This window comes from Undibacterium sp. Ren11W, from assembly GCF_049340485.1.
Lineage (GTDB): Bacteria > Pseudomonadota > Gammaproteobacteria > Burkholderiales > Burkholderiaceae_D > Undibacterium.
On the sequence record NZ_JBMPPB010000009.1, the window covers coordinates 115,343 to 173,013 of the forward strand.

General features: G+C 50.6%; 48 protein-coding genes and 3 tRNA genes (2 of these 51 running past the window's edge). 11 read left to right on the plus strand and 40 right to left on the minus strand.

Annotated features, from left to right (window positions below):
• Both ACO0K8_RS18295 and ACO0K8_RS18300 read right to left on the minus strand, forming a co-directional pair.
• Positions 1 to 157, minus strand: the start of a protein-coding gene (locus tag ACO0K8_RS18295) for a monovalent cation/H+ antiporter subunit A (protein ID WP_422948086.1). Its footprint begins 2,882 nt before the window's first position; 157 of the gene's 3,039 nt are visible here — the first part of the coding sequence; it begins with the start codon at positions 155 to 157; the stop codon falls past the left edge of the window.
• A 324-nt stretch (positions 158 to 481) separates the two neighbouring features.
• Positions 482 to 1,975 carry a PLP-dependent aminotransferase family protein gene (locus tag ACO0K8_RS18300; RefSeq protein ID WP_422948087.1) on the minus strand — a complete coding sequence of 498 codons (1,494 nt, stop codon included), beginning with the start codon at positions 1,973 to 1,975 and terminating at the stop codon, positions 482 to 484.
• A gap of 66 nt (positions 1,976 to 2,041) precedes the next feature.
• On the opposite strand from ACO0K8_RS18300, the gene ACO0K8_RS18305 reads away from it, so the two are divergent.
• Together ACO0K8_RS18305 and ACO0K8_RS18310 are read left to right on the plus strand one after the other, a co-directional pair.
• Positions 2,042 to 3,325, plus strand: a complete 1,284-nt coding sequence (locus ACO0K8_RS18305) for a benzoate/H(+) symporter BenE family transporter (protein ID WP_422948088.1) — start codon at positions 2,042 to 2,044, stop codon at positions 3,323 to 3,325.
• 83 nt (positions 3,326 to 3,408) lie between these two features.
• A complete protein-coding gene (locus tag ACO0K8_RS18310; RefSeq protein ID WP_422948089.1) occupies positions 3,409 to 4,095 on the plus strand; it encodes a hypothetical protein in 687 nt (228 codons plus the stop codon).
• A 136-nt stretch (positions 4,096 to 4,231) separates the two neighbouring features.
• Here the strand turns inward: ACO0K8_RS18310 and ACO0K8_RS18315 are convergent, their stop codons facing one another.
• Complete coding sequence (locus ACO0K8_RS18315; protein WP_422948090.1) at positions 4,232 to 4,687, minus strand: Lrp/AsnC family transcriptional regulator; 456 nt, start codon at positions 4,685 to 4,687, stop codon at positions 4,232 to 4,234.
• 244 nt (positions 4,688 to 4,931) lie between these two features.
• On the opposite strand from ACO0K8_RS18315, the gene ACO0K8_RS18320 reads away from it, so the two are divergent.
• Positions 4,932 to 6,005 (plus strand): ornithine cyclodeaminase, encoded by a 1,074-nt coding sequence (locus ACO0K8_RS18320; protein ID WP_422948091.1) that lies wholly within the window; start codon positions 4,932 to 4,934, stop codon positions 6,003 to 6,005.
• 29 nt (positions 6,006 to 6,034) lie between these two features.
• Positions 6,035 to 6,952, plus strand: coding sequence for an arginase (gene rocF / locus ACO0K8_RS18325; RefSeq protein ID WP_422948092.1), 918 nt, complete (start codon positions 6,035 to 6,037; stop codon positions 6,950 to 6,952).
• 176 nt (positions 6,953 to 7,128) lie between these two features.
• Here the strand turns inward: rocF and proB are convergent, their stop codons facing one another.
• The 33 genes from proB to ACO0K8_RS18490 all read right to left on the minus strand — a co-directional run bounded on the left by proB (position 7,129) and on the right by ACO0K8_RS18490 (position 45,696).
• Entirely contained in the window at positions 7,129 to 8,247 is a 1,119-nt protein-coding gene (gene proB, locus ACO0K8_RS18330) for a glutamate 5-kinase (RefSeq protein WP_126128364.1), read from the minus strand.
• 198 nt (positions 8,248 to 8,445) lie between these two features.
• Positions 8,446 to 9,420, minus strand: coding sequence for a GlxA family transcriptional regulator (locus ACO0K8_RS18335; protein WP_422948093.1), 975 nt, complete (start codon positions 9,418 to 9,420; stop codon positions 8,446 to 8,448).
• 98 nt (positions 9,421 to 9,518) lie between these two features.
• Positions 9,519 to 9,827, minus strand: coding sequence for a DUF1272 domain-containing protein (locus ACO0K8_RS18340; protein WP_422948094.1), 309 nt, complete (start codon positions 9,825 to 9,827; stop codon positions 9,519 to 9,521).
• Positions 9,828 to 10,099: 272 nt separating this feature from the next.
• Positions 10,100 to 11,425, minus strand: coding sequence for a sensor histidine kinase (locus ACO0K8_RS18345; protein ID WP_422948095.1), 1,326 nt, complete (start codon positions 11,423 to 11,425; stop codon positions 10,100 to 10,102).
• Between the two features lie 4 nt (positions 11,426 to 11,429).
• On the minus strand, positions 11,430 to 12,161 hold the full coding sequence (locus tag ACO0K8_RS18350; RefSeq protein WP_422948096.1) for a response regulator: 732 nt from the start codon (positions 12,159 to 12,161) through the stop codon (positions 11,430 to 11,432).
• Positions 12,162 to 12,212: 51 nt separating this feature from the next.
• Positions 12,213 to 12,977 (minus strand): hypothetical protein, encoded by a 765-nt coding sequence (locus tag ACO0K8_RS18355; protein ID WP_422948097.1) that lies wholly within the window; start codon positions 12,975 to 12,977, stop codon positions 12,213 to 12,215.
• 97 nt (positions 12,978 to 13,074) lie between these two features.
• On the minus strand, positions 13,075 to 13,698 hold the full coding sequence (locus ACO0K8_RS18360; protein ID WP_422948098.1) for an arylesterase: 624 nt from the start codon (positions 13,696 to 13,698) through the stop codon (positions 13,075 to 13,077).
• Between the two features lie 4 nt (positions 13,699 to 13,702).
• Positions 13,703 to 16,192 (minus strand): ABC transporter permease, encoded by a 2,490-nt coding sequence (locus ACO0K8_RS18365; protein ID WP_422948099.1) that lies wholly within the window; start codon positions 16,190 to 16,192, stop codon positions 13,703 to 13,705.
• A complete protein-coding gene (locus tag ACO0K8_RS18370; protein ID WP_422948100.1) occupies positions 16,164 to 16,898 on the minus strand; it encodes an ABC transporter ATP-binding protein in 735 nt (244 codons plus the stop codon). The genes ACO0K8_RS18365 and ACO0K8_RS18370 overlap by 29 nt, the downstream gene beginning before the upstream one ends.
• Before the next feature lie 406 nt (positions 16,899 to 17,304).
• Positions 17,305 to 17,378 (minus strand) — tRNA-Gly (locus tag ACO0K8_RS18375).
• Positions 17,379 to 17,491: 113 nt separating this feature from the next.
• Positions 17,492 to 18,550 (minus strand): AI-2E family transporter, encoded by a 1,059-nt coding sequence (locus ACO0K8_RS18380; RefSeq protein ID WP_422948101.1) that lies wholly within the window; start codon positions 18,548 to 18,550, stop codon positions 17,492 to 17,494.
• Positions 18,551 to 18,581: 31 nt separating this feature from the next.
• On the minus strand, positions 18,582 to 19,895 hold the full coding sequence (locus tag ACO0K8_RS18385) for a c-type cytochrome (protein WP_422948102.1): 1,314 nt from the start codon (positions 19,893 to 19,895) through the stop codon (positions 18,582 to 18,584).
• An 8-nt stretch (positions 19,896 to 19,903) separates the two neighbouring features.
• Complete coding sequence (locus tag ACO0K8_RS18390) at positions 19,904 to 20,659, minus strand: c-type cytochrome (RefSeq protein ID WP_422948103.1); 756 nt, start codon at positions 20,657 to 20,659, stop codon at positions 19,904 to 19,906.
• Positions 20,660 to 20,887: 228 nt separating this feature from the next.
• Positions 20,888 to 22,591 carry an alkaline phosphatase D family protein gene (locus ACO0K8_RS18395; protein ID WP_422948104.1) on the minus strand — a complete coding sequence of 568 codons (1,704 nt, stop codon included), beginning with the start codon at positions 22,589 to 22,591 and terminating at the stop codon, positions 20,888 to 20,890.
• Between the two features lie 337 nt (positions 22,592 to 22,928).
• Positions 22,929 to 24,386: a Ppx/GppA family phosphatase gene (locus ACO0K8_RS18400; protein ID WP_422948105.1), complete on the minus strand. Its 1,458-nt coding sequence runs from the start codon at positions 24,384 to 24,386 to the stop codon at positions 22,929 to 22,931.
• Positions 24,387 to 24,532: 146 nt separating this feature from the next.
• Positions 24,533 to 25,429 carry a class I SAM-dependent methyltransferase gene (locus ACO0K8_RS18405; protein WP_422948106.1) on the minus strand — a complete coding sequence of 299 codons (897 nt, stop codon included), beginning with the start codon at positions 25,427 to 25,429 and terminating at the stop codon, positions 24,533 to 24,535.
• Between the two features lie 119 nt (positions 25,430 to 25,548).
• Positions 25,549 to 25,624: transfer RNA gene (locus tag ACO0K8_RS18410), tRNA-Lys, on the minus strand.
• A 90-nt stretch (positions 25,625 to 25,714) separates the two neighbouring features.
• Positions 25,715 to 25,790, minus strand: a tRNA-Lys gene (locus tag ACO0K8_RS18415).
• A gap of 53 nt (positions 25,791 to 25,843) precedes the next feature.
• Complete coding sequence (gene ybgF, locus ACO0K8_RS18420) at positions 25,844 to 26,593, minus strand: tol-pal system protein YbgF (protein WP_422948107.1); 750 nt, start codon at positions 26,591 to 26,593, stop codon at positions 25,844 to 25,846.
• Positions 26,594 to 26,749: 156 nt separating this feature from the next.
• A complete protein-coding gene (gene pal / locus ACO0K8_RS18425) occupies positions 26,750 to 27,280 on the minus strand; it encodes a peptidoglycan-associated lipoprotein Pal (RefSeq protein ID WP_422948108.1) in 531 nt (176 codons plus the stop codon).
• A gap of 59 nt (positions 27,281 to 27,339) precedes the next feature.
• Positions 27,340 to 28,605 carry a Tol-Pal system beta propeller repeat protein TolB gene (gene tolB / locus ACO0K8_RS18430; RefSeq protein WP_422948109.1) on the minus strand — a complete coding sequence of 422 codons (1,266 nt, stop codon included), beginning with the start codon at positions 28,603 to 28,605 and terminating at the stop codon, positions 27,340 to 27,342.
• Positions 28,606 to 28,609: 4 nt separating this feature from the next.
• Complete coding sequence (locus tag ACO0K8_RS18435) at positions 28,610 to 29,512, minus strand: energy transducer TonB (RefSeq protein ID WP_422948110.1); 903 nt, start codon at positions 29,510 to 29,512, stop codon at positions 28,610 to 28,612.
• Positions 29,513 to 29,663: 151 nt separating this feature from the next.
• Positions 29,664 to 33,926: a translocation/assembly module TamB domain-containing protein gene (locus ACO0K8_RS18440; protein WP_422948111.1), complete on the minus strand. Its 4,263-nt coding sequence runs from the start codon at positions 33,924 to 33,926 to the stop codon at positions 29,664 to 29,666.
• Positions 33,927 to 33,940: 14 nt separating this feature from the next.
• The gene (locus tag ACO0K8_RS18445; RefSeq protein WP_422948112.1) at positions 33,941 to 35,782 is read right to left on the minus strand and encodes an autotransporter assembly complex protein TamA; all 1,842 of its coding nucleotides are present in this window, start codon (positions 35,780 to 35,782) and stop codon (positions 33,941 to 33,943) included.
• 68 nt (positions 35,783 to 35,850) lie between these two features.
• Positions 35,851 to 36,294, minus strand: a complete 444-nt coding sequence (locus ACO0K8_RS18450) for an ExbD/TolR family protein (protein WP_422948113.1) — start codon at positions 36,292 to 36,294, stop codon at positions 35,851 to 35,853.
• Between the two features lie 33 nt (positions 36,295 to 36,327).
• Positions 36,328 to 37,023, minus strand: coding sequence for a protein TolQ (tolQ, locus tag ACO0K8_RS18455; protein WP_422948114.1), 696 nt, complete (start codon positions 37,021 to 37,023; stop codon positions 36,328 to 36,330).
• 74 nt (positions 37,024 to 37,097) lie between these two features.
• A complete protein-coding gene (ybgC, locus tag ACO0K8_RS18460) occupies positions 37,098 to 37,499 on the minus strand; it encodes a tol-pal system-associated acyl-CoA thioesterase (RefSeq protein ID WP_422948161.1) in 402 nt (133 codons plus the stop codon).
• Between the two features lie 102 nt (positions 37,500 to 37,601).
• Entirely contained in the window at positions 37,602 to 38,354 is a 753-nt protein-coding gene (locus tag ACO0K8_RS18465; RefSeq protein ID WP_422948115.1) for an SDR family oxidoreductase, read from the minus strand.
• A gap of 97 nt (positions 38,355 to 38,451) precedes the next feature.
• Entirely contained in the window at positions 38,452 to 40,098 is a 1,647-nt protein-coding gene (pgi, locus tag ACO0K8_RS18470) for a glucose-6-phosphate isomerase (RefSeq protein ID WP_422948116.1), read from the minus strand.
• A gap of 15 nt (positions 40,099 to 40,113) precedes the next feature.
• Positions 40,114 to 40,887, minus strand: a complete 774-nt coding sequence (gene rsmA / locus ACO0K8_RS18475; protein WP_422948117.1) for a 16S rRNA (adenine(1518)-N(6)/adenine(1519)-N(6))-dimethyltransferase RsmA — start codon at positions 40,885 to 40,887, stop codon at positions 40,114 to 40,116.
• Between the two features lie 52 nt (positions 40,888 to 40,939).
• Positions 40,940 to 41,974, minus strand: coding sequence for a 4-hydroxythreonine-4-phosphate dehydrogenase PdxA (gene pdxA / locus ACO0K8_RS18480; RefSeq protein ID WP_422948118.1), 1,035 nt, complete (start codon positions 41,972 to 41,974; stop codon positions 40,940 to 40,942).
• Positions 41,974 to 43,374 carry a peptidylprolyl isomerase gene (locus ACO0K8_RS18485; protein ID WP_422948119.1) on the minus strand — a complete coding sequence of 467 codons (1,401 nt, stop codon included), beginning with the start codon at positions 43,372 to 43,374 and terminating at the stop codon, positions 41,974 to 41,976. Before ACO0K8_RS18485 ends, pdxA begins: the two co-directional genes overlap by 1 nt.
• A gap of 90 nt (positions 43,375 to 43,464) precedes the next feature.
• On the minus strand, positions 43,465 to 45,696 hold the full coding sequence (locus ACO0K8_RS18490; protein ID WP_422948120.1) for an LPS-assembly protein LptD: 2,232 nt from the start codon (positions 45,694 to 45,696) through the stop codon (positions 43,465 to 43,467).
• Between the two features lie 307 nt (positions 45,697 to 46,003).
• Here ACO0K8_RS18490 and ACO0K8_RS18495 point away from each other — a divergent pair, with 307 nt between their 5' ends.
• From ACO0K8_RS18495 to ACO0K8_RS18510, 4 genes are all read left to right on the plus strand, one after another.
• Positions 46,004 to 47,005, plus strand: coding sequence for an aminoglycoside phosphotransferase family protein (locus ACO0K8_RS18495; RefSeq protein ID WP_422948162.1), 1,002 nt, complete (start codon positions 46,004 to 46,006; stop codon positions 47,003 to 47,005).
• 107 nt (positions 47,006 to 47,112) lie between these two features.
• A complete protein-coding gene (gene murU / locus ACO0K8_RS18500; protein ID WP_422948121.1) occupies positions 47,113 to 47,877 on the plus strand; it encodes an N-acetylmuramate alpha-1-phosphate uridylyltransferase MurU in 765 nt (254 codons plus the stop codon).
• Positions 47,874 to 49,223, plus strand: coding sequence for a Xaa-Pro aminopeptidase (gene pepP, locus ACO0K8_RS18505; protein ID WP_422948122.1), 1,350 nt, complete (start codon positions 47,874 to 47,876; stop codon positions 49,221 to 49,223). The genes murU and pepP overlap by 4 nt, the downstream gene beginning before the upstream one ends.
• A gap of 44 nt (positions 49,224 to 49,267) precedes the next feature.
• Positions 49,268 to 50,455 carry an FAD-dependent monooxygenase gene (locus ACO0K8_RS18510; protein WP_422948123.1) on the plus strand — a complete coding sequence of 396 codons (1,188 nt, stop codon included), beginning with the start codon at positions 49,268 to 49,270 and terminating at the stop codon, positions 50,453 to 50,455.
• A gap of 364 nt (positions 50,456 to 50,819) precedes the next feature.
• Here ACO0K8_RS18510 and obgE read toward each other — a convergent pair whose 3' ends face one another.
• The 4 genes from obgE to ACO0K8_RS18530 all read right to left on the minus strand — a co-directional run bounded on the left by obgE (position 50,820) and on the right by ACO0K8_RS18530 (position 53,986).
• A complete protein-coding gene (obgE, locus tag ACO0K8_RS18515) occupies positions 50,820 to 51,932 on the minus strand; it encodes a GTPase ObgE (protein WP_422948124.1) in 1,113 nt (370 codons plus the stop codon).
• A gap of 272 nt (positions 51,933 to 52,204) precedes the next feature.
• The gene (gene rpmA / locus ACO0K8_RS18520; protein WP_304772120.1) at positions 52,205 to 52,480 is read right to left on the minus strand and encodes a 50S ribosomal protein L27; all 276 of its coding nucleotides are present in this window, start codon (positions 52,478 to 52,480) and stop codon (positions 52,205 to 52,207) included.
• Positions 52,481 to 52,527: 47 nt separating this feature from the next.
• Positions 52,528 to 52,839, minus strand: a complete 312-nt coding sequence (gene rplU / locus ACO0K8_RS18525; protein ID WP_422948125.1) for a 50S ribosomal protein L21 — start codon at positions 52,837 to 52,839, stop codon at positions 52,528 to 52,530.
• A 139-nt stretch (positions 52,840 to 52,978) separates the two neighbouring features.
• Entirely contained in the window at positions 52,979 to 53,986 is a 1,008-nt protein-coding gene (locus tag ACO0K8_RS18530) for a glycosyl hydrolase family 18 protein (protein WP_422948126.1), read from the minus strand.
• A 412-nt stretch (positions 53,987 to 54,398) separates the two neighbouring features.
• On the opposite strand from ACO0K8_RS18530, the gene ispB reads away from it, so the two are divergent.
• From ispB to pilB, 3 genes are all read left to right on the plus strand, one after another.
• Positions 54,399 to 55,379: an octaprenyl diphosphate synthase gene (gene ispB / locus ACO0K8_RS18535; protein WP_422948127.1), complete on the plus strand. Its 981-nt coding sequence runs from the start codon at positions 54,399 to 54,401 to the stop codon at positions 55,377 to 55,379.
• Positions 55,380 to 55,444: 65 nt separating this feature from the next.
• A complete protein-coding gene (locus ACO0K8_RS18540; RefSeq protein WP_422948128.1) occupies positions 55,445 to 56,734 on the plus strand; it encodes an HlyC/CorC family transporter in 1,290 nt (429 codons plus the stop codon).
• 129 nt (positions 56,735 to 56,863) lie between these two features.
• Positions 56,864 to 57,671 carry the beginning of a type IV-A pilus assembly ATPase PilB gene (pilB, locus tag ACO0K8_RS18545; RefSeq protein WP_422948129.1) on the plus strand. Its footprint extends 923 nt past the window's final position, so the window shows 808 of its 1,731 coding nt (coding positions 1-808); it begins with the start codon at positions 56,864 to 56,866; the stop codon falls past the right edge of the window.

A 57,671-nucleotide genomic window follows, 5' to 3' on the forward strand; every position in this document is an offset into this window, starting at 1 on the left:
AAAACAGCGCGACCAGTCCAGCCAGCGTCGACTCCGCATTGCGCGCATTACTAGGTAGAAAAGCTGCGATCAGGCTAGCCAAAAACGGCAAAGCCACCAGGCTAAGTAGCCCAAAATGCTGAAAAAAACTAAGATAGCTCGCCAACTCTAGCGTCATGGGAAATTAATTAGTTTAGTTGAGGTGAGTGTTTGATGTACGTGCACGCTGCATAGGCATCATAGGCACCATAGGCAGCGCTGCGAAGAAATCGCTACCTAGCGATATCTAGGCCAGCCGCGCAGACTGAGCAAACTTGGTCCACCGCCAGGATAGAAAGTTCCTCGCTCGCGAAGTATTCCTTATTTAGTGCATTATCACAAGTGCATTTCATCGTTGGCCACGCTCACTAAGCTCACTAAGCTCACTAAGCTCACTAAGCTCACTAAGCTCACTAAGCTTACTAAGCCAGACCTGAACGATACCGCTTGTGCGTTTGCGTTCTCACTCCAGACGCGCCGACATTAGCTGCGCCAATAGTCGCCCCAAGGTTTGTATGCCCAGCTCCAATTCTTTATCCCAGGGGCGGCCAATATTCATACGCATAAAGTGCGCGTACTTAGCCGAATTCGAAAACATCACGCCCGGCGTAAAAGCAATACCCTCGGCCACTGCCAGCCGCAACAAAGCCAGGCTATCGATCTTCTCTGGCAGTTGCAGCCACAACCACCAGCCGCCAGCTGGACTGACCACTTGCGTGCCCGCCGGAAAATAGCGCTGTACCGCCGCCAGCACCAGCGGAATACTCGACACCAGTCGCTCGCGTAATTTCCGCAGATGCGATGGCAGTGCGCCCGAATCCAAAAATTCGGCTAACACCGCCTGCTCAAACAAGGGTGTGACCAACGAGTTACTCAATTTTAATGCAGCGATACGGTTGTGATAACGACCGCCCGCGATCCAGCCGAGGCGAAACGCCGGAGCCATACTCTTACTACACGAACCGCAATAAATGACATGTCCATGCCTATCCCAGGCCTTGACTGGTTGCGGCCGCTCGCCCTGATGCGAGAGATCGCCAAACACATCGTCCTCGATCAGCGCAATATCATATTGCTCGACCAGCTTGAGCAAGCGGCGCTTATTTTTCTCACTCATGGCGCAACCCAGAGGGTTCTGAAAATTTGGCATCGCCACGATCGCCTTGACTCCAGCATGATGCTCTAGCGCATATTCGAGCGCTTCCAGGCTGATGCCCAGACCTGGCACACAGGGCACCTCCAGCGCTTTCAAGCCCAGGTTCTCTATCATTTGCAGCAAACCGAAGTACACCGGCGACTCCACGATCACCGCGTCGCCCGCTTGTGCCACCGCGCGCAAAGCCACGCTCAAGGCTTCGGTACTGCCATTGGTGATGAGCAAATCCGGCGCTTGCAGATCAACCCCAAAGCTAGCCAAATGATGGATCAAGGCTGTTTTTAAGGCAGGCAAGCCGCTACCGGTTGGGTACAGTCCTATGGCTTGCGCATCCTTACGCAGTAAGCGCTGACCGATCTTGGCCAAGCTCGCGCACGGATACCAGGCCGGCGCCGCACTGGCCAGATGTAGCCCAAGATGCAGAGGTTGTGAGGTAAGCGCGTACAACTGCATCATGCGATGCTGATGCGACATCAGCTTATCGTATTCCACCGGTGCAGGGCTGCTGCCGTTACGCACCTGCGGCGTCTGCGGCGTCATGAGATGGCTGCGGCTGGCGTTCTGCGCCTTCCAGTCGGCTACATACATGCCAGACTTGGAGCGTGCTTCGACCAGGCCCAAAGACTCCAGATAGCGGTAGCAGCGGATCACAGTCGAGGCGCTCATGCTATGCGTGGCGGCATAGGCCCGCACCGACGGCAGCCGTTCGCCCACCTGGTAATCACCGGCCTTGATCGCATGCATCAATTGATCTGCCAACTGACGATAACTGTGCTGCATTACAGATTCAGATTTTTTCATCTGTATAGCATAAGCTAATTGATAACTGTAGGCAAATCGCCCGCTTGCCTGCTCTACACTAGAGGCATGACTACTCCACTCCCCCTCTCCTCGTCCGCCAGCGCTTCTGCTGACAGTTCTTTACTCAGTCCAAGCACCTGGCGTCAGGCACATGATGTTTTTCCGGCAGTGCTGGCCGGTTTCATCGCAGTGTTGATCTCGTATGCCGGGCCTATGCTATTAATTTTGCAGGCAGGTCAGGCCGCCAAACTGAGCCAGGTGCAAATGGCATCCTGGGTCTGGGCCATCTCTATCGGTGCCGGCGTCTGCAGCGTCTGGCTGAGCTGGCGTCATAAGATACCGGTGATCTGCGCCTGGAACACGCCCGGCGCAGCCTTGCTGGTCGGCGCCCTGGCTACCGTACCGTATAACCAGGCCATCGGCGCGTATCTGTTTGCGGCGGCGGCAATGTGGCTGGTCGGCGTGAGCGGCGTATTTGAACGCCTGATGGCGGTAATCCCCAAGAGCCTGTGCGCAGCGATGCTGGCCGGTATCCTATTTAAGTTTGGGGTAGAAGTGTTTGCCGGTGCGCGGAGCACGGTGGTTGGCGCACCTTTACTGGTGGCGGCGATGTTTGTCGGCTATCTATTTTTCAAGCGCAGTTCGGCACGCTATGCCATCGTCCTGACTCTACTACTGGGAATCGCACTATGGCTAGGTCTGGGTTGGGGCGATACTGCCAGCGCGCTGAACAGCGCAAATGGCGCGAACAACAAGCTCATGCATTTTTCCTTAACCCAGCCGGTCTGGACCACACCCGATTTTTCACTCAGCGCCATCATCAGCATAGGCCTACCCTTAGCGCTACTCTGCCTAACCGGACAACAGGTACCGGGCGTGGCCGTACTGCGTGCCGCCAACTATGTCGCCCCGGTTAGCAAGCTAGTCAGCAGCACTGGACTGGCCAGCCTGATCACTGCCCCGTTCGGCTCGCATGGCGTCAATCTGGCAGCGATCACGGCAGCCATCTGTACCGGCCCGGAAGCCCATCATCAGCCCGAAAAACGCTGGCTGGCGGGCGTCGCTTGCGGTGTCTTTTACCTGTTAATCGGCAGCTTTGCCGGCTCGCTGACCGACAGCTTCATGCACCTACCACCAGCACTGATCGCCAGCGTAGCTGGGCTGGCCTTACTCGGCGCGATCCAGAATGGCTTAGTCAATGCCATGAGCGTAGCCAGTGAAAGAGAGGCTGCCTTACTGACCTTTATCGTCACCGCCTCGAATGTGACTTTGCTAGGACTGGGCTCAGCCTGCTGGGGCATAGGCATAGGTTTGCTGAGTTATTTTGTGCTGCGACCAAAAGCAAGCTAAACCCAGGCGCGACAGCAGGCCTGGTTGAAAATCAAAATAAGCACCCGGCCACTGCGCATATCCCATGCGGGCTGCAGGCCGGTGTGCTTGAAGAAGCGCATGAAATATGCGCGCTGGCAAGGGTGACATTGAAATTTCCTGCGAAGCACTCTGTCATTCAAACATACGATTTCTACGCAGAACTCGGAATAATTGATAAGATCAAAACCTTAGTTAGGCTTTTAACATTAAGGATATCCGTGAATTATCGATTGAAACGTCTCTGGCCACTACCATTACTTATCGCTGGCTGCTTTGTTTCATACTGGTTTTGGCCGAAAACCATAGGAGTTATCTGCACCGTCTTTACTGTATTTTTATTCTTTCCGCTGTTACTTATTTCTCTTATCGATGTTTGGCGCGCGGCGCAATTTAAGCGACAGCCAGCCTTTTTTGAAATGAATACCACATCATCCGGCTCGCGATTTCCCTCCCCTGTCGCGAACGCTTTCGATCGCATTGTCGCTATTATTATCGACCTCGACAGCCTCGGTTTTATCATCACAATGATCGCGGGCCTCGGACTCTGCGGCTATGTCATGTTTACTTGGTTTCTGCACTTAATCAGGCATGCTCAATACCTCAGCGCCAGCAGCATTGCGGTATTTGGCGCGATCATAATCACCGCCGCTGTTGCAAGAATCCCTAGCGCATTGATTGTCCTATTTGGCGCTACCACTATTTGCGGCACGGCCTTTCTTATGGGCTACGGAAATACCTTGCTTCCTTAGATACTCAAGGACAGCAGCCCCTACTCAGCATGAAATCTACACCCGGCCACTACGCATATCCCATGCGGCTCGCAGGCCAGTGTGCTTGAAGAAGCGCATGGAATATGCGCGCTGGCAGAGCTCACTTTTTAAAATTCTAGACGATAGGCAAACTGCTCACCGGTTTAATCTCTTCCATGCAGATCATCGAGCGCAAGGTGGCTACGCCCGGTACTTGCATCAGACTATCGGTTAAAAACTGCGACAGGCTTTTTAAGTCTGGGGCGACTACCTTCAGCAGATAATCAAAATCGCCGGAAATCGTGTGGCACTCTATGATGTCGGGGAAGGCCATGATATTGCGCTCCACCTCGCGCACGTTGCGAAACTGCTCGCGATCCAGCGACAGACTGACAAAGGCCATCACCGCCAGACCGATAGAGGCGGCCGATACCTGCGCCACATAGCCACGTATCACGCCCTGCTCTTCCAGGCTACGAACCCTGCGTAAAGTCTGCGGAGCCGACAGGTGGATGCGCTCGGACAGCAGCAAATTACTCATGCGTCCGTCTTCTTGTAAATGCTTCAAGATATTCTTATCGTAGTTATCCATGCAATCTCCTTAAAAATCATATGTTTTATTAATTATACGATTAAAGAAATATAAATCCATACATAGAACAAAATAGAAATTTAATTTCATATTTTTACTAGATACCATCAAATTTTGAAATCTAATGTTTTTCCGCCAGCCTATACTTCTTATATCGCAGCAGATTCTTTACCCCGACTATTTGCACTAAGTCTGGGTTGGCGTTGCGGCGTTGCAGTACATCAAAAAACCCACGGAGATTATTATGGTGACGTTTATCGGCACACAAGAAATGCAAGCACACTTGACTAAAACCCGCCACGAGAACGCGATTGCGACTCTGTCCGGCATGATCAAGGAAGATTATTTGCGCTGGAATAGTTTTGACAAATGTGCGCGCGTCGCCAGCCACTCTGATGTAGGTGTGATCGAATTAATGCCGATTTCCGACGGCGTGCAATACTCGTTTAAATACGTCAACGGTCACCCAAAAAACACCCAGGCCGGCTTACTTACCGTCACCGCGTTTGGCGTATTGTCTGATGTGAATACGGGCTACCCGCGGGTTTTATCCGAATTAACCTTGACTACCGCACTGCGCACCGCAGCCACTTCGGTGCTGGCAGCGCAATATCTGGCGCGCAAAGACAGCCGTAGCATGGCCTTGATCGGTAATGGCGCGCAAAGCGAATTTCAGGCAATTGCCTTCCACTGCATCCTCGGTATCACAGAATTGCGCGTGTATGACGTTGATCCGGCTGCGACTGATAAACTGATCAACAATCTGCGTGCTTATCCAAACTTGCGTATCATACGTGCCGGCTCAACGGCTGAGGCAACTAAGGGTGCCGACATCATCACCACGGTGACCGCGGACAAGACCAATGCCTTGATCCTGCTGCCAGAAATGATTAGTCCTGGCACGCATATTAATGGTGTCGGTGGTGATTGCCCCGGTAAAACCGAGCTGCATCCGGCAATACTGGAAAATGCTCGCGTGATCGTTGAGTTTGAGCCGCAATCGCGCATAGAAGGCGAATTGCAGCAAATGCCGGCAGATTTTGTCGTCACAGAACTCTGGCGCGTGATAAACGGTAGCGCGGCCGGTCGCGAGAACGAACAGCAAGTGACGGTGTTTGATTCGGTAGGATTTGCGCTGGAAGATTTTTCTGCCATGCGTTACGTAGAAAAATACGTAGTACAAAAAGATTCGCGTATCTTGGATTTAATCCCAGAATTGCAAAATCCTAAAGACTTGTTCGGCATGGGGGTTGCTGCAGAAACCAGCAAACCTGTCAGTCAGGTAATCACAGAAAATGTCGTACCTATATCCGCTTAATACTTTAGATAGATTGAAACGCTAAAACAATGAAAACAATTTCCTTAATTGGAGCGCCAACCGATGTGGGCGCAAGTGTCAGAGGCGCGGGCATGGGCCCGGACGCATTACGTGTGGCTGGCTTGGTCGAGGCGTTACAAGCGCGCGCTTTGACGGTCATCGATCACGGCAATTTACATGGCCCCGCCAACCCTTGGCTGGAACCGGTGAATGGTTTGCGTCACCTGAAAGAAGCCATAGACTGGAATCAAGCGGTGTATAACGCCGTGGAAGCCGCCTTGGCAGCTGGTCAGATGCCTATGATGCTGGGTGGCGATCATTGTTTAGCGATAGGTTCTATCAGTGCGATTGCCAATCATTGCCGCAAGGTCGGCAAAAAACTGCGCGTATTGTGGTTTGACGCACATGCCGACAGCAATCTCTCGACGATTAGCCCTACCGGCAATATCCACGGCATGCCAGTAGCTTGTCTGATGGGTCATGGTCCGAAAGAGTTGATCAGTTACGGTGCTCACACGCCTGCCATGCTGCCTAGCGAGATTCGCCTGATCGGCATCCGCAGCGTCGATGAAGGCGAACGCCGCTTCATCCACGAGATGGGTATGCAAGTGTTTGATATGCGCTACATCGATGAACACGGCATGCGTGCGGTGATGACATCGGCGTTGGAAGGTCTGGATGCTGACACCCATTTGCACGTCAGCTTTGATCTCGATTGCCTCGATCCAGCGATTGCGCCTGGCGTAGGCACGGCAGTTTTGGGTGGTCCGACTTACCGTGAAGCACAACTCTGCATGGAAATGATCGCTGACACCGGCATGCTGGCATCGCTAGACGTGGTCGAACTTAATCCGGCACTCGATTTACGCAATCAGACTGCGGTCTTAGCGGTAGATTTGATAGAAAGTCTGTTTGGCAAATCGACCCTGGTCAGGCTGAAAGACTAAAGACATATTTGCTCTAATTTGCGGGTACGGCAAAGGCAAAAAGGCTGAGCTTAAGATGTTCAGCCTTTTTTTATGCCCAGCATTTACTTGTGCGGTTGGCTTATTCCGTTTCCAAATCTTTTGTGTTTAGGCGACGAGCCGAAGGCAACCACGACACGAATGATTTAGAAATGGAATTACAGCAGTACCAGATTATCTCTGTGTATCAATTCCGGTTCGACCACGAAACCCAATATCCCCAGGATTTCCGACGAGGCATGTCGCTTAATACGACGCGCATCGCTGCTAGTGTAATTGCTTAAGCCGCGCGCAATCGCCACGCCCGCTTCGTTGAAACAGGTAATCACCGCACCGCGGCCAAATTCGCCCTTGACTTCCAACACGCCGATAGGCAGTAAAGACTTGCCCTCGGCCGTCAGTTTTTGCACCGCACCGGCATCAAGCACAATCTGCCCTGCAGTTTGCAGATGATCCGCCATCCATTGCTTGCGCGCCGCCAATGGTGCCATTTGCGAGACCAATTGGGTGCCGATTGCCTCACCTTGCGCCAGTCGCACCAAAACATTGTCTTCTCTACCCCAGGCGATCACGGTATGGGTGCCAGAGCTGGCCCCGCGTTTAGCTGCCAGGATCTTGGTCAGCATGCCGCCACTCCCCAGACTGGAACCAGCACCACCGGCCATCGCCTCCAGCGCCGGATCGCCGGCCCTGGCTTCATGCACAAACTGCGCGTTGGGATCTTTACGCGGATCAGCCGTGTACAGGCCTTTTTGATCAGTCAAAATAATCAGGGCATCGGCCTCGATCAGATTCGCCACCAGCGCGCCCAGAGTATCGTTGTCGCCGAATTTAATCTCATCGGTAACCACGGTGTCGTTCTCGTTAATCACCGGCACAATGCCAAAACCCAGCAGCGTCACCAGGGTAGAGCGGGCGTTCAGGTAGCGTTCGCGGTCGGCCAGATCGGCGTGCGTCAACAAGATCTGCGCAGTTCCCAGGCCATGTGCACGAAAACTGGTTTCGTAAATCTGCGCCAAACCCATTTGTCCGACGGCCGCGCAGGCTTGTAATTCATGGATGCCGGTCGGGCGTTTCTCAAAACCTAGGCGCTGCCGCCCTTCGGCGATGGCACCGGAACTGACCAGTACCACTTCCTTGCCCATCTGGCGCAACTGGGCGATCTGGGCCGCCCATTTCTCGATCGCAACCCGGTCTAAGCCTTTACCGTCATTGGTAACCAGCGAGGAACCTACTTTAATAATCAGACGTTTGGCGTTTTGAATAACAGAATGCATAGAGTATAAAGAGATCAAAATAGCGAATTTGCCAGACACATCACGTAGTAATGCGTCTAAGCATGAGCCAGAATTATACTTTATGCGGATAAGTTAGATAGATGCAAAATTTAATTTTGATTTGAACTTAATTTTCCAATTAATTAAATATCGCATACAGCGGAGATCAAACTGGTCGCGAACCATACCTTGTTGTCCTCAGTGTCTGGTCATAAGCCGTCTGTGCGGATGGGCAGACGGTGGCGTGGCATGCGCGCTTTGCCATACACGGCGAAACTGACGGGGCGAGCCAAAACCTGCAGCCTCTGCGACGCGTTCTATAGGCCAATCGGTTTGACTCAATAACTGATCGGCCAGACCTAAGCGCAAGCCGCTCAAATACTCTTGTACCGAAATTTCGGCGTAGAGACTAAATAGTCTGCTCAGATGACGGGTACTGGTGCAGGCCAGTTCGGCTAACTGAGTCAAATCCCAGGGGTGGGCCGGATCTTTGATCAGCGCCTCCTGCACCTTATGCACCACAGGATGTACATGATTGCGATGCATTAACCATGGCGATAACTGAGTATCATTGCCGCTGCGACGCAGATACACCACCATGGCACGCGCCACCGCAATTGCGGTTTGTGGCGAGGTAATGCCACTAATCAGATGTAGTACCAAATCGACGCCTGCCGTGACCCCGGCACTGCTGCAGATATTCCCATCCTCGACAAAGATACGGTTTTCTTCGACCAGAATAGAGGCGTCGATAGCGGCCAGATCGGCGCAGTGACTATGATGTGTGGTGGCGCGCCGTCCGCGCAGCAATCCGGCATGGGCAGCGGTGAGCGCCCCCGAGCAGATGCAGACTAGCCTGTGCTGCGGCTGTATCGTATTTTTCAACCAGCTCAGGCTGCTTTTGTGGGCTGCGGCTGCATAGTCAAACTGCATGCCCACTAGCCCGGGCAAGACCACAATCGCATCGTCGGCCAATGTGTTAGGCAGCGCACTTAAGGGTCCTAGCGACAGACCGATAGAACAGCGGATCTCTGGCAAGGCGCAAATAAACTCCAGCTCAAATTCGACCTCAGTTTGATGGCGGTTGGCAAACAAAAATGCATCGGCCGGCCCTGCCAGATCCGACAGCATGGTCTCAGGTAATAAGAGAAAGTAGATACTTTGCTTGCGCATGACAGTTCCGCCCATAGTTAACTTTGATCCGCTTTTTCATAAACGCATGAGGACATTTAAGGACATCATAATTTGATATAAATACAATCTACCAAAGCCTAGCGATCCTGCGGCTCCAAACCATTTTGTCTGGCGACTAAGGCTGCGTGCTCGCTCGCATCCACAGGTTTGAATACACGACGCGTACCAGCACCATCCTTACCTAGAAAATTATCACCTTTCCAGTTGTGCGACGGTCGTATCGGGCGCGTCACGAAGCCGCCACCACAATTAGGGCAGACATTGAGCAAGACCTGCTCTACGCAAACGGCGCAAAATGTACATTCGTAACTGCATATTCGCGCTTCGCTTGAATTCGGTGGCAGAAGTTTATCGCAATGTTCGCAGCTTGGGCGTAGTTCAAGCATGTGAGACCTTTCGTGAGAGTGTTAAAGTAAAGATAGACGAGCTAGAGTTTAGCAGAGCGCTGGTCTGTCACAAGGCAGGAAGGCGACAGCTTACGGTCATATCTAGCCATACCTTGCCACACTTCGCCACACTTCGCCACACCTCACCAAATCTCGATAGGTGACGATGGATGCGAAGACAAGTAGATTGATTTTGAAATGGCAAGACAGTCTGAAGAAGCGCATGGAATATGCGCTCTGGGCTTATCTACTTTGAATGTTCAGCACAGCACCTACAGTCGAACAGCCCGAGGCAAGATCACTCTAAAACAACTGCCGCCGCCTTCACGCGCCAGGCATTGCACCTGACCGCCATGGCGCTGTGCGATTTGTCGGACCAGACTCAGGCCTAGCCCGACACCGCCATGGCTTTCGCTGGCACCAGGCACGCGATAAAAAGCCTCAAAAATACGCTCGCGTTGCTCCACGGGGATCCCGGCACCGCGATCGCAAACATCTACTTGCAGCTGTTGCGGGCTGATCAGCAGTAACACTTCGGGCGCCGCAGTGCCACCGTAACGCTGGGCATTTTCCAGCAGATTACGCAATAGCCTCCTGAGTAATTTCGGATCACCTTGCAATAACGCGGCCCCCTCACCAGCTCCGTACTGAGCCTGTATCGTTAACAAGGCATCCGTCAGTGCGCACTCTTCGGCCAGCAAACCAGTCAGATCGAGCTCTTCATCGGTATGCGGGTTCGCCATGTTCGCCTCAAGGCGGCTGCTCAATAATATCTCCTCTATCAGTTGATCCAACTCGTTGATATTGCGGCTCAACTCTAGTCGGATGGCAGGCGTAGCCTGCTCTTGCATCAACTCTACCGCCATGCGCAGACGCGTCAGCGGCGAGCGCAATTCGTGCGAGGCGTTCGCCAACAAGGATTTTTGCGCCGCCATCAACGCCTCGATACGCGCTGCCGATTGATTGAAACTCATCGCTAAATGCGCCACTTCGTCATCCCCTTCGACCGCCACCCGGGTCGCCAATGCTCCCTGCCCCAAGGCATAGACGCTATCTTGCAAATGCTCCAGCCGCTTGGTCAAACGTCGGACAATCGGGTAGGAGCCCAGCGCTAGCGCCAGTGCCACCAACAGCGCCAGTAGAACTTGTCCTAAAGTCGGAGCAAAAAAGACGCGGTTACTCTGCATGAGCAGCCAGCGTTGATCCGACAAGTGGCCGATCACGCTAAAAGGAAACCCAAAGAACCAGCCTTGTTTAACATTATCCGGAACGCGCGCTGGCGCATCGCTTTTTGTCGAGTTCAGCAAAGTTCCGTCTGGCGCATACAGCGAAAGATCGGAATCCATCCACGTCCCCCAACGTTTTAGCGTCACTAATTGGCGCTCCTTAGAAACGCCGGAGGCCGGCAAGACGTCGGTCGCTATCTGCGAAAAATGTTCCATATTCAGCTTGAAATAGCGCGGACTATTCAGCAGTATTTGCCAGATCAAGGCCATGAGGACGAAAGCGAGCACCAGACTGGCCAGCATCGCCAGATAGATACGCAGATAAAATTTCAGCGACCAGCGTGAGCACATTTTTTTTACCCGGTGTTTCATGGCGCTAAACATCCTGCAACTTCGCGAACACATAACCGGCACCACGCACCGTGATGATGCGACGCGCTTGTTTGGGATCATCCTCGATGGCAGCGCGCAGGCGAGCGATATGAACATCAATCGAGCGATCAAACGCATCCGGGGTCTCGCCCTTGAGTGCATCCATCAAATGCTCGCGCGACAGCACTCTGCCGGCACTTTCAGCCATCAACACCAGTAAATCGAATTGATAGGCAGTAAGACCGCGCTCTTGCCCATCCAGATACAGGCGGCGTGCATCCAGCCTAATTTCGAGCCGTCCAAAGCGCAATATCCTGGCCAGCTCAGGCTCGGTTTGCGGGCTGGTCTGGAGTTGCTGCTGACGCCGCAGCAAGGCGCGCAAACGCGCCAGGAGTTCACGCGGTTCAAACGGTTTTGCGACATAGTCATCAGCGCCCAACTCCAGGCCTATCACTTTATCCATAGAATCGCCCTTGGCAGTGAGCATCACGATAGGAATAGTCGCCATATTCCCAGTATGCGCACGGATCTGACGGCAGACATCAAGACCGAAGGCATCCGGCAACATCAAATCAAGCAGGAGCAAAGCAAAAGCCTGAGATGGATCCCGCAACAAAGCCAGGCCCTGGCCGGCACTCGTCACATGCACCACCTCAAAACCGTTTTGCTGTAGATAGGTCCGCAACATATCGGCCAGGCGCTGGTCGTCTTCAATGATTAACAGGCGAGGATGCATAGGTTTAGGTTCCGTGATGGTGATGGGGCATCGGTCTTAACAAGATCAAAACTACAATTGCAAAGTCTTGACCACTTTACTCTCCATTTTCTCACCCGCACCGGAAGAGCTGAGCCGACTTTCCCTACGCAATAGCAGTAAGCGATCGCCGTAGATACCGAAGATGCTGTCTTCATCGTATTTTTGCTCGAAGCTTACGACCACAAAGGCGCGCCCCGAGCCACTCTGCCGCAAATTACTGGCCAGTGGAGTGCCATCGGCAGCGATCCACAGATCGAGCGTGCTTTCCATTTTTTTGACATATTTACGCTCTCTTTCGGTCAAGCGATCCATAGTGAATTCAAAACTCAGCAGACGCGCTGGCTTGCCATTATAGGTGTCGAGCTTCTCCCCCTTAAAAATACCCTCATCGATCTGCCTTGATAAGCCAAGCACCGCCGCCACCATAGGGCGCAGTTCAGCCGTATTCAACTCACTCAAGGCAGTCACTGTGGGTGTCTTGGTCTTGGGATCCTTGCCTTTAGCACGAGCCTCAGTCTCAGCTCGCGTCAAGGTCTCTTTACTGTAAAAGACTTGCATGCCACGCGCTCCGTCTTCGACGCTCAGGCTGGCGTGCGCGCTGCTCTCTTCCAACTCCTTACCTTCGCCCAGGCGCCGGACGCTTTTCAGCTCTATCGTCGCCTTGAGTGGGCTTTGCCCTTGCAAGCGACTCAGTGCAGATTTCAGATCAGCCAAACCATCGGCGCGGGCCGGCCCCCAAAGCGTCAATAGCATCAGGCCTATCGGGAACATCATTAACTTGTTTAAGCAACGCATAGCTTGTCTTTCAGCACAAAAATTTTTGACAAAAAAAAAGAAAAATAAATTCAAGTCAGTACACAGGAAAAAACGTTCCGCCAGGAAGGATAGCCGCTCATTTTAACTTCAGCATAGGCAATAAAAACGGCAAGACGTTTTCCTTCATCCTAGCCTGCCCCTCCTCCTTAGGATGAATGCCGTCGGCCTGCATCCACTCTGAATGATCAGCCACCGCTTCGAGTAGAAAGGGCACCAGAGGTAGCTTATTTTTAGCCGCAACTTTAGGGAAAATCTCCTTGAATTGCTTACTATAGCGCGCCCCGTAACTACCCGGTATCTGCATCCCGACCAATAATACTCTGGCACCGGCCCCCTGAGCTGCATCTATCATCGCTTGCAGATTACTCTCTAGCAAAGTGAGAGGCTGGCCACGTAAGCCATCATTGCCGCCTAACTCCAAGACCACGATACCAGGCTGATAGTCGCGCAGCAGGGCTGGCAGGCGGTTGCGACCGCCACTACTGGTTTCACCGCTGACGCTGGCATTGAGCAAAGTCGCCGCATGCCTTACCTGTAACTCTTGCTGCATCAGGCGCGCCCAAGATTGCTCGGGTTTGATCCCGAATCCGGCGCTAAGGCTATCACCAAGCAGCAACACCTTGTGATTATTATCAGCGGCGAATAAGCTGGCACAAAAGAATATCGACAGGAAAACAAGGGCTAACTTTAACGTTTTCATACTATTAATTCACTCCTCGCAATACCAAACCAGGCGCACTTGTTACGACACTGCGACACGCTAAGCCACCTAAAATCCCGAGCAACAATGCGCTCATCAAAGGCGCCGCCAACCAGTAAACATAGTGGGCATGGAGCGAGGTTTTCAAGACTAGCACTTGCAGTCCAAAGAGAACAATCTCTGCTCCCAGAATAGCGACCACACCTGCCAGCAAACCTAATAAACTAAACTCCAACCAGACGCTGCCCACGATTAACTCACTGGGGCTACCCAGAGCGCGCAACAAGGCGCTCTCTTGTTTGCGACTATCGAGACTACTCATCACGGCAGAGCACAGCACCAGGCCCGCCGCCGCCAGCGTTAGCCACAAGACCAACATCACGCCATCGGTGACCTGCTTGATGATGCTCTGTAATTGTTCGATGAACCTATCTAACTGATACAACGCAATGCCAGGATGCGCCCTTAACAGACTCGTCAGAAAGCTCTTTTGCTGTGGTGGCAGATAAAATGCGGTGCTGTAGGTGGGCGACAAATGATTTAGGCTACCGGGCTCAAACAAATAGGCAAAAGTACGATTGACGACGCTTTCTTCATACTCGCGCAAACTGGCCACCTCGGCTTCGAGCTCAAAACCGGCGATAGAGAAACGCAAGTGATCCCCCACTTTTATCCCGATGTTTTTAGCTGTGGTGGCAGCTACCGAAACTCCCGGCAATTGTCCTTGCTTACGCTGCGCTCTCCACTGATCCCACCACTGCCCGGCAACTACATGGTTACCTTCGGCCAATACCGTACTCCAGCTAAAATCGTTTTCGTATTCCAGAGTGCGTGATTTTTTACGCATAGCTTCATCCGGAATTACACCTTTGACTGCACTGATGCGGCCGCGCACCACAGGATAAAATGGCTGAAGCTGAAGTTTTTGCTGTTCCAGCAAGGCTTGCACAGCGCTGACATCGGCGGCCGGAATATTTTCCAGAAAATGATTCGCTGCATCTTTAGGAAATTTGGCGCTCCACTCATCCATCATCGAAGTGCGCACTATGCTCAGGCTTAACAAAGACATGATGGCAATCGAAAATACGATAATCTGCATCACGCTGTTCCATTTACGCCTTTGTAAATTGGCAAAGGCAAGGCGACGATAACCGATCAGACTGGCAGAAAAATATTTACTCACACCTAACAGTAGCAAGGCCAGCGCGATAGAGAACAGCAGCACCGCGATCAAACCGGCGCAAACAATCAGCGCGAGCGTGACATCGCCACTAAACAGTAACAGCAGCAACACTACCGCGGCCAGTGCCAGCGCCGCCTGTAGCCACAATTGCGGCATATTCGGCGCCAACTCTTTGCGCAAGATCTTCAAGGGTGGCACCGTCGGTAAAAACCATAACGCAGGTAGAGCAAAGAAAATCAGGCACAACTGACCACTTAAAAAACTTAAAGCGTATGGCAAAGCACGCGCCTCAGTTAAACGGATTTTATAAATTTCCTGCAAACTGGCTGCCACCATTCTTTGTATCGCCTCACCAAAGACCAGACCCAGCAAAGAGGCGATGATGCCCAGTGCCAGCAACTGGCCAAAATACAAGGCGCGTACCCGGTTGGCGCTGACACCCAGACTTTTCATCAAGGCTACCTGATTGGTATGCCGCTGCGAAAACTGTTGCGCGGCAATGGCGATCGCGACACCTGCCAGCAAGACGGCCAGGATAGCGGTCAGCAGCAGGAAATTTTTACCGGTTTTTGCTACATTGCCCAAGCTTTCTTGCATGCTGGCCGCATCTTCTAAAGTCTGGTGCGGGCTCAACCGCGGCTTAAGTTTTTGAATGAAATTTGCCATCAGTACGCGGTTATCAGATGCCAGCAACCACTTATATTCAAGGCGACTGCCCGGCTGCACCAGTTTAGTCAAAGGCAAATCCTGAAGATTAATCAACAAATGCGGGGCAAAAGTGAACAACTCAGTCTCACGTATCAGCACTTGGCTAACTTTCAGGCGCAGTTCGCCTAACTCTATATACTGACCCAGCTGAATATTCAACAAAGATAACAAACGCGAATCTATCCAGGCCTCGCCGGCGGCAGGGACGCCTTTTGCTAGCTGAATATCTTGTGGCTGTAGTGCAAACGGCTGCTGACTGATTTCCAATTGTCCACGTAGGGGATAATGTTCAGCCACAGCCTTGACCGAAGCGAGCGCCATGTTGTCACCCGCATACAGCATGCTCTCGAATGCCACCGCCTGTGTATGCGCTATCCCATTGCGGTCGGCCTCGGCTTCCCAGCTGGCGGGGTGCGGCTGCGTACCGCTGAGCACGCTATCGGCCCCCAACAGACTGCTGCTTTGCGCCAGTAAAGTTAACTCCAGTCTATCGACAAATACCGCGATGCCGCTGAGCACTGCAACCGCCAGTATTAAAGAAACGCTCAGCAGCTTTAGCTCGCCACTGCGCCAGTTACGCAGCAATAATTTTAAGGCTAGCATCTGCCTCTCCTTTACTGGTTTGACTAGTTAAAGCGCAGACTAACTGCCCCGCTTCCAGCACAATCCGGCGCTGGCACAGTGCTGCCAGGCGCTCTTCGTGCGTGATGAAAATCAGAGTAGTGGCTAGCGCGCGATTGAGTTCAAACAGCAAATCGATAATCCGCGCGCCTGTGGTGCTATCGAGGTTACCGGTCGGTTCGTCTGCAAACAAAATGCGTGCCTGACTGGCAAAGGCACGCGCTATCGCCACCCTTTGCTGCTCGCCGCCAGATAACTGGGGCGGATAGTGACGCATGCGCGACTCCAGACCTACCCTTTGTAAAAATTCTGTGGCCAGTGTTTTGGCCTGGCGATTGCCGCGCAATTCCAGCGGTAACATCACGTTTTCTAGTGCCGTGAGGCCAGGCAACAGCTGAAACGACTGAAAGATGAATCCCACATTCTCAGCCCGGACCCGGGCGCGACCCTCTTCATCCAGCGCGGTCAGGCAGTGTCCGTTCAAAAATACCTCGCCGCTGCTTGGCACATCTAGCCCCGCCAAAATTCCCAGTAAGGTTGACTTACCCGAACCAGATGCGCCGGTAATGGCGATCGATTCGCTCGCCATCACTCGCATAGAGATAGGACGCAATATCGCTAATTCACCCTCTTGGGTGGCGACAGTTTTAGTAATGGCCTTGACTTCAACCATAGCAGTAATAGACATGCTAGCCTCATCTGTAAGTGTCGGTTTGAGTGTGCTGGGTATGCACACCCGACAGAATTAATCTGCATGTACTCACTGTAAAGATGGCGCGTTGCTAGGATATGTCGCCAGGGTAAAGTTTTGTAAAGTTCAAAATTTGGCGCGGCAGCTTACTCCCGCATAGTAGAAATGGGATATTTGCTTTTGCGGATGGCGGCCTCGATAGTGACAATGCAGGACAATGCAGGACAACGCAAGGGCCGATGGAACGAGTCAGGAAAATAATAAGCGCAGGTGAACTGCACGAGCGTGACAGCGTAAAGACGAAGCAAAAAAAATTGTCTGGGCAGAGACTACATCGTAAGTCCTACCAAGCGTTTTTGCGGAAAATTTCTCATCATAAAATCAGCTAAGGCATTGATTTATATGGAGCGGGTGAAGGGAATCGAACCCTCGTCGTAAGCTTGGGAAGCTTCTGCTCTACCATTGAGCTACACCCGCATCTAAAGAGCAGATATTTTACGCCTGATCGTCTATCCTTGGCAAATTACTGGCTTGATCAAGATCATAGTCAGTACTTCTCTTAGTTCATTTTTGAAAAATATCCAGCGCCCTTACTTACCGGCAGCCTCTTTGTCGTTGGCGAAAATTTGCCAACTCGCGAGGAACATGGCGGCAATCACCGGGCCGATCACAAAACCACTTAGCCCGAAAACAGAAAGACCACCGAGCGTTGACAGCAGCACCACATAATCGGGCATCTGGGTATCTTTACCAACTAAAATGGGGCGCAGGATATTATCAACCAAACCGATCACAAACACGCCAAACAAGATCATGCTAACGCCCTGCCATAATGCTCCAGTCGCTAGATAATACAGTGCAACTGGGCCCCAGATCAGGCCAGCGCCTATCGCCGGCAATAAAGACATGACAGCCATCAATACCGCCCACAACAATGCCCCCTGTATACCCAGGAACCAAAACATCAGACCACCCAGCGCGCCCTGAGCGGCAGCCACGCTGAGATTACCTTTAATCGTTGCGCGGATCACGGTCGCAAATTGGGCGAATAATTGTTGTTTGTCGGCATTGTCTAACGGTATCACCCGGCTTATTTTTGCCGCCAGTGCGACGCCATCGCGCAAAAAGAAAAATAACAAGTACAGCATAATCCCGAAGCTAATCATAAACTGTGCCGTAATTTGCCCCAGGTTGAGTAGTTTAGAGGCGATCAATTGGCTGGCGTGACTAGCCGCAGTCGAGAGCGTGCTTTTGAGCGTCGTCATGTCGTCGACACCAAAGCGTGACAACAGCTTCAACATCCAGCTAGGTAGTGCCGCCATGATTTGCTGAAAATAGATGCCAAAATCAATTTGACCGGAACGCAACTTGGCATAAAAAATCGTCCCCTCCTGCAACAGAGATGCGCCTATCAGTAATAGTGGAAGGAGCACTGCAACCAGTACCAGCAACAGGCTGGCCAGCACAGCCAGATTGCTGCGTAGAGGCATCAATCTGAGCAAACGACGTTGTAGAGGAGCGCACAAGATTGCCAGTACCAAAGCCCAGAAAATTGCCGAATAAAATGGCAACATGATGCGGCCGAAACCCAGGCTCACTGCGATAAGTAAGAATAAAAAAAACTGATGCTGCAGTGTGCGGTGATTCATGTTTTAGTCGATTCCCTTGTGAAAATTTCGCTCAATCCAGTGGTGCAGTCCGGTAGCGATTGACTTCTGCTGCTGTGATCACGCTACCCTGATTAGCCCAGGCATTACGTACATAAGATAAAACGATAGCCACTTCAGCGTCTGACAACACTGGTCCAAACGGCGGCATCCCATAGGGACGCGGATTGGCCTCGGTGGCAGGAGCAAAGCCGCCCGCCAAGATGATGCGCAAAGGATTGGCGACGTTTTGCATCTGGACAGCAGGATTGCCGGCCAAAGCAGGATAAATGCTGGCACCCCCGGCACCATTGACCCCATGGCAATCGGCACAATGGGTTTTATACAGACTGGCCCCCTGTTGCATGAGCATCGCCATCTGCTCTTTGCCAAGCGAGGGGGCTAGTAGCGCCTTATCCAGCATATCGGCAGCAGCGGTTTTCGATACAGGCAGGGCTTGCAGATAAGTGCCCATGGCGGCGATATCGGTCGCCGTTAAGTATTGCAGGCTGCCAGCCACCACCTCAGCCATAGGGCCCGACGCCACGGCCTGCTGCGAGACTCCCGTTTTTAACAAGGCTTGCAACTGAACCGGCTGCCAATGCAACAACCCGGCCTCTTCTTGCGCCAATAACGATGGCGCATACCAATTGACCATGGGCAGCGCACCGCCAGACAGATCGTGGGTTCCGCCATTGGCTCCCAGCACGTTACGGCTACTATGGCAGGCACTGCAATGGGCCAAGCCATTCACCAGATAGGCGCCACGATTCCATTCTGCAGTTTGCTGCGTATTATTCTGATACACGGCTGGACGAAAATACAGGGCGCGCCAAAATGCCAGCAAGATTCGCTGGCTGTAAGGGAAGCGCAAATCATGCGGCTGATTCTCTCTGGCGACCGGTTTAACGGTCTTGAAGTAAGCGAACAAGGCATCGCCATCGGTGCGTGTGATCTGACTGTAATTGGTAAACGGAAAAGCCGGATACAGCATGCGCCCATCCTTAGACTTACCATTGTGCAGCGCTTGCCAGAAGTCTTCGGCACTCCAGGCACCGATGCCATAGTTAACGTCCGCAGTAATATTGGGTGTCAGAAAATTGCCAAATTCAGACTGAATCAGACGACCACCGGCATAGGCGTCACCACCACGCATCGTATGGCAGCCCATGCAATTTCCGGCGCGCGCCAGATAGGCGCCGCGAGCAACTTGTCCGCTCGTATTTTCATCGCCTGCCGTCGTGCCAAGCAGCTTATCGTCCAATAAAAAATAACCGTAGCCAGCCAAGCCGACAAGCGCCAGCAGTATACCGACCAGCAAAGAATAAAGAATTCGTTTAATCGACATGTTGAGCTTTATTCAGTAACGCTGCCACAGGCAAGTGGCAATTTAAAATGAGGGATATCTTTTGCCGCTATCGCTTGCGGGTTAGCGGGCATATGTTGTGCCGCCAACCAGGCCGATACCGCGCCTATGTCTTGCGGCTGCAATTTCAACGAGATTTTCTGCATACAATCGGGTGCAGTAGCATGGCGGCTGGAGGTTTGCCAGGCACCCAACTGCGCCACAATATAGTCCCGCGGCAGACCAAGTAAGCCTGGAATAAAGGGCGCGATTCCTGTCATTTTTTCGCCATGACAAGATATGCAAGCTGGAATGTTTTTAGCTTTATCACCTTGCTGTACCAGAAGCCGGCCACGCTCTAGTATGGCTGGGCTCGCTTCACTGATTTGGGGTGCAGAGTACGGTGGATGCTGCGCCGAAAAATACTGTGCGATTTCTTTCAAATACGCATCAGACAAATTCGTTACCATATAAGTCATCAAAGGATAAGTGCGCTTAGCATCACGAAAATTGATCAACTGATTGTAGAGATAGCCCTCAGGCTTACCCGCAATACGCGGATAATAACCATCACTGGTAGCTCTACCGTCCTTACCATGACAGGATGTGCATGCCTTTAGCCTTTGCTCTAATGTGTCTGGCACGGTTTGGGCGCTGGCCAATATTGGCAAGCAGACGCAACATGTGCGCAGCAAGCTGGAAAAAAAAGCCAGCGGCCGCAAGCTCAGACGCAAACCATTCGAAAAACTAAAAGACAGATTCGTCATAAACAGCTAAATCAGTATGCAAAGGACGAAAGCATAACAGGCTATTGAAAAACGCAGTGCATCACGTTCCTCAATAGCCTGCCTAGCCTGCGATTATTTGCTACCATATCCTCAAACGGAGAAAGAATAATCCTCCGTTTGAGCATTTCACCCGTCTATAGCACCAGCAAACTTAGTAACCCAACTTAATAACCGAACTTAACAAGCAACTCCTACAAGCTTGCTCAATTACACCGCCAATAATTTGCGGTTGGCAGCACCCGGTAAAGTCTTCAGGGTTTTACCCGGCAACATGGTGTAGGTCTTGGATTTAACAGTGCTGACATAACGCCATTCGGCGCGTGTTTCAGTTGGCGTTGCAGTGACGATCATGAAACCACGATTTTTAGTCTCGGCATAAACCAGAGGCCCGATCAATTGCGCCAGACCAGCCGCCAACACCGCAGGATCTTCTTTAGGGAAAATATCTTCAAAACCAGGCGAAGTCACTGAGGTCACGCCAAACTCTACGCCTACCGCTGCGCCCTTCATATCAGCCAAATCACTCGCCCAAGTATTATGGGTGTCGCCAGCCAAGGCAATCAGATTTTTATCCAGGGCTTTAGCGGTACCGAACACGGTTTCACGCGCGACAGCGTAACCATCCCAGGCATCCAGATTATAAGGAATCGCCGGTTGCGCCAGGATCAGCTTCTCTTCGGCAGTCAAACTTGCCGGAGCAGCCTGCGCCTTGCCCACCAGAGTGATGTAATTGGCAAACGTGATTTGCTGCAAGACCAGAGGCGCGGGGATATTCATGCGCGCCATCAATACTTGCTGGCCCAGTATCTGCCAGGTCGCACTAGATTTACCCATCTGCGCTTGCAACCAGGCGGTCTGCTCGGCTCCCATCAACTGACGGGTAGGACTGGCCATGTCGGCGGTAAATTTTGCGGCGTCAAAAACACCACCAGCTCCCATGTAATTGGCGAAGGACAATTGTTTGTCACGCCCGATCAGACGGGTGTCCAACATGTGCAAAGACACCAGATTGCCGAAATCAAAGGAGCGGTAGATTCTGTCGTTCTTGGTAGCGTCTGGCAAGCGGATCGGCATCCATTCATTGTAGGCTTGCAGTGCAGCCGTGCGGCGCGCGCTAAACGGGCCTTCGGTGGCCGGATCATGGTTCTCCGCACCACCAGACCAGGCATCATTGGCAAACTCATGATCGTCCCAGATCGCGATCAAGGGCAATTTCGCATGCATGGCTTGCAGATCGGTATCGGTACGATAGGTCGCATAACGGCTGCGATAATCGGTCAAAGTAATAATTTCGGTCTTGGGATCGACCAGACGATTCAAAGCCGCCGCATCTTGCGAAGCATAGCCGTCGCGCGGATATTCGTAGATGTAATCACCCAGATGCAACACGGCATCAATGTCTGTCAGCTTTGCGACTTCGGCATACACATTGAAGTAACCGGCTGGATAATTAGAGCAAGTCAACACGGCCAGCTTCACTTGATCGAGCTTGCCCACTGGCAGGGTCTTGGTACGGCCAGTCGCAGAACGGGTACTGTTGTGTGCAAAGCGATAAAAATACACGTTATTAGGACTCAATCCAGTCACATCCACTTTGACCGTAAAGTCGCGCGCAGCATTCGTGAAAAAGCTACCGGTTTTGACGATTTTACTAAATTGCTCATCCGTCGCAACTTCCCATTGCACCGCGATATCCTTGCCATCCGTAGTGCCGGCAGGCGTCACGCGCGTCCACAGGATCACGCTGTCGCTCAATGGATCGCCGCTGACCACGCCGTGTAAAAAACTGACCGAAACAGCGTCATCGGAGCTGCCAGCGCCACAGGCACTCAGTGCCAATGAGCCTGTAACAGCTGCGGTAGTAAAAGTAAAATCGCGAATAAATTGACGACGGGAAGGTTTGATATTCATCTGGCTGATCCATGAGTGGCTAAGCGCAGAATGATAGGAAATGAATATTACTGGGGCGTGACGTGTTTTAGAGAGGGCGCTCTAATTAAATATTAATGGTAGATCTATACCCACGTATTTTCAAAAAGGGGACTTCTAAAAACCCGTTAATCGGGATGCAGCGCAAGGCGCAAACCGGAGCAATACGTCGGTATTGCGAGGATTTGCAACGCCGCGATGCGCCCGAGTATGGGGTTTTTAGAAGTTCCCAAAACCATGTACGCAACATCCACGCGGGCTGCAGGCCGAAATGCTGCCACGAGGCGCATAGATATTGCGCATACCGATTTGGAAAATTTTAAACGTTGGCCTTCACTAGAAATTCGACGCCGACTTCGCGCCAGCATTCGATTTCTTTTTGCAGCCAGAACGCCACGGTGGGATGTAGGCTAACCCAGTCCTGACGGATCTCAAGTTCAATTTTGCTCTTCATCTTCAGGCGAAAATCGGCATAATCAAGCTCTACCCTAGAGTGCATCAGCGTCACGGCTAAGCGCAGTGCCAGTACCGCCTTGGCAAAATCAAGATCAGAAAAACCATCGCTGATTTTTCTGAGATTACCTTTCTGGCTCAGAATCAGCTTGCTCATAGTGCGTTGCTCGCGCGTAGTAAAACCGGCCATATCGGCGTTCTCGACCATGTAGGCACCATGCTTGTGATAACTGGTATGCGAGACCACCATACCCACCTCGTGCATCAAGGCGCTCCAATACAGATGGCGGGTGTAAGCGTCTGAGCTGGGTTTGAGTTGCAGGTACAAAGAACGCACCATTTCGGCCACCCGATTGGCGCGCGACATATCGGCATGAAACAGACTGGCGACCGTGTGTACAGATTGCTCACGGCGATCGCGCTTCGTCGAACGTAGGTACATATCCCACATCACGCCCATGCGCAAGCCAGCTTCAATCGGATGCAAAACTTGGATATTGAATTCTTCCAACAGGCCTATCAGTATCGCTAAGCCACCAACCACCATCGCCACTCGCTCAGGCTTGATGCCATTCAGTTCTAGCGCACTGATATGACCGGTTTGCTCACAATAGCGACGCAGTGAATTCAGGTTTTTCAGGGTAATGCTACCATCGCCCAGGCCGTTTTTATGGATCGCATCAGAGATTGCACGCATTGTCCCCGATGAGCCATACGCGGTACGCCAGTGTTCCGGTTGATACGGAGGCGCGGCATCTTCGAACAAAGAGCGCGCCGACAGGATTGCAGCATCAAAGCCAGCCGCGCTAATTTGCCCATCTGGAAAGAAAATGGCGCTATGCTTGACCGTGCCTATCGCAAAAGACTCTACTTTGACGATCTCATGACCACGCCCCAAGATCACCTCGGTAGAGCCACCGCCTATATCGAGCACCAGTCGGCGTTCGCCCGGGATCGCAATCGAATTAGAAACGCCCATGTAAATCAGGCGACCTTCTTCCAATCCAGAGATTACTTCTATCGGATAGCCAATCGCAGCCTCGGCGGCAGGCAATAAAGCGCCGGCATTCTTGGCGATGCGCACCGTATTGGTGGCGACTACACGCACCGCAATGATGGGATAGGCGTTTAAAATTTCCCGAAAGCGCGCCAAACAATTCACTGCGCTCTGGATCGCGGCCGGGCTTAAATTACCGTCCGCATCCAGACCTGCAGCCAAGCGAATAGGATCGCGCGCACTTTTTACAACCTTGATCGCATCACCATCATGGTGGCCTATGTGCAAACGAAAACTATTAGAACCAAGATCTACGGCAGCAAACATAGCTAGACCTTCCTTTTCTGTAACCGATGAGGACTAAAGGGCGAATTGAAAATAAAGCTCAGCCAATAAAGATAAATCATATTAATCATTATTTATGACGCCCCAGTGACGCAAAGACAATTCGCACAAATTTACCACACTGAGGTTCAGGGAGTAAAAAACCGGCTGCTCAGGTTTTCCAAACCAGTACTCGTCAAGACTTGGTGCAAACGGTCGGCTGCGCGCTTAAGCGGCTGCGCCTTGTATTCGGCAATGATGAGTTCATTTTTCATAGAATGCTCCCATCCAACCAATTCGGTCACGCGCACCTGATAACCATGTGCCTCCAATTGCAAACAACGCAGCACATTGGTGATCTGACTGCCAAACTCCCGAGTATGTATCGGATGGCGCCACATTTCAGACAGAGGATTATTTTTGACCGCATCGCCTTTACCCTTGCGCAATTCGGCCGCCACTTCAGCCTGACAACAGGGAACCAGAACCATAAATTTTGCCTTCTTTTTCAAGGCAAATTCTATCGCATCGTCGGTCGCAATATTGCAGGCATGCAGCGCCGTGACGATATCAATTTGATCGGGCAAGGCGCTCGAGGAAGTCGAGTCAGCCACCGATAAATTAAGGAAGGACATGCCCGGAAAATCTAGTTTTTGCGCCAGTTCACGGGACTTCTGCACCAATTCATCGCGGGTTTCTATGCCGTAAATTCGCGAATCGCCACCATCATCGAGCGCCTTGAAAAACAGGTCGTACAGAATAAAGCCAAGATAGGATTTGCCTGCACCATGATCAACTACACTGACCGAGCCATGACTAGCGCGCACCTGCTGCAACAAGGGCTCGATGAATTGATACAAGTGATACACCTGCTTAAGCTTGCGTCGGCTATCCTGATTCATCTTGCCGTCACGCGTCAGGATATGCAGCTCTTTAAGTAACTCTAGCGACTGACCGGGACGAATTTCGTGTTTTTCCTGCGTCTGATTTTCTTGCACTGGTTTCACAGATGCCCGCTTGGCTTTGCTTTCTGGCGTATGTTTCATCGGGCATCCTTGGCTGAATAAAAAAATGGGGGGGGATCTGAGTGCGCCTACTAACTACGCGCAGCTTATCACTGAAAAAACAAAAAAGGACTCAGGTTTTCACCTGAGTCCTTCGTATTTGGTAGGCCGTGCGGGATTCGAACCTGCGACCAACGGATTAAAAGTCCGCTGCTCTACCAGCTGAGCTAACGACCCAAAGACTGCTTGTATTTGTACATAAATACCATCAGCATTTATGTACAAATGAAAAAGACTTAGATCTAGACCTAAGTCTTTCGAATTTCGTGGTAGGCCGTGCGGGATTCGAACCTGCGACCAACGGATTAAAAGTCCGCTGCTCTACCAGCTGAGCTAACGACCCGAAAGAACGAAATTATAGGGGGTTTAGCTCAGTCTGTCAATCGCCTGCCGGGTTTATTTTCCTGCAGCCAAACGCGCCTTAGCTGCTTGAGCCGCTTCTGTATCAGGGTAATGGGTAATGATAGCCTCTAGAGTTTTCTTATTTGCAGGCTTGTCTTTTAGCTCTAACTGGCAAGCGGCAATATTGAGCATGGCATCCGGCGTCTTTGGGTGATCAGGAAGCGTCTTCACCATAGGCTGCAAGGCTGTGATAGTGTTTTTGCAATCGCGTTGCGCGTAATACGAGTTGCCTAACCAATATTGGGCGGCACCGGCGTAGGCTGATTGCGGATAATTCACCACAAACGCTGAAAACGCCGCGCTTGCGCTCTTGTATTCAGCGGCCTTAAACAGGGCCATAGCCGCGTCGTAGGCGCGCTGTTCATTGACCTCTACGGTAGACTCCTTGCCGTCCACAGTCATCTTCTTAGGCTCTATCTTGCGCAACCTATTGTCCAGGTCCACATAAAAATCCTGCTGCCGGCGCTGTGCGTTTGACAAATCGTTGGTCAAGACTTCAATCTGACCGCGCAATTTAGCAATTTCACTGCGTAAAACTTCATTTTGATTGGCTAAATCGAGTGCACTGCTCTTGTCAGCTTTAGTATCGACTCTGGCATTCACCGCATCGATCTTGGCGCGGATATCGAGAATCGCTCTACGCGCCTCATCATCATCAAACAGGCCAGCCGATGCGACACCAGGAGCTAACATGGCGGCGACGGCGAGCGCAGCGGAAAATTTAGTTAAAAAGAGAAATTTCATGGCAGATTGAGCTTCAATTAGGTTGATGCAGGTCGAGAATAATATTGTTTAAAGGAGGGCCTGCATAATAGCATTCGGGCTTTGCAGACTAACGCCGCAAAGCCCGATCCGGATAGAAATCAATTCCTATCCACACAATTTGACACTGATAGTCGATTATTGATAAACGATATCAGCGCGGCGGTTTTCTGCCCAAGATGCCTCATCGCTACCAGTCGCCTTAGGTTTTTCTTTGCCCAAGGAAACGGCTTCTACTTGCGCTTCAGATACACTCAACAAAGCCAGAGCCTTACGTACGGCTTCTGCACGTTTTTGACCGAGAGCTAAGTTGTATTCACGGCCACCGCGTTCATCGGTGTTACCTTGAATTAAAATTTTACGGCCTTTATTTGCAGTCAAATATTTAGCGTGTGCTTCAACTAAAGACTTGAATTCATCCTTCACCACATAGCTATCATAGTCAAAATATACGCTACGCTTGGATAAGATACCTTTTGGATCATTCAGAGGATCAACTGAGGCGGTTTCAACTGGGCTAACAGTGCGCGTGTCAACTGGTGTCACCACTGTTTTTGTCGACTTGTCTTCTACCACAGGTTTGTCATCGAGTTTAACTGGTGTGCTGCAAGCAGTGATCAAGGCAATGCTGGAAATGATCAGGGCAAGACTAGTGTTTTTGAAATTCATTTATTTCTCCTATTTATTTACGACTGAAAACTACACGAACAAAAAAATCTTATTGACGGCTATTTCATGAACGGGCCCCAAGTCGGCTCCCGTATATCACCCGCTTGTACCGTCAGCTTTTGCTTCACTTTACCATCGACAGAAACCACCGCCAGCGAACCACGCCGCCCAGATTCTGTTGCATACATAATGTAACGACCATTGGGGGAAAAACTCGGTGATTCATCCTTAACGGTATCTGACATCCTTTGTTCCTGACCACTTGCCAGGTCCAGAGTATACAACTGAAATTTACCCTCACGACGTGAAATATACGCCAAAGTTTTGCCATCTGGTGAGATACGTGGAGTGATATTGTAAGTTCCTCCAAAAGTGACGCGTTTTGCCTCTCCGCCAGCGCTAGACATACGGTAAATTTGTGGCCCGCCACTGCGGTCGCTTAAAAAATAAATGGACTGTCCATCAGCGGAAAACTGAGGCTCAGTATCTATCCCACTAGAACTAGTCAATCTTTGCAGACCACTACCGTTAGCATTCACGGTGTAAATTTGAGTCAAACCATCACGCGACAAAGATACCGCCAACTTACTGCCGTCGGGTGCCCAAGCGGGTGCAGAATTGCTGCCTTTATAGTTGGCAATCACGGTGCGCTCACGGGTAATTAAGTTTTGCACGTAGACTACAGGTTTTTTCGCCTCAAATGACACATACGCGACTTTAGTGCCGTCGGGTGACCAGGCTGGCGAAATTATGGGTTCATTTGAGCGTAATGCAACTTGCACGCCTTCTCCGTCGGCATCGGCAATCTCCAGACGGTATTGATTGCCGGCCTTGGTAACATAGGCGACGCGAGTAGCGAAGGCACCGCGCACACCGATTAATTTTTCATAAATATCGTCGGAAATTCTATGTGCAGTCAATCTGATGTTTTCGGGCGTACTCGCCAAAGCAAAACCAGATAAGGTGGACGATTTGATGGTATCGAGCAATTTATAACGCACATCAAAGCGCCCATCGCTGAGTCTTTGTACGCTACCCACTACCAAGGCTTCTGCGCCACGTGATTTCAAATCACCGAAATTCACTGAGGTAGTTTCAGAAATGACTCCCACCCCGTCTATCAACTTAAAATAACCGCTACGCGTTAAATCATCTTTAATGATGGCACTGAGCTGCTGATTCGCCAGGCCCTCATCCGAAAAATTGGCTACCGCAATAGGTATTTGGGTGGAGCCTACGCCCGAAACTTCCACTCGTAATTGCGCTTGTGCCGCAGTAGCAATCACTAGGAGGCTTAACACCAGGGTTTTCAACAATAGTTTCATTAATTTACTCTTTCATGCGATGTACATACACAATACTTGCAGGCACCTCGCCGGATTTATCGCGCGGAAATGGCAGGGATTTTTCTATCGCTTTCTCTACAGCATCATCAAAGGCAGGTACGCCAGAGGGCTTCAATTTACGAATAGCCCCGCGTAGCGATCCGTCCGGCAACAGGTCAATCCGGTATTCTACTGTAGGATTATTATTCGAATTGTCATTCGTATTAAATACTGTGTTAGAGCGCACCTTAGCCGCAATACGTGCCGCGTAGCTAGGGTCGCCACGATTATTGCCAGTTGACTTGGCAGCATCGCCACTGCCGCCACTACCACTGGTGCCAGCCTGCCCTGTCAATCTACGCATATTTTCTTCATATGCTTTATCGCGCGAAGCTTGATCTTTGTTCTTTTGCTTGGCCAGTTCCGCCAACTTTTTCTTCTCAGCCTCATCCAAGCTGAGTTTCTCTGCTGCTTTTTCCAATTTTTTCTTTTGTTCCGCCAGCTTTTCTTTCTCCAGCTTTAAAGCCTTTTCCTGCTCTAACTTTAACTCTTGCTCTTGCTTTTGCTTTTGCTTTTGCTTTTCTATGAGCTTGCGCTTTTTTTCCTGTGCCAAAGCAATTTCCGGGTCTTCAAGGGGCTCTTCTTTTGGTACAATTTTTTCTGGTTTTGGGACGTTTTGCTCGGGCTCAATACGTGCTTCGATCACCGGCAAAGGCGCGGCCTCGCGTGTCGTCATATCCCACACCTCTGCCTCGACTGCAGTCGATTCCTTGTTTTGCCACTGTACGCCGACCCAAAGAAATACGATCAACAGCACGTGTACCAACGCGGCCAGAGAGATTGACTGCCATTGCACGGGACGCTGCCCTAACATCGGGGACATAGCAGTTGAAGAAGAATCCGTCATGTTGTTCTTAGAGTTACCCACATTCACTTAGTTCCATTTAGTTTCGTCTTTTACGCAGAAAAGTACGTCAAAGCAATTTCATTACTTACTATTTTAATTGGCTGCCACGTTTATATTTCAAGTTCAGAAATTATATGTCGATACACTTTTTTTAATGAAAAGAGAAAGTGTAATACGCGTCGACCGATGCATCTGTACCGGAGCGGGCTATTACGCTGATACGTCGCGTCAATTGCCAGCTTAGTTTGACAGCACCGCTGGCGTCTGACAAACCACGCTCCACCGACAACACCAGACCTGGTAATAGTCGTTTGCCGACACTGACGACCTGATCGCCAGACGATGAGCCTACCGAGGTAGATCCAGCCACCGTCTGAGCCGGCAATTTTGAGCCGCCACCAACATCGGCAGCGCCAATAGAAAACTCATCAAACCCTATCCCCTGGACGATTTCACGCGGCACATTTCGGGTCCCATCTCCGCCAAAAATTGTGCTGGCAGCGGACATGAGCAAACTCGCGTCACTGCCACCCAGTTGATTCGATCCGCGCCCCAGCACTAGCCAAGACAGTTTTTCCGCATCCGGCACCACCGGCTCGGACACCAACCGCACTTGCGGTGACGAAACCGTGCCGACCACTTCGACTCCGGCCTCGACTTCAAGCCCAGTTCTTAAAGCGCGAATATTTAGGCCAGGATTGCTGGGAGAACCCTGAAAATTCAAAATTCCTCGCTCTATATCCAATTGCTGGCCATATCCCTCGTAGACGCCGCCCACCGTTCGTATCGAGCCAGTCGCTTGTAGCGGCGATCCGTCGGTGCTGCGCAAGCGTATACTGCCTGCCAGAGCAGTATCTAAGCCGCTACCGGTAAACACAAAGCGCTCCCCCATATCAAAGTTAACGTCAACCCGCGTCTTAATACCTTTTTTCTCGTCGCCAGCAGTATCTGCCTGTACTTTGCTAGCCGCGCCACGTTTGACAATAACATCACTGGAAAGACTGGGCGGCGGCGACTTAGGCAGCTTGAAGTAGGCACCATCGGTAGTAATTTTACCGACCAAGGCCCAGATATCGCTCGCTTGATGAATGCTGACGTCACCACTAACTACCATCCAACGATCTTTACGCTGCAATACCGGAAACTTCTGAAAATTTGCTTCAATACTCCCGATTTGCTTACTCCAGTCTATCTCCCCGGCGGCATTAAATTCGCCTTTTTGCCCTATCCATTTGGACTCCCGAAACTTCGCATGCTGCGGCATAATGCTAATCTTATTGCTAAATTGCAGTTGCTTAAGTTTCAGATGCTTTTCATCTAGTTGTGCACTGAGTATGCCATTTGGCAACAGTAGGCCTTCCGATGCGAAAGCCACTTCCAGATCACGTCCTTCTATCTGAGCCTGATACTTGGGAGCTGAAAGAATACCCGCTAAGTTTGCATCCACTAGCAATTTCCCTTTGAGTGCGAGTCCGGGATTTAGCCAAGGCCCCAGCCATTGCAGGTCAGGCACGTCGGCACTTAGCTTCCCCTCAAGGCTGGCATTGGAGGCAAGTGTCCATCGCTCGCCCTTCTTGCTTACTTGAGAACTCGCGTTCAAGTGCCATTTCCCCAAACGTCCTCCGGAACCTTCTAACTGCAAGGAGATACGTTCAGCATCAGTACCAGCAATCAATCCACCCAGCGCCAGTCTGAGTTGCAGCTCTTTCATTTCCATAGGCAAAGGCTTGCCAGTTCCATCGACATCTCTGACGCGCACATCGCCACTTTGTCTTTGCAGATAAAGTTCGCCTCGTATATTCTCTTTTAATTGAAGATCCCAGCTAACGCCAACTTGCAAATCACCATCGACGGCCGACTGAGGTTTAAGTAAGTTGACCAGTTCCAGCACTTTGAGATGATCGATTTTTCCGCGCGTCTTGATATTGCCTGGCATCCATTCAAACTGTTCCAACACCAAATTTCCCAATCCGCCATCAAATTGTGCAGGTCCTAACTTGACAAGTTGCGCTCCGGCCTCGAGCTTCATCGGTGTTGACAACTGCAGATCTGGATGGCCGCTGATACTCAAGTGTTCAAGTTGGCCTGTCCATTGCGGCTGTTTGTTCTGATCAACCTTCACGCCACCACTTGCATTTAATTGCAACTGACGCGCCGCATTGAAACGCAGATTCCCAACAATTTGGTGCGCATCGCGCTGCCCTTTGATTGTCAGCACAGCTTGCTCCGCCATTAGATGCATTTTTTCTGATTTTTTATGTTCGTCCAATTTCGTTGAGGAAGCGCCATTCAGCGCTGAAGGTGCATCGCCGGCGAAGGCCTTCGTTCGAATCTCCTGCACCTGTAGCTTCGCGCTGATGCCACCCTTCATAGGGCTTTCCAGATCGATATCCGCACTCAATTTTGCCAGATGCACTTGTTTTTCTATTCCCAATCCTTGCGCAGTGAGTTGTAATTTCCCAGAAGGCTCGGATAATTTTCCATGTAGTTGTGCCTGCGCTTGCGCACTTCCGGTCAGGCGAATACCTAACAAGCTAGACAAGGCGGGCAGATCGGGGGCATCAAGTGTCAATTGCAAACCGTCCTTACCACTGCCCCATATTCCCTGTCCGCTAATGCTATTTTTACCCCAATGCAAATCCATTTTCGGCACTTCTAAGGCCGCACTTTCCAATAAGTTTAGCTGCATCAAGCCGGACAAAGACTGCCCTGCGTAGCTCCCCTGCAAACGTGGCAACTGCAGCTGCAAGGACAGTTTTGGCTGCAACTGGCCGCGTACAGTCAGATCGGCATCAATATTTCCAGCTGGGCCAGCGATCCAACGTGCGGGATCAAAACGCCGCAATTCACCCTGAAAATTAAAACTTTGCGTATTCGCAAAACTAATTTCGCCTTGCCCTCGCATTTGCGAATTAGCGGAAACAAGTTCAAATTTTTCCAGTTTCAGTATGCCAGCAACTCCGTTCAACTGATAGTTGGCTTCTGCTGTCAAACTGGCACGCGGCTCACTTAATCGGGTTTGTACCGTCAGTATGGTATTGCGTTGGTCGGCGCTACGAGTTTGAGCCTGCACAGTTCCGGATATATTGCTTGCCTGAATATGCTTGTCTATCTGTGCCAGATTAATCCCAGACACATCAAAACGCGACTCTATCAAAGGAAAACCGGTCGCAGTTAGTTGTATGCGTGCATTCCCGCTCACTTTGCCATTGCCAGGCAGTTTTAGCTGCGTTCCTTTGAGTTCTATCAAATCCTGGGCCCAATGCAGATCTGAATCGAATGACAGCAAAGGCAAGCCTTGCTGATCGATCCTGGCCGGCTGAGTATTTTCGATTTCTATATGACCACTCAAAATTTCAGGCGTGATCACCACGGCCGACTTTGCTACTGTAGCTTGTTTAATTTGTTGAGCCGACAGATTTGCGCGTATATGTAAATTTGCCCGGGGTGCAGAAGCTGAAAAATCAGCCGGATTCAAACCCGTTATATCTGCATGCAAAGAGCGTAATGGCTGAATGGAAAATGGGGCGAGCACAGTATCGAATCCACCTTGTAAAACGCCCGCATTGATCGTGGTCGTTTGCTGTAGATTTTGATCGGCAATCGCCTTAGCTTGTAGAGATAACTCTAGCAGTGAACCTTGCACGTTACCCTGTATCCCCAAATTGGGGATCACTGGATTTAATTGACCTTGATATTTAAATTCACCTTTTACACTAAAAGGCTTACTCGTCCCGATTACACTTTGCAATTGCAAAACGCCCCAAGGGGACGTCACAGCACCCGCGATTTGATGCTGGAGGTGCGTGGTATTGAGGCTCACTGTGATAGCAGTCAATTTCACGATCGCGTGCTCACTGCCATCTGGCTGCAAATTGGCGATGAATAAACTACCTATCGCAGCGCTCTTAACATGTATCGCCAGTGGCAATTGCAAACTGCCTGGCAATTGCGCTGGTTTAGGATCAGGCGCATTGGCTAATTTAAGCGACGACACTTCCAATGTATCCAAGACTAGCTGTCTATGCAGTAAAGCCCAAGGATTCCACACCAGCTTAATGCCACTGGCAAGTAGCTTAGTATCTTTGCTGCGAAAAGCAATTTCATCAACTTGCAACTGCTGTGCCAGGCTACCTCTGACACCGGAAATTTTTAATGTACCACCACTGGCATGCTGCGCCAACTCCAGCAATTTCCCGGTGCCAGTTTCGGTTCCGCATAGTCCTACTACCATCAATATCAGCGCGCCAATAAGCAAAGCCAACAACAATGCGAGTCTAAATAAATAGCGTGAAACGCGTGATAAAAAACCCTGACGACTAGCATCCCCGCTTTGTTCCGGCGTATTAGCCTGCGCTTCGGCATCGGGCGCATTTTTTTCGCGCTGTTCGGGACCGGGTTGCTCGTTACTCATGCTATGTCGTTCAATTAAAATGCGATTGCAATAGAAAAATCTATCGCAAATTTTTTATTCTTGGCGGCATACGCCAGATCCAAGGCGATCGGGCCGGCAGGTGTCATATAGCGTGCACCTACTCCGTAAGCTTGCTTGCCACTAAAATCGCGCCAGGTATCGGCAGCATCACCCACATCCATAAAAACGGCACTGCCCCAACTGGCGTCTATCCAATGAAGATATTCGGCGCTGGCGACGGCCATCACGCGGCCGCCGGTCACACCAGTTTCGTGTTGTATGCCCAAACTTCTGTAAGTATAACCACGCACCGTGGTACTACCTCCAGTAAAAAATAAATAATCCTCAGGGATACCATCCGATCCTTCAGAAAAAACCTGCCCCAATTCGCCACGTAAAATGATGCTATCGCGCGCGCCTACCGGTATCCAACGCTGGTATTTTCCGTAAGCACGCACAAAACGTTGATCAGAAAAAACTGCCTTCTCTGAGGCGGCCAAGTCGAATACAGCGATCTGGCCCTTGCGAGGGGCGAAATTATTATCAACATCGCGCCAGGTCCAGCCTATAGAGGCAACCAAAGCACGATTCTCGCTAGGGGCTTCACCACTCAGCTGACTGGTTTCGAAGGTCAGATTCAGGCCCAGGCGCTGCTCTAATTTATTACGTGTGGTGGTGCGTTTGACACCCATAGCAGAACGGGTGGTATCGAGACCGTTTAAATCGGTATGATCATTCAACACACCAAATGAATCCAATTGATTACTGGCGGTCGGCGGTAAATAGATATCCGCATAGGCAAGCTGACGCCTTTGCTCGAGTCTAAAGGCGCTGCGCAAATCCCAGGCTCGGTCAAACAAGTGCCGGTCTCTATAGGTCACTTCGGCCCTAAAACCGGTATTCGTGCTGTAACCGACGCCGAGCGCCAAGTCACGTGCGCGTCGCTCAACCACGTTGACATCCAAAGGCACCGCCTCTGGCTTACTGGAATCCGGATCGACGCTCACCGCGACAGTAGAAAAATATGGCGAATTTTGTAATACCCTCTGAAACTCCAACAAACGTTCGCGTGAATACGGTTCGCCGGGTTTGGGTGGCGAATAGCGATCCAATAACCACCTAGGATAGCGCTGCAAGCCGTTGACAGCCATCTCTCCTAGCACGAAAGGCGGACCGCTAGCCACCTCTACTGCCAGCGCTGCAGTATATTTTTCTGCATCTATGATGGCACTACTGTTTTCAATTTTTGCGCCTGCATATGATTCGTCACGTAAATTATCCAATAACTTGATTTTCGCACGCCCCCATTCAGCGTCACGAAAAGCCGCACCTTGCGGTAGCAACCATTTCTTTATCAAGCTATCACGTCGCGCGACTTCTTTAGCTTCACCGGCATTCACGGCATCAGCCAAGGAGCCGGCAAACTGTAAGTCGAGTGTATGCACGGTTGTGCGCTGCCCCGCATCGATATTCACCAAAATCACCTTAGCATCTTCGCGTTCTTTTTCGAACTTGACGACAGGTGAAAAATATCCCTCTGTTGCCAGGATAGACGAGATTGCATTGCGTATTCTTTTTAAGACGCCGGGCGTCAAAGTGAGCGCATCAGTGGATTTGGACAGCTCAGGGATGTGCTCAATTAACAGACTTTGCCATGCGTCATCGGCTTGTCCTAGCCGAAACCGCGTCAGCGTCGAGCTTACGCTCAAGATTTGATCTTGCTCCAGATCAGGCTCATTATCTTCTAGCGCAGCTTCAGAAGTCGCTAGCGGTTCTGCGGTCGCGACAGTCTGGATAGCAACAGCACTGTCATTGCTGCTAATGTCTTGCGGCGCCGGTGTCAATGTGAATGGCATGGACCAAGCATCGCTGACAGGCGAAATCAACAGCAGAGTAGCTGCATATGCGAAGAAACGCGGATAAGTCACTTGGTTGCCAACCCTACCCTATTGATGCCCAACTTTTTGGCTTCAGAAATAACTTGTATCACTTCATCGTATTTTATTTCTTTATCGGCAGATACCAGCACCGACAGCTCTGGTTTGGCATCATGATATTCACGTAATTTCTGCATCAGTTGTTTGCGATTGGCCGCCGTCTCTTTGGACTCTTGCTTGCCGTTACCATTACTACTACCGCGGGTGTTGAGGCTAATGGTGGCCGAAGCGTCGGGGCTAAGTGAAATTTCTATATAGTCGGAAGGTGGTTGCGTAGACTGTCCTGCAGTAGGTAAATTAATTACGCTAGGATTAGTCATCGGTGCTGCCACCATAAAAATCACCAGTAGTACCAGCATCACGTCGATGTAAGGTACCACATTGATTTCGGCTTTGAATTTACGTTTACGTTCGCCACGCAGAGTACTCATGCAATCTCATTCGCTTTCATTTTGCGCCAGCTTTTAACGTGATTGTCTTTGTAAAATATTTGAAAACTCTTCAATAAAAGTTTCAAAATGGATCGCCAATCTATCGATTTCATGGGTGTAACGGTTGTACGCCAATACCGCCGGGATCGCCGCAAACAGGCCGATGGCAGTAGCGATCAAGGCTTCGGCAATCCCCGGAGCGACCGCCGCCAGGGTGGCTTGCTGGACATTCGCCAAACCGCGAAACGCATTCATGATGCCCCAGACAGTACCAAACAAACCAACATACGGCGACACTGAACCCACTGAAGCCAGAAAAGATAAATGGGTTTCCAGGGTGTCCATTTCACGCTGGTAAGCAGCGCGCATCGCACGGCGCGCGCCATCTAACATGGCACCGGGATCCATCGTGGTTTTAGTGATCGCCTTGACCTTATGGTATTCGTTCATGCCGGCCTCAAAAATACGCTCGAGCGCACCAGTTTTTGCTTGATTATTGCGATGGTTAGCAGACACCACCTGATATAACTCGACCAGGCTACCGCCAGACCAGAAATTGCGTTCAAACTCTTCGGTTTGAGCGCGCGCTTTTTTTACCGCAAACATCTTGCTGAAGATATAGGTCCAACTGGTGAGCGACACACCTAAGAGCAAGAGCATCACGAGCTGCACCAGCAAAGACGCATTGGTAATGAGGGTAATAAAGGAAAGATCTTGAGTAACAGTCATGGCGGGATTTTCTTTTTTACTGGAATAACGAATAAATAAATCAATGAAAAAATACGGCAAAAAAATGCATTAAATCATACGGAGATCATGGCCAAAACCGGTTCAGGGATAGCACTAGGGCGCAAACTACGCGCATCGACACAGCCAACCTTAATCTTGCCACTAGTGAGCAAACGATCGCCGCACCATGCCTGCTGAATGAACTGGACCGAAGCTCGCCCCAGGCGTTCGACTATCACAGCTATCCTGAGTTCATCATCGAGTCTGGCAGGTGCATGATACTCGACTGCCGTAGATTTGACGACAAACATAGCCTGATGCTGGGCCAGCATCTGCTGTTGATTAACACCTGCAGTGCGCAGCCATTCGGTACGGGCCCGCTCAAAAAATTTAAGGTAATTGGCGTAAAAAACGATACCTCCGGCATCGGTATCTTCGTAATACACCCGCAGCATCCAATTAAATTCTTCTGGCATCATAATTCATCTATATTTAGGGGGAGTATCATCAATTATCGGTCTAAGACGCGCATGAATACTGCGCAGATAAAATATACTCCACTCCAGTATTAAAAATAATCAAGAAACATTCCGGCGTACATTCAGCGGCCCGAAACCCTGACAGGTCGGCATCATCTCTATGTAATTAATATTTACGTGCGGCGGCAAAGTAGCGATCCAGTAGGCCGACTCAGCGATATCGACTGCAGTCAGAGGTACGGTGCCTTCGTAGACTTTGGCTGCGGCAGCATCATTGCCACGAAAACGCACATTGGAAAACTCAGTGCCACCACACAAGCCAGGCGCGATGTTGGTGGTGCGGACCCCCGTGCCGGCCATGTCGGCACGTAAATTTTTGGTGAACTGTTCGACGAAGGCCTTGGTCGCGCCATACACATTGCCGCCAGGATAAGCGGTAGATCCAGCGATTGAGCCTATGTTGATAATCATGCCGCTATTGCGCGCCACCATCTCAGGCAAAATTGCGCGCGTCACCATCACCAGACCTTTGGCATTGGTGTCTATCATGGTTTCCCACTCATCCAGCGAGGCCTGATGTGCCAACTCTGTACCCAAGGCCAAACCGGCATTATTGATCAAGACATCAATCTGCTTCCAGTTGGCAGGCAAACTGGCCAGCGCCTTGGAAATGGATGCTTTATCGCAGACATCCATGGTTACTGGCAACAAGTGCGCGCCCAATTCTTGCTGCAGACTTGCCAGGCGCTCTGCGCGTCTGGCGGTGGCGATCACCATGTGCCCGTGATGCACGAACTTGCGCGCCATTTCCTCGCCGAAACCTGAACTTGCTCCTGTGATTAAGACGATCATGGCTAACTCCACTAAGGTTAATAATCAATGCAACGAAAACAAATAAATCGTATTTTAAGATAGTTAGAAAATGCGCTTGGGCTTTGCCGCCGCTGCTCTAACTATTTCCGTGTCGTCTGAAATACGCAATCAAACCGGCAGTGGAGGCATCCAGATTCTCGTCATAAGCCTGATCGCCATTAATCGCAGGCAATAGGCGATTCGCCAATTGCTTACCCAACTCCACGCCCCACTGATCAAAGGAATTCAAACCCCAGATCACACCTTGCACAAACACTTTATGTTCGTACAGCGCCAGCAACATGCCCAATTGAAATGGATCCAGGCTAGGCATCAAGATGGTGGTCGATGGCTGATTGCCGGCAAAGACTTTGTGCGGCAGTAATTTGGCGATACTCGCCTCGTCCAAGCCGGCCGCACTCAGTTCGGTGCGAGCTTGCTGTTCGGTTTTCCCAAAAGCCAGAGCGCCACTTTGCGCCAGACAATTTGCCAGCAAAGGGGCCTGATGTCCGGGCAAAGGATAATCGCTGGACGCAGTCACGACAAAGTCGCAAGGTATTAGCCAACCACCTTGATGCAGCAACTGAAAAAACGCATGTTGCCCATTCACGCCAATCTCACCCCAAACGATAGGGTTAGCACGACAAGTCAATGGTTCACCATCGCGATTGACGGTCTTGCCGTTCGACTCCATCTCAAGCTGCTGCAAGAAGGCGGGGAAATGCCGCATCGATTCGTTATACGGCAAAACTGCACTGGTTTCTGCGCCAAGAAAATTAGTGTTCCAGACCGAAATCAATGCCAACAACACCGGCATATTTTTATCTAAGGGCGCTGAGCAAAAATGTTTATCCATGGTTTCGGCACCTTCCAGCAAGCGCTCAAAGCGGCTCATACCTATCGCCAGCGCCACCGACAAACCAACTGCCGACCACAACGAATAGCGACCACCGACCCAGTCCCATATTTGCAAAATATTTTGATCGGGAATACCGAATTCATGCGCTTTATGCGGGCTAGAAGTAACCGCAATAAAATGCTTGGCAACGGCCCACTCTTCCATCGCAGCAGCCATCAGCCAGGTGCGTGCAGTATGTGCGTTGATGCTGGTTTCTTGCGTCGTGAAAGTTTTCGAGGCAACGATAAACAAAGTGGTGCGCGGATCGAGTTTTTCTAATAGCGGTGCCAAGTGCGCGCTATCAAGATTCGATACGTAGTAAAAATCGAGACCAGGATGCTCGGTCGCGGAGAGTGCGCGCGTTACCAGCTTAGGCCCCAGATCGGAACCACCGATGCCGATATTCACGACATTTTGTATCGCATCGCCCTTAAAGCCGCGCCATAAACCACTACGCACCCGTTCCACGATGTCGCGCATCTGTTTGCGCACCGCACGCACCTGCGGCATGACATCGTGCTCGGCATTTGGAAATGGAGTAAACGCAGTGTGCCGTAAAGCGGTATGCAGCACCGCACGGTCTTCGCTGAAATTAATTTTTTCACCGGCAAACATTCTATCGCGCCAGCCCGCCACGTCGGTACTGCGCGCCAATGCCAACAAATCATCCAAGACTGCAGTATCGATTCTTTGCTTGGAATAATCTACCAGCAGATTGTCGAGCTCGAGTGAAAAACGGCTAAAGCGCTGAGTATCGGCAGCGAACAGATCGCGCAAATGTTGATGCTCTAATCTGGTTTTATGCCCCAGCAGAGTTTGCCATTCAGGAGTAAGGGTCAGATTCATAGCTTCGGTAATAGTTTAATCGGAGAGCAAATTTGCCAGAGCCACATATTGTTCGAGTGGGATGGTTTCGGCGCGCAACTGAGGATCGATACCTACCGACAGCAACTGCGCTTCAGTAAACATACCCGCCACACAATTGCGCACGACCTTGCGTCTTTGCGAGAAGGCCTTAGTCACCACTTGCTCCAATTTACGTACATCGCAGGCTAAGCGTGTGGTTTTAGGGATCATGCGCACGATCGCAGACTCCACTCTAGGGGGCGGATCGAAGGCGGTTGGCGGCACCACAAACAACAGATCCATGTGATATCGCCATTGCAGCATCACCGATAAGCGGCCATAGGTTTTACTGCCAGGCTCGGCTACCATGCGTTCCACCACTTCTTTTTGCAACATAAAATGCTGATCTTCGACCAGATCAGTAAATTCGGCCAGATGAAACAACAAAGGACTGGAAATGTTGTAGGGCAAATTACCAACGATACGCAGTTTTTTGCCTGTAGCGACCGGCAAGGAAGCAAAATCAAATTGCAGGGCATCGCCCTCATGCACGATCAGCTTGGCAGGATCAAAGCTTTTTTTCAGGCGAGCCACCAAATCTCGGTCTAGCTCCACCACATGTAAAGTCGTCAAACCTTCGAGCAACAAGCGTGTCATGGCCGCCAAACCTGGGCCTATCTCGACCATGCTTTGATCTGGCCGTGGGTTGATGGCAGCGATGATGTTATTGAGTACCAGTTGGTCAGTTAAGAAATTCTGACCGAAGCGCTTGCGTGCAATGTGTTTCATAGATGATTTTGCGGATAATTTTCTTGTTATTTTTTAGAGGAATGGCCTAGGTCTAGCCTTGCCGATTCACCATCTGCGCAGCCATTCTGAGCGCCACTAGCATACTACCGGCATCGGCATGGCCTACCCCGAGCTTACTCAGATCGAGCGCGGTACCATGATCGACCGAAGTGCGTATCAAAGGCAAACCCAAAGTGATATTGACGCCGAGTCCAAAACTGGCGTGTTTCAAAACCGGTAGACCTTGATCGTGGTACATAGCCAGGACACAGTCGGCATCTTGCAGATATTTTTGTTGAAACAGCGTGTCGGCAGGATAAGGGCCGCGCACATTCAAGCCTAAGCCTTGCGCTGCTGCAATCACTGGACTGATCACATCGATTTCTTCGCGTCCCAGATAGCCATTTTCACCGGCATGTGGATTCAAGCCTGCTACCAGTATCAAAGGCTTAGCAATGCCAAACTTGCTTTGCAAATCGTATGCGATGATTTTCAAAGTGTTGAGCAGTTGATCAAACTGGATCGCTGCGGCAACGTCTTTTAATGGTAAATGCGTGGTGGCCAAAGCGACTCTGAGCGGCTGCGGCAAACTAGCAGATGCCTCACAGGCCAGCATCATGACGACTTGTTCGGTATCGGTTTTTTCCGCGAAATATTCGGTATGTCCAGTAAACGGTATGCCTGCATCATTGATGGTGCTTTTTTGCAGCGGCGCGGTGACAATAGCCTGACACCATTTTTGCTGCACACTTTCGATAGCCACGTCCAGAGTTTGCAATACGGCACGGCCATTGCGTGGATCGAGTTGACCGGCGATGACATGGGCATCGAGCGGGCAATCAATTACGGTAAGCTGATCCTTGCCGCAGCCAGGTAAACCATTGTAGCGCAGCGCCTGTTGCGATACGCCCATCAAACGGATCGCAGGATCGAGTTCATTCGCCAGCATGGCTAAATATGCGGCATCGCCCAACAGTACAGGTCTCAGCTCATGCCGCAACTGCCATGCTGCGCGCAGCGATATCTCCGGCCCTATACCAGCAGGTTCCCCTACCGTGACCGCAATCACCGGGCGCTGTTGTGACATTATTTATCGTCCAGGCGAAATTCAACATAAGCGCGGTCGCGCAATTGGCGCAACCAATCTTGCAAGGCCTCATCGGCTTTGCGCTCGCGCACCGCCTGACGTGCCGCCAGCCGTTTTCTGTCCTTAGAAACGTCGTCGGTCTTGCGCTCTAGCACTTGTATCAGATGCACGCCGTAAGGCGATTCCACCGGATCACTGACTTCATTGATGGCCAGCTTATTCATCGCTTGCTCGAACTCGGGTGCGGTATCGCCAGGGAAAACCCAGCCCACATCGCCACCTTTAGAGGCGGATAAATCGTTGGAAAATGTTTTTGCTAAGTCTTCAAAACTGGCTGCCTTATTGTCCAGGCGCTGCTTAAGCTCCACCAATTTACGCTTGGCCTCGGCCGAACTGACAACCTGAGTCACTTTAATCAAAATATGTCGGACATGGGATTGCTGAGGCGCATCCACCGCTGTGGCAGCACCAGCGGCACGTTTCCCTAGTAATTTAATCAGATGAAATCCGTTTGCGCTACGTACGATTTCAGAGACGCCACCGACTTTGGTTTTATTGATAGCATCGATAAATAATTGCGGCAAACGATCTTGTTCGCGCCAGCCGACATCGCCGCCTTTTAAAGCTTCAGGCCCATCGGAATAGGTGGCAGCGAGTTTTGCAAAATCTTCGCCGGCTTGAATTTTTTTCAAAACTTCTTCGCTGCGAGTGCGTCTGAGTGCGATCACTTCTGGCGAGGCATTCTCAGGGATGCGCACTAAAATTTGCGCCAAATTTAATTCTTGCTGACCGCCCACCGTTTTTTCTTCTGCAGCAAGGAAATTATCGACCTCTAATTCAGAGATCTGAATTTTGCTATCGACTTCGCGCTCACGTATACGCTGCATCAGAATATCGTCACGGATCTCTTCACGGAAACGGGCAAACGGGGTACCTTCACGCTCGACCTGATTTCTAAATTCTTGGATAGACATCTTATTTTGCTCTGCCAGACGCTGCATAGAGCGATCCAACATCACATCGTCGACCCGTATTCCATTTTCTTTGGCCAATTGCAACTGGGTGCGATCGACGATCATGCGTTCCAGTAATTGTTTTTGCAAGTCGACGCGATTCGGTAAAGCCGTTCCCTGAGCTGCCAGACGTTTCTCTACCGAGCGCAGACGTTCATTGAGCTCTTGACGAGTGATCACCTCATCATTCACCACCACCACAATGCTATTCACCACTTCTGCTTTGGCGTTTTTAGACGACTGTGGCGTCGCCTTCACTAAGGGCGCAAGCAGTGGTGCTTCGGTGGCGTTCGTTTTAAACTGCGCCCACACCGAACTCGATGCCAGCAAAGATACAGAGACCGCTAAATAAATAATTCTTTGATTCATGGGCAAAATGTGTCGCATAGTGATCCAAATTTCATGTTAAAAACGAAGGCGTGGTTGATGCTTCACCCCTCCCATCACCAGAGTCTGGTGAAAGCTGCAATATACACGCTAATTAATCGGTTGATAACCCGATATGCCCTTTCTCAAGGCGTCCATCGTATTCGACCCCAACTTGGCCAAACCGTTCAGTTCTAACTGTATCGAAATGCCAGTGGTACTCGTGGAGGTGGCAGTGACGAACCTTTGTGCCAAGACTCGAAATGACCAACAATCCTGTTTATACTCAAAACCGGCCAAACCCTCGATCAATTTATTCGTTTGCAAAGAAAAATTACTTCGGCCCACCATATACCAGCGTTCGGCCAACGGCCATTGCATCGAAACATCGATCTGCTTGACCTGATTATCCGGTGTCACTTTGTCGCGCTGAAACCTGTACTCCGCATTGATGACTTTTTTTGGACCAGGGTTCCAGCGCACACCAAAATTGGAACGTACCGACTCATGATCGGTTTGACTTATCTGCAAGTTGATATCAGCGCTCAAGGTTTTTGAAAATTTTCCACCTGCTGACAAAAGCAAATCTGAGCGACTCTGACTCTCGCCGGCACCCAGCGTGACCTTTTGCTGATTGAAATAGAGTCTTTGCCCTATCGCCATTTTAAAGCGTTCTTCGCCATCGCTCTCGATGAAACGCGATACCAGCGCTGTGGTGATCTGATTGGCATCACCAATTCTGTCTTGCCCCGTGAAGCGGTTTTCGGTGAACATCTGGGCGAAATTAAAATCTGCCGTGCCGCTGTCAAAATTTGGAAACAGGCTTTGATCGCGATACGGAGTATTTACATAAAACAGCCTAGGTTCCAGAGTTTGGGTCATTAGAGAGCCAAACCAGTTGGCCTGACGCTCAAAAATCAAACCACTATCGACAGAGACTGTAGGCACGGCAATTTGAAAGTGATCACCCAGACCAGGCCCAGGATTCGACAGACTATAGCTGGCAGCATGTAAAGAAAGTTTTGGTGTGACAAAAAATCCTGGCTGAATAAAAGGCAACGACACTTGCGGATTAACCACGAGCCGCTCTCCTTGCACCATAGTCGGATGACCAAAACTGGTGAATATCGTATCAACAGCCCAGTCAAAACCCATCACATCAAATTGCCCGCCATGTAGCGTCAGTTGCGGCAAGCGATCATATGGCGGCGTGATCGGTGCTTCAATATCTTGTAATACCTGGTACTTGGAAGTTAAAAGATTCACATTCCAAAACGTTTCGGCATAGGTCAGGGACAACTCACGTGGTAAAACACGCACGGCTGTTTTGCTAATATTCGCGGCAAAATCGGCCGGATATTCGTCATCCGAGGCATAATTAATATTCCACGCCATCGACACCTTAGGCATCAAAGTCTGGGTATGTATCGAGGTCAGAGCATAACGATTTGTTCCGGTCTGCTTGTCACTAGGTAAAAATTCAAAATTCGTTTCTCCGGCATAAGCCGCACCTAAATACCGACCATCCAAGCCCACTTGCAAACCACGTTTTTGTATGTACTTAGGAAACACCGTCAAATCGCGATTCGGCGCGATGTTGAAGTAATACGGCAGGCCCACTTCCATACCGCCATTCGACGAACTCCCCAAACTCGGTGGCAAGACCCCGGAATGGCGCGCATCTGACAATGGAAAACTCATCGCCATAAAAGAAGGCACTGCCAGAATGGGTACCCGTTTGAAGTAGACCACCGAAGTGCCGGCGATACCGGTGTCGAGACCTGTGTCGAGATTTAAGGTGTCGGCCTTCAGATACCAATCCGGATCTAATCCTTCGCAGGTGCTGTAGGTACCGTGAACTATCGTGGAGCGCTCTTCATCCTGAAAATCGATACGATCGCCGCCGCCCTGACCATTATTACGCAGCAATTTATACGTAGGGTTGAGCACCGAACCGGCATTGGTATCGAGTCGCATCTTCATGGTGTCGCCGTTATAGCAATCGCCATTGCGCGTGACCCGCACATCACCGCGAGCATCAACTTCATCCTCCAGATTACGGTAGGTGGCGTGATTGGCAATAATCGTGGTGTTACCTTTAACCACTTCCACCTTTTCATCAAAATTGACAAAGCGATCGGGCCGGCCCGAAATTTGTTCGGCCTGGATAAAGGTCGTGGCATTTTTATCGTCGGTCTTAGGCTTACCGGCAATCGCAACACTCTGCACTTGCGCGTGTCCCATGAGAGGCCAGGACAAGGCCGCCAACATGGCAGGCAGCACGGCTAAGCGCCACGCCGGACGCCTACCAGCCACGGCATTTGCCGGAAATGTAGAAAACAAGGGCTGCGGGTGAGATAATACGAATTTCCGGCGCATGTAATGAGTAGGCTAAGGCGTTAAGGCGAATATTTTCTGTTTATGCGAAGTGCAGGCAGCCATCATTTGTGATGAAGCTTAAAATCAAGCGCACATTATAGGGGGAAATAGCCTAAGCCCGTCGTTTTTACCCATAAACCGTCCCGCCCGCCCCATAAAATGGTTTTTTCTAAGAATTTTCGCTATGTCAATTAATCCAGACCACCCCCTCACACCCGCAGCAAGTAGCAATTTCGCCGATACCAATGCCAATGAGCAAGATAGTCTGCGCATGGCCGCTATTCATGCCTGGTTAGCGCAAATAAGCAGCCCTGCCCTGCTCGCCGCCAGTCTGCGTCCGGCCTCGGCCGATGCCAGCTTCCGCTGCTATTTCCGCATCGATGCAACTGATGGCAAGACGTACATCGTTATGGATGCGCCGCAACCGGCAGAGGATGTCAGGCCTTTCATCCAGATCGCCGAACTATTTGCGCAGATCAATCTAACGGTACCGCAAGTACTGGCACAGGATACAAACCAAGGTTTTTTACTCTTGAGCGACTTGGGCACAACGACCTATTTTGATGCTTTCAAAACTGAACCTGAACGCGTTCATAGCCTCTACATGGATGCGATTGCGTCCCTGGTGCAAATGCAAAGCCATAGCCAGCCCGAGGTATTGCCGGAATACGACCGCGCCTTTTTCCTGCGCGAGCTGATGATCTTCCCGGAATGGTATTTAGGCATACATAGAGGAGCCACACTGACCGAAGAGCAAAACACCAGCCTGCACAAGGTTTTTGACGCGCTGCTGGCGAATATCATGGCGCAGCCGCAAGTCTACGTGCACCGCGATTACCATTCGCGCAATCTGATGGTGATGGAGCAGGGCAACCCCGGCATTCTCGATTTTCAGGGCGCGCTGTACGGCCCCATCACTTACGATCTGGTGTCGCTGCTGCGCGATGCCTACGTCTATTGGGATGAAGACAAGGTGCTCGATTGGGCGATCCGTTATTGGGAACAAGCACGTCGTGCCGGCTTACCGATCAGCCCTGAATTTGACAGCTTCTATCGCGATTTCGAATTCATGGGCCTGCAACGCCACCTGAAAATCCTCGGTATTTTTGCTCGTCTGGCACATCGTGATGGTAAACAGCACTATCTGAAAGACATCCCGCTGGTGATGTCGTATGTGCGCAAGACCGCGCAGCGCTATAACATCCTGATCCCTTTATTACGTTTACTCGATGTCATAGAAGACACCGCACCGGTCGTTGGCTTCACCTTTTAAGTCCTGAGCTAGTAAGGCAATATGGGGAGTATCAGTAAAAATACCCCATATTACGCAATAGAATCGCGCGCACATTTTAATACTCCCACTCAGTATAGAAAAGATCTATGAAAGCCATGTTACTTGCCGCCGGTCGCGGCGAACGGATGCGACCGCTGACCGATACCTGCCCTAAGCCTTTACTCAAGGTACGCGGCCGCCCTTTGATCGTCTGGCACATACTCAATCTGGTAAAAGCCGGCATCACTGAAATCGTCATCAATCACGCCCATCTGGGTCACATGATAGAACAGTTGCTAGGCGACGGTAGCCAGTTCGGCGCACAGATACGCTATTCGGCCGAGGCAACTGCGCTGGAAACCGCCGGTGGCATCGCCAAGGCCTTGCCACTGTTGGGCGACGAGCCGTTCATCGTGGTCTCGTCCGACATTTACATTCCGCATTTTAATTTTAGTGAGTGCCTCAACACGCTGGAAGACAATGACATGTGGGGCAATCCGCATCCTCTGGATAAGCGCGACGTGGCCTGGCTGTACATGGTAAAAAATCCCTCATTTCATCCTGAAGGAGATTTTGCGCTGAACCTGATGGGCTTGTCGAATCAAGGTAAAGAAGGTGAACCGCGCCTTACTTTCGGCAATATCGGTGTCTATCGGCCCGAGATGTTTACCGGCATCAAGGCAGGCGAACACGCCAAATTAGCGCCAATACTGCGCGACTACGCCGATCGCGGCCAACTCGGCGGCGAATTGTATAGCGGCGTCTGGCACAACGTCGGCACCCCTGAGCAATTGGCCGCGCTTAATGCGCCGCTCAATGGGCCTTTAAATGGGTCTTTAAACCGCACAACAACGCAAGGAAAGCAGACATGAGTGCGAGCATGAACGCGTATTTCCAGCGTCGCCAGCAATTGCTGGCGCAGATGCAGGCGCACGGTGGCGGTATCGCCATTCTGCCGACCGCACAAGAAATGACGCGCAATAGCGACAACACGTTTCCGTTTCGCCACGACAGTTATTTTTACTACTTATCCGGCTTCACCGAACCGGAAGCATTGATCGTCTTAATCGCCAATGGCAGTGAACAACGCAGCATTTTATTTTGCCGCGAAAAAGATCTGGAACGCGAGATCTGGGACGGCTTCCGTTACGGCCCGGCAGCAGCTCAGGCTCAGTTTGGCTTTGATGCCGCCTTCCCTATCGGAGCACTAAACGAAGAAATGCCCAAGCTACTGGCCGATGCCAGCAGCTTATTTCACAGCAGCGGCACCGATGCCAAGCTCGACGCCCAATTGCAGCAATGGATGGATGCGGTACGCGCGAAATCGCGTAGCGGCGTCACCACACCAGGAAAAACTCTGGATCTTCGCAGCCTGCTTGATGAAATGCGCGTATTCAAGGATGCCAGCGAAATCGCGCTGATGCAAAGCGCTGCCACAATTTCTGGGGCAGCGCATGCGCGTGCCATGCGCTGTGTCCGACCTGGTATGCATGAATATGAATTAGAGGCAGAGCTGCTACATGAATTTCGCCGCCAGGGTTCGCAAGCGCCAGCTTACGGCTCCATCGTCGCCGCCGGTGCCAATGCCTGCATCTTGCATTATCAAAGCAATGCCGCCCGCATCAAAGATGGCGACTTAATCCTGATCGACGCTGGCTGCGAATTTGACAGCTACGCCTCCGACATCACGCGTACCTTCCCGGCCAACGGCAAATTTAGCCAGCCCCAAAAAACTCTGTACGAGTTAGTGCTGACAGCTCAAGCGGCAGCGCTGGCTTGCGCCCGCCCCGGCGCCGGCTATATGGAAGGTCACACCGCGGCAGTACGGGTACTAACACAGGGCATGTTAGACACCGGCTTACTCGACAAAAACAAGGTCGGTAGTCTGGACGATGCGATCGCCAGCATGGCCTACCGCCAGTTTTACATGCACGGCACCGGCCATTGGATAGGATTGGACGTACACGATGTCGGCGACTATCGCGAGACCCACAAGGTCGGCAATGAACGCCCTTACCGCAAACTGCAAGCGGGCATGGTGTTCACCATAGAACCTGGCATCTATGTGCGTCCGGAGGTAGGTGTGCCAGAACAATACTGGAACATAGGCATACGCATAGAAGACGATATCCTGATCACACCCGAAGGCCATCTGAATCTAAGCCGCGACACGCCAAAAACCGTGGCCGAGGTTGAAGCCCTGATGCAAGCAAAATAAAAATTTAAACCAAACAGTCGCCTCGACATTAGGAGAGCAGCATTTTGACAGCGCACGTACACATCGCCATCTGCGGCGCCGGGCCGGTCGGCCAGGCACTAGCCCTGATGCTGCAGCAGCAAGGCTATGCGGCCAGCGGAATCTTACTGCTAGACGCCAAAACCGCAGAGCAAGCCAGAGCGGATGCACGCTCAATTGCGCTCTCATATGGTAGTCAGCAGATCCTGCGGGCGCTGCAGGCCTGGCCAATCAAGGCCACCACGATTACCCAAATCCACGTCTCGCGCCGCGCCCATTTTGGCCGCAGCCTGATCAAGGCCGCTGATTATCAATTGCCAGCATTGGGCTATGTGGCGCGTTACGGTGACATCGTGACAACGCTGCAAAATTTAATTCAACAGCGCGGCATAGCCCTGCAAAGACCAGTACAGGTAAGCGCGCTAGAAGAACAAGTGGATCTGGTCGAACTGACGCTCGCTGACGGCAGTAAGATCACAGCAGATCTGGTGATACAGGCCGAAGGCGGCACTTTCAGCGCGCAACAGCAGTTGCCGCAAAAAGCGGGGGGCCGCCATCACGACTACCAGCAGACTGCAGTGATCGCTCACATCATCAGCGACACGCCGATCGCCGGGCGCGCCTTCGAGCGTTTCACTGATCAAGGACCGCTGGCATTGCTGCCGCAAGAGGATGGCTACGCGCTAGTCTGGTGCATGCGTCCGGACAACGCGCAAACTGTACTAGCGCTGGACGAGACCGCCTTCTTAAGCGCTTTACAAACCGCCTTTGGCGGCCGCCTTGGCAAGTTTATCAAAGCCTCGCATCGTCACGCTTACCCGCTAGGCCTCAACACTCAGCAAGCAGAACCGAGTTCGCCCCAGGCGCGCAGCATCAAGATAGGTAATGCCGCCCAAACCCTGCATCCGGTGGCCGGCCAAGGCTTAAATCTCGGCTTGCGCGATGCCGTCGTGCTGGCTAAATGTCTGGCCGCGCAGCTAAATACACAAGGCCATTGCCAGTCGCCCGCAATGGCGATCAACGACTTCATCAGCCGACGTCAGAGCGACCGCACGGCCACCATCAACATCACCGACGGCATGGCCAGAATCTTCGCCAGCGCGCCCGATGGCGCACTCAGCCAAAGCCTGCTCGGCCTGGGTCTGTCTACGCTAGACCTGATCGCTCCGGCGAAAAAAATGCTGGCAGAACAGATGATGTACGGCTGGCGCTAAATAGACATCAGGCAATAGAACTCAAAAGCGGTAAAACTGACACGCATATTCCATGCGCCTCCCAGGCCGAATGTGCCTGAAGAAGCGCATGGAATATGCGCACTGCCATAGGGTTAAAACAGAACCAACAAGCTTGGCTATTACAGCGGCGCAGCTAATTACGACTTACACAAAACCGCCACAGCATCGCTGTATGAGGCTTGCCGCAACAATTTTGCGTAAGTCCTAACTCTCTATCCATCAAAAATTTTTTTTACGCAGTGAAAAGAGCCTGCGCATAAAAATTTAGAGTACAGACTCAGTCATATAGACGTAAAAAAAGCCTGAAAAATCAGGCTTTTTATTCTGCGCATTAGTCGCAGTATTACTCTTCGTAGACTTTAAAACGCGGATCATCTGGATCAATAGACAAGATGCCTTGCGCCTCTTCTTTCATCTGAGTCTCTTGCGAGCGCTGCTCGGACTGACGTTTTTCTGCCAGATAGGCATAAATCGCAATCACCAATTCCTGGCAACCTTCGTGGGTCAAGGCCGAAATTTCAAATACCGGACCTTTCCAGGCGAAGCGTTTGACGAAATCCTTGACACGTTTTTTGCGCTCTTCCGGGCTCAGGATGTCGAGCTTATTTAAGACCAACCAGCGCGGTTTCTCGAACAGAGATTCATCATACTTGCGCAGCTCTTTGACCAGCGCCTTGTTATCTTTAACCGGATCGACGCCTTCATCGAAAGGTGCCAGATCGACGATATGCAGCAGCAAACCGGTGCGCTGTAAATGCTTAAGGAACTGTACGCCCAAGCCTACGCCATCGGCCGCACCTTCGATCAGACCAGGAATATCGGCGATCACGAAACTTTTTTCGTGGCTGACGCGTACCATGCCCAGATTCGGATGCAGCGTCGTAAACGGGTAATCAGCAATCTTAGGACGGGCGTTCGACACCGCAGTAATGAAAGTCGATTTACCGGCGTTCGGCAAACCTAACAGACCGACGTCGGCCAATACTTTCAATTCCAATTTTAATTCGCGGCGCTCACCTTCTTTACCATCGCCACGCTGACGCGGTGCACGGTTTGTTGAAGATTTGAAATGGATATTACCCCAACCACCTTCGCCGCCCTTAACCAGCACCACTTCCTGACCATGCTCAGTCAGATCGGCAATCGGTTCATCGGTATTGCGGTCAACAATTAAAGTGCCAACTGGCATGCGCAACATAATATTGTCCGCGCCCTTGCCGTAACAATCGGCACCGCGACCATTTTCGCCATCTTTGGCTTTATGCAACTTGGCATAACGAAAATCGACCAGAGTATTGATGTTGCGATCGGCCACCGCAATAATGCTGCCACCCTTGCCGCCATCGCCGCCATCAGGGCCACCAAATGGTCGGAATTTTTCACGACAGAAGGAAGCGACACCGTTACCACCATCGCCTGCAATGACTTCAATTCTTGCTTCGTCGATAAATTTCATTTTTGCCACCTAAACAATAGAGCTTTACAGCTTTAAGACCAGCATCAAGAAAGGAATCGAGCGCGCTGCGCAGCGCAATTCCTCGTAATTTCTCTTGATGACCAGTGAATACGATAGAGGGTCCACAAAGCTGTTTGCCGTGCAGCGAATGCGCGCACCAGGCAAAAGACGACTTTGCATCCATCCTGAATTTTTAATTTTATATTACAAATTAAAAAGGCTCTACCAACGGCAGAGCCTTTTTATATACGGGCTTGCGCCTTACTAATTGCTTAAGCGGCTACAACTGCAGCTGCTGTTACAACAGTAACGTATTGACGCTTAGCAGCGCCTTTGATTGCAAATTGTACTTTGCCTGGTGTCAGCGCGAACAAAGTGTGATCTTTGCCCATACCGACGTTTTCACCTGCGTGAACGCGTGTGCCGCGTTGACGAATGATGATACCGCCAGCATTGATAGACTGACCGCCGTAAACTTTAACGCCGAGTCGCTTTGACTCTGAGTCACGGCCGTTGCGCGTGGTGCCGCCGCCTTTTTTGTGTGCCATTTATTAGCTCCTTGAAAATCAGGTGAGTAAATTGCTTTATCGACGGATTAACCGTTGATAGAAACAATCTGCAGTTCAGTGTAGTTTTGGCGATGGCCTTGACGCTTCTGGTAATGCTTACGACGACGCATTTTGAAAATGCGCACTTTGTCGTGGCGTCCGTGATTAATCACCTTAACCAGCACCGTAGCACCTGCGACCAATGGAGTACCAACTTTAATGGTATCTCCCTCGCCCATGGCGAGTACTTGATCTATGGTGAGTTCGGAGCCAATGTCTGCAGGTATCTGTTCTACTTTAAGTTTTTCACCAGCGACAACTTTATATTGTTTGCCACCGGTTTTTATGACCGCGTACATGTGAAACCTCATCAAATAAATATAGGGATTTTCTCTCGCTTTAAAAAAGCTACACAAGAAAGCGGGAGAACCGCGGATTATACATAGACTTGGCGTTACAGTCAAAACTATTTGCATATTTTTTCAGCAGCCCACGGCATTAAGGTGCCAGTTTCGCTGCGTCACTTATGACCGCCGGATCTATTCGCCCAGCATGAATAGCCTTCCAGGTAGCGATACTGCGCCATGCCGGCGCACTCAATTGCAAATCCCACAAAGCGATTCCCATGCCTAGTGCCCGCGCCTGTTGCACATGCGAGATGACATCTATTCCCAAATCGCCCTTACCCCAAGTCCCTAGCCAAGTGGGCATGCCCATTAAGATTTGCTCACGCTGATACCCGGCGTTGATTGCATACGCCAATTGCCAGCTGTATTTAAACAGTGCGGCGCCACCTTCACATACCGCTTTGCCTTTCGGGGTGAATGTGGCAACACTCGCCTCATACAGGTCTTCGTAACCCATACTATGGATAGCATCCACCTGCCCCAGCCAATCGCCCCACCAACTCATATTAGGCGCATTTGCACAAGGACTATGAAAGCTATCAATAGTCAGCAGTTTCCGCTGCGCCTTGAGCGGAGCGGCCAGCTCCTTCACAAACCTGGCATACGCGACTCGGTCAACATCCAAGGCTCCTTCGCCTTCTAAATCGAGATCAATGCCATCAAGCTGATATTTATCCATCTCTGCCAACAATGCCGCGATAAAGGCTGCACGTTGCTTGCCAAAAGCGCGCCGGGCCAGTGACCAATCCCACCGGTTATTCACTTGGGAGTTATTGTAAACCGTCAAAAACACCTTAATGTTGCGGTCCCGTGCCCAGTCACGAAAGCGCAATACATCAGCGGCCTTGACCGGTTGCCCTTGTTTATTGATCGGGGCGAATACCACAGAACGGCCGTCTGGACTTGGGTTCCAGAACTGCAAACCTATGCGCGTCAAACCCTTGTCTATCTCAGCTTGCGATGTTAGTGCCTCCATCGCTGCACCCATCCCATAAGCCGGAACCCATCCCATAACTTGAGTGACACCCTCCGCAGCGCGACTATTTACACAAAACAATAGACTGAGCATGGTCAGCAGCATAGACATAATTAGGCGCACATTAATCCCGTTATCATCACAAAAAAGAACCCATTGTTGGCGCTAAAACGGGCATTTGCAATGTATATCGACTGGTCTGCCTATTTCGGAAAAATTCCCCAATTAATTCACTGCAGCACTAGCAAAATTGGTCTTCTGTCTCTTTCTAAGCCTCAAATTTATTTTTCAAAAATTTTTAAAAAATACCCTCTCCGGAAACACAGCATCCGCGCGCCTCACAGAGGCGCAAGGCCGGAAAGGCGCATGCCTAATGCGCCGCTGAGCATGTCGTATCCGCACAATCAATCAACCTGCATAGGCTACTCGAAGATGCAAAGCTTGACTTAATACAGCACTTCCTCGCGCCATTTTCCGCAAATCGCATTGCAACATCGTATAATCGCGCTATCTTGAATTTTTTGCAGGTTTACCCTTGTCTGCCATCAGCCCACAAAACAGCATCACAGAATTTATCGCACCAGAAATGGCCGCAGTAAATCAAGTCATCCGACAACAACTTCACTCCGAAGTCCCACTAGTCAATCAGATCGCTGAGTACATTATCAGCGCTGGTGGCAAGCGTATTCGGCCGGTGCTGGTTTTGCTGATGGCGAACGCCTATCAGTATCAAGGAACACGTCATCATGAATTAGCGGCGATTGTAGAGTTCATTCACACCGCTACTTTGCTGCACGATGATGTAGTCGACGAGTCCTCGTTAAGACGTGGTCGCCAGACTGCCAATGCCTTGTTCGGCAATGCCGCCTCAGTCCTGGTCGGTGATTTTTTATACTCGCGCGCTTTTCAGATGATGGTTGGCATCAACAGCATGCAAGTGATGCAAATCCTCGCCGATGCCACCAATGTGATCGCAGAGGGCGAAGTCTTGCAACTACTAAATATGCATGACCCTGATGTTTCCGAAGAACGTTACTTGCAAGTGATACGCTCAAAAACCGCCAAACTGTTTGAGGCTGCCGCGCAAATCGGCGCTTTGATCGCTGGCGCCAGTCCCGAGCAGATTGAGGCTGCAGCCGAATATGGTCGCTCGCTGGGCACCGCTTTCCAACTAATTGACGATGCGCTCGATTACACAGGAAACGCCGAAGATATCGGTAAAAACGTCGGGGATGATTTACGTGAAGGCAAGCCTACCCTACCTTTAATTTATCTAATGAAACACGGTACTGATGAACAAAGAAATTTAGTCAGGGCCTGCATAGAACAAGGTGATGAATCTAAATTTGAAGCTATCTTGGCAGCAATCACAGATTCTGGCGCACTCAATTACACGAAAGATGAAGCGAGTAAAGCGGCCTTGCGCGCTACCAACTCGATAACTGGGCTCACAGAAAGCCCTTATAAACAAGCCTTACTGACGCTGGCCAGTTTTGCAGTTGACCGCAACCACTAAACGACGATGCCTCCACCTAGATCTGGCATAGCAATTTTGTTGAAGCCATTGCTGATGGGCCAGATGTGAACATTATTCCTATCTGGGTGGAATTATCGGTTTTAGCAGGACTGATACTGGTCTCAGCTTTTTTCTCCATGACTGAGACCGCCCTGATGGCGATCAACCGCCACAGACTCAAACATCTGGCAAAACGAGGCAATAAACTCGCTATCACGACAACGTGGCTACTGGAGCGCACAAATAAGCTATTGTCGCTGATTTTAATTGCCAATACTGTCATCAATGCCTTAGTCACAGCTCTACTCACCTCACTTGCGATAGAGACATTTGGCAATGACGACAAGGTAATTACGATCGCCACTGCCACAATCGCTTTTTTCATCATCGTTTTCGCTGAAATTACGCCAAAGATTATTGGTGCAACTTATCCCGAACGCATCGCACTCCCCGCCAGCATCATCTTGCGACCATTGCTCGCATTTACACAACCGCTGATCTGGTTCGTCAATTTATTTGTAAATGCCTTGTTACAACTACTGAGGATAGATGTCAGTAAAAAATCTCATGAGCAGCGCTTGTCGCAAGAGGAACTGCGTTCGATAGTCCTAGAAGGGGGTAGCTTCATACCGCAGAAACACAAGAGCATCTTGCTCAATTTGTTTGACCTTGAAAATATCTCAGTCAACGACGTAATGACACCCCGTTCCCAAATGGAAGCGCTTAATATCTATATGCCGATTGCTGATATAAAGCAGCAACTGGTCACCTGCGAACACAATAAACTACCGGTCTACGAGGGTGAAATTAATCAAATCATAGGCATATTACATGTTCGAAAAGCAATTGTATTACTCAATCAGAGCGAAGTAAAAATAGAGCGTCTTCGACAACTATTAAGTACGCCCTATTTCATTCCCGAAGAAACAGATGTATTTGCTCAGTTACAATATTTTCAGGAAAATCGCGAAAAATTAGGTATCATCATCGACGAATATGGTGAAGTACAAGGTTTGGTAACTCTGGAAGATATTTTAGAGGAAATGATAGGCGAATTTACCACGTCAGTCTCCGGTGATGCGCGCACAGCTTCCTTAACCTGGAATGCGAAACAAGAATGCCAGTTGGAAGCGAGTTCGACTCTACGTGACATTAATAAGCGTTTGAAACTACATTTCCCTTTGGATGGCCCAAAAACTTTGAATGGCCTGTTATTGGAATATTTGCAAGACATTCCAGAGGCGAATATCAGCCTTAAATTGAGTGGCTGTATTATTGAGGTGCTGGAAGTGCGAAATCAAACCATTAAGGTGGTGAAACTGATACGAAACCCAGATATGCCATTAGTAAAATAGTTTATTTATAAGAACATCGCTATACTGTAAATCAGGATTGTCGCGGCGTGCCGCAGTACTATAGTTTTGCAAAGCGCCATATTCCGAAGTAAAGCTTGATTTAATAAATACTTTCATTCAAAAGACCCTATGTCTGCTGTTTCACCAAATTCTGCTGCTCAAGCATCAACATCGTCAGGCCTCGCCAGAGCGCTGATACAGGCCAATGTATTGTCGCTGGCGCAAATAGATCCTATACACAAGAAATCACTGGTCGAAAAAAGTCACTTTGTCGATGGTTTACTCCAAAGTGGCTTAATCAACGCCCGCGATCTGGCATCGTTTTGCTCCGAAACATTTGGTTATCCGCTGGTGGATTTAGCGGTATTCAATGAAAGCATGCTGCCTGAAAAAATTGTCAACGTAAAACTCATGCAGTCACAACGCATGGTGGCTTTGGCGAAAAAGGGCAATAAGATTTCACTCGCGATCTCCGACCCAACCAACACAAATGCTCTGGATCAAATCAAATTCCAAACAGGGCTGGGCATAGAATTGGTGATCGTGCAGCACGATATCCTCCTCAAGTTATTGGAAAAGCTGAGCAAAACTTCTGAACAAAGCATTACGGATTTGGCAGGTGATGACTACAGCATCGAGTTCAATGAAGAGGACATGAGTTCCGGGGTTCCCGATACACAAGCTAGTGAAGTCGATGATGCACCAGTTGTTAAATTTTTACAGAAAATGCTGATAGACGCCATTAATATGGGCGCCTCAGATTTACATTTTGAACCTTTCGAAAAATTTTATCGGATACGTTTTCGTGTCGATGGTGAACTCAGAGAAATTATCCAACCTCCAATTGCAATCAAAGACAAGTTGGTTTCGCGTATCAAGGTTATTTCTAAATTAGACATTTCTGAAAAACGCGTGCCTCAAGATGGTCGCATGAAAC

Excerpts from the sequence above, each read along its gene's own strand:
- ACO0K8_RS18390 (WP_422948103.1), bottom strand. The coding sequence starts at position 20,659 with ATGACGAATCTGTCTTTTAGTTTTTCGAATGGTTTGCGTCTGAGCTTG.
- ACO0K8_RS18365 (WP_422948099.1), bottom strand. The coding sequence starts at position 16,192 with ATGCTAGCCTTAAAATTATTGCTGCGTAACTGGCGCAGTGGCGAGCTA.
- ACO0K8_RS18320 (WP_422948091.1), top strand. The coding sequence starts at position 4,932 with ATGGTGACGTTTATCGGCACACAAGAAATGCAAGCACACTTGACTAAA.
- ACO0K8_RS18465 (WP_422948115.1), bottom strand. The coding sequence starts at position 38,354 with ATGATCGTCTTAATCACAGGAGCAAGTTCAGGTTTCGGCGAGGAAATG.
- rplU (WP_422948125.1), bottom strand. The coding sequence starts at position 52,839 with ATGTACGCGGTCATAAAAACCGGTGGCAAACAATATAAAGTTGTCGCT.
- ACO0K8_RS18355 (WP_422948097.1), bottom strand. The coding sequence starts at position 12,977 with ATGCGTTGCTTAAACAAGTTAATGATGTTCCCGATAGGCCTGATGCTA.
- ACO0K8_RS18395 (WP_422948104.1), bottom strand. The coding sequence starts at position 22,591 with ATGAATATCAAACCTTCCCGTCGTCAATTTATTCGCGATTTTACTTTT.
- ACO0K8_RS18345 (WP_422948095.1), bottom strand. The coding sequence starts at position 11,425 with ATGAAACACCGGGTAAAAAAAATGTGCTCACGCTGGTCGCTGAAATTT.
- ACO0K8_RS18385 (WP_422948102.1), bottom strand. The coding sequence starts at position 19,895 with ATGTCGATTAAACGAATTCTTTATTCTTTGCTGGTCGGTATACTGCTG.
- ACO0K8_RS18350 (WP_422948096.1), bottom strand. The coding sequence starts at position 12,161 with ATGCATCCTCGCCTGTTAATCATTGAAGACGACCAGCGCCTGGCCGAT.
- rsmA (WP_422948117.1), bottom strand. The coding sequence starts at position 40,887 with ATGAAACACATTGCACGCAAGCGCTTCGGTCAGAATTTCTTAACTGAC.
- murU (WP_422948121.1), top strand. The coding sequence starts at position 47,113 with ATGAAAGCCATGTTACTTGCCGCCGGTCGCGGCGAACGGATGCGACCG.
- tolB (WP_422948109.1), bottom strand. The coding sequence starts at position 28,605 with ATGAAACTATTGTTGAAAACCCTGGTGTTAAGCCTCCTAGTGATTGCT.
- ACO0K8_RS18380 (WP_422948101.1), bottom strand. The coding sequence starts at position 18,550 with ATGAATCACCGCACACTGCAGCATCAGTTTTTTTTATTCTTACTTATC.
- proB (WP_126128364.1), bottom strand. The coding sequence starts at position 8,247 with ATGCATTCTGTTATTCAAAACGCCAAACGTCTGATTATTAAAGTAGGT.
- obgE (WP_422948124.1), bottom strand. The coding sequence starts at position 51,932 with ATGAAATTTATCGACGAAGCAAGAATTGAAGTCATTGCAGGCGATGGT.
- ACO0K8_RS18440 (WP_422948111.1), bottom strand. The coding sequence starts at position 33,926 with ATGAGTAACGAGCAACCCGGTCCCGAACAGCGCGAAAAAAATGCGCCC.
- rocF (WP_422948092.1), top strand. The coding sequence starts at position 6,035 with ATGAAAACAATTTCCTTAATTGGAGCGCCAACCGATGTGGGCGCAAGT.
- ACO0K8_RS18450 (WP_422948113.1), bottom strand. The coding sequence starts at position 36,294 with ATGAGTACTCTGCGTGGCGAACGTAAACGTAAATTCAAAGCCGAAATC.
- tolQ (WP_422948114.1), bottom strand. The coding sequence starts at position 37,023 with ATGACTGTTACTCAAGATCTTTCCTTTATTACCCTCATTACCAATGCG.
- pgi (WP_422948116.1), bottom strand. The coding sequence starts at position 40,098 with ATGAATCTGACCCTTACTCCTGAATGGCAAACTCTGCTGGGGCATAAA.
- pepP (WP_422948122.1), top strand. The coding sequence starts at position 47,874 with ATGAGTGCGAGCATGAACGCGTATTTCCAGCGTCGCCAGCAATTGCTG.
- ybgC (WP_422948161.1), bottom strand. The coding sequence starts at position 37,499 with ATGCCAGAAGAATTTAATTGGATGCTGCGGGTGTATTACGAAGATACC.
- ACO0K8_RS18370 (WP_422948100.1), bottom strand. The coding sequence starts at position 16,898 with ATGTCTATTACTGCTATGGTTGAAGTCAAGGCCATTACTAAAACTGTC.
- ACO0K8_RS18445 (WP_422948112.1), bottom strand. The coding sequence starts at position 35,782 with ATGCCATTCACATTGACACCGGCGCCGCAAGACATTAGCAGCAATGAC.
- ACO0K8_RS18495 (WP_422948162.1), top strand. The coding sequence starts at position 46,004 with ATGGCCGCTATTCATGCCTGGTTAGCGCAAATAAGCAGCCCTGCCCTG.
- ACO0K8_RS18360 (WP_422948098.1), bottom strand. The coding sequence starts at position 13,698 with ATGAAAACGTTAAAGTTAGCCCTTGTTTTCCTGTCGATATTCTTTTGT.
- pal (WP_422948108.1), bottom strand. The coding sequence starts at position 27,280 with ATGAATTTCAAAAACACTAGTCTTGCCCTGATCATTTCCAGCATTGCC.
- ACO0K8_RS18305 (WP_422948088.1), top strand. The coding sequence starts at position 2,042 with ATGACTACTCCACTCCCCCTCTCCTCGTCCGCCAGCGCTTCTGCTGAC.
- ybgF (WP_422948107.1), bottom strand. The coding sequence starts at position 26,593 with ATGAAATTTCTCTTTTTAACTAAATTTTCCGCTGCGCTCGCCGTCGCC.
- ACO0K8_RS18340 (WP_422948094.1), bottom strand. The coding sequence starts at position 9,827 with ATGCTTGAACTACGCCCAAGCTGCGAACATTGCGATAAACTTCTGCCA.
- rpmA (WP_304772120.1), bottom strand. The coding sequence starts at position 52,480 with ATGGCACACAAAAAAGGCGGCGGCACCACGCGCAACGGCCGTGACTCA.
- ACO0K8_RS18435 (WP_422948110.1), bottom strand. The coding sequence starts at position 29,512 with ATGACGGATTCTTCTTCAACTGCTATGTCCCCGATGTTAGGGCAGCGT.
- ACO0K8_RS18405 (WP_422948106.1), bottom strand. The coding sequence starts at position 25,429 with ATGAAACATACGCCAGAAAGCAAAGCCAAGCGGGCATCTGTGAAACCA.
- ACO0K8_RS18400 (WP_422948105.1), bottom strand. The coding sequence starts at position 24,386 with ATGTTTGCTGCCGTAGATCTTGGTTCTAATAGTTTTCGTTTGCACATA.
- ACO0K8_RS18335 (WP_422948093.1), bottom strand. The coding sequence starts at position 9,420 with ATGCGCAAGCAAAGTATCTACTTTCTCTTATTACCTGAGACCATGCTG.
- pdxA (WP_422948118.1), bottom strand. The coding sequence starts at position 41,974 with ATGTCACAACAGCGCCCGGTGATTGCGGTCACGGTAGGGGAACCTGCT.
- ACO0K8_RS18300 (WP_422948087.1), bottom strand. The coding sequence starts at position 1,975 with ATGAAAAAATCTGAATCTGTAATGCAGCACAGTTATCGTCAGTTGGCA.
- ACO0K8_RS18315 (WP_422948090.1), bottom strand. The coding sequence starts at position 4,687 with ATGGATAACTACGATAAGAATATCTTGAAGCATTTACAAGAAGACGGA.
- ACO0K8_RS18485 (WP_422948119.1), bottom strand. The coding sequence starts at position 43,374 with ATGCGACACATTTTGCCCATGAATCAAAGAATTATTTATTTAGCGGTC.